We start from the raw sequence: 57,671 nt of genomic DNA on the forward strand, positions 1-57,671 counted from the left end.
GCGAAAAAACACATCAGTTCCGAAAAGCCCCTGAGTCTGAGTGTGCATCAGGGCCGGGAATTGGTCGAAGCCATCAAAAAAGCGGGTGTTATTAACCGCACTGATAGTGAGTTTCGCTCGATGCGGATTCACAACCGGGCCGTTGAATTGGTCAGAAACGGCCATATCGGGAAATTGCAGAAAATAGACATCGTTTTCCCGTCCGACCCGACGCCCGTTCCCATTCAGGCCGATATGCCCGTACCCAAAGAACTAAACTACGAAATGTGGTTAGGCCCGGCTCCCTACGTGCCGTACACGGACATGCGGGTACACACGCCATTCGACCTGCTGAAACGCCCCAACTGGATGCGGGTCAGCACCTACGCCCAGGGCATGATTGCCAACTGGGGAGCGCATTATTTCGACATGGCGCAGTGGGCCAATAACACCGAATACACGGGGCCGGTTGAGGTAGTGGGAAAGGGCGAATTTCCCAAAAGTCTGTGGAACACCCTGATTAATTTCGAGGTAAGCTACCGCTATGCCAACGGGGTGGTGATGACCTGCCAGCAGACACCCACCAGCAAACCAAGCATGAAATACACGGGTTCGGACGGGTGGATTTTGGTGGATGGCTATAATGGCACGACCACAGCCAGCAACCCTAAAATTCTTTCACACCAGACAGAAAAAGGGGAATTGGATTTCTCGACAAATTTGTCAGATAAGGGCGACTTCATTGCCAGTATTAAAGCCAATAAGCCCACTATGACTCCCATCGAAGTGGGCCATCGGGACATCTCCATTTCGCAGATTGGACTGATTGCCTGTCAGTTAGAGGAAAAACTAACCTGGAATCCAGAGAAAGAGCTATTCGACGGAAACAATCAGGCCAACGCGCTGCTGGCTGCTCCATTATCCAGGAATCCGTGGAACGTGTGAGTAGACTGTGCAGTCAGGTTCTTAAACCTGACTGCAAGATTTTGAGAACCGCGCGGGCGGCCCCGCCGACACCACTAAAAGCCATTTCCAACCAGAAAAAACATTAACCATGACTACATCCTCCTCCCGCAGACGCTTTCTCGAACAATCAGGCGCGGTACTGGCTGGGCTTTTTCTGACGGATGGCTATCAGGGCGTTGCTTTCGCGCCAACTACCCCAAAAATAAGCGCCCACTTATGGATATATGCCAGTGCTCACCCACCCAACTGGGACGCGACGCCAGATTTAGAACGCGCCTTTGCAGATGTGCAGGCAACCGGCATCAATGGTATTGAACTGATGGCGGTTAATCTTCGGCATGACGATGCCGTGGAACGCATCGGCAAGCTTTCTACCCAATATAAACTGCCCATTACCGGCTGTTCTTACGGGGCCGATATGTGGAACACCGCAAAACACGCGGAAATTATAGCCGACATAACCACCGTTATTCAGCGACTTAGCCAATTGAAAGGCAAAAATCTGGGACTGTCCGTGGGCAATGCAAAGCATCAAAAAACGGATGCTGAATTAGATGCACAGGCCGAATTACTGACCAGAATCGTCCAGGTTTGTAAACAGTACAACATCGAGCCAAACCTGCACAATCACACATACGAGGTCGAAAATGGGCTGCACGACCTGAAAGGTACGCTGGCCCGACTGCCCGACATCAGGTTAGGTCCCGATTTGAACTGGCTGATTCGGGCGGGCGTAGACCCGGTTGCGTTCATCAATACCTACGGCGACCGGATGACGTATTTCCACATTCGCGACCAGTATGCCGATGGTGTCTGGACCGAATCGGTCGGGCAGGGAACTACCGATTTCCCGGCGATTGCGAAGGCCCTGAAGGCCAAAAACTTCAGTGGAAATGCGGCAATCGAACTGGCTTTTCCCGCGAATTATGTACCTAAAAAACCATTGCACGAAGTTTGGGAAGTGAGTCGGTCGTATGTAAAAAACACATTTGGCTGGTAAGCGTAATCTGTGGTATCAGCCGGACCTCGGCCCGGTTCTCGTTAGTGGTGTCAGGTTCTTAAACCTGACACAGCGAGGACGGTTCGCCGTTGCGATTCAAGAAACCTCGTCGTACCACAGGCCAAGTTTTAAGAAACTTCACGTGTCGGTTTTGAGAAACCGACACCACTGAAACGAAACCGGCACCACTAGAACATTTCCCTTCAACCTATTGAGCCAGGTCCCTACTAAAGACTCAGAAAAATGACAAACGGAACAGCCTGTAAAGTGCTTACTATCCTGATTATCTGCCTGGCCCTAATCAGCCAGAATAGTAACGCGCAGACCCACGAAGTCAGAAGCCCATTTTTTGTCATGAACAATGGACTTAGCGATACATCGGCGTATAAGTCGCCGGAAGCGCAGGTGACTTTGGCGGCCAAAATGGGGTTCGATGGGGTCGAGAAAAACCGGCTCAACAACTTCCCCGAGTTCTACCAGGCACTGAAAGCCAATCACCTGAAACTCTACACGATATATGTAGAGGTGAATCTGGACGATGAGAAAACGCCCTTCGACCCGCGTCTGGAAGAAACCTTCCGCGCCATTCAGGGGACGCAGGCCATGCCCTGGTTGTTTATCACCAGCAAAAAATACAAGCCCTCGTCGGTCGAAAACGACGCCATCGCGGTGCCAATTGTGCAGAAAATTGCGGATATGGCGCAGCGGTATGGGTTGAAAGTGACGCTCTATCATCACGTCTGGTTCTGGCTCGAAACGGTGGAGCATGGCATTAGTCTGACGAAAAAAGTTAACCGCCCAAATGTGGGGATTACGTTCAATCTGGCCCATTATTTAGCTACGCAGTATAATGCCGGGCAGAATCCGGTCGAAAATTTTCCGATGTGGGCGGCCAAAGCTAAACCGTATTTATTTGCCGTGAGCGTAAACGGAGCCGATTTTCCACCGCCTTCCGACGACCGAAGCAAAATCTGGAACACGCTGATTCAACCCCTCGGCGAAGGCAAATACGACACGTACAGTTTTCTGAAAACATTCTGGGACATGGGTTTCCAGGGTCCGGTTGGGTTGCAGTGCTACAATATCAAACAGGAAAAAACGGTCCATCTCAACCAGTCAGTTCAAACCTGGCAGGCCTACAAAAAACGGTATGCCGCCGAAAAGCAATAAACACTATATCATTATGTTGACAGCACAGCAAATTCAGGAATACCACGAGCAGGGCTACGTGGCGGTTCGGCAACTTTTCACCAAAGAAGAAGCCGAATTACTTCACCAAACCTCTGTCAGCGATACGGTCATTTCCGAAAAATCGTATGAATTATTAGATGCCAGCGGTTTCAAAACGCGGCTGGCCCTGTGGTATACGCCCGGCGATGATGTGTACGGCATGATGTCGCGCAGCCGCCGGATGGTAACCGCTGTGGAGCAGTTACTGGGCGGGGCCGTGGCGCATTATCACTCCAAAGTGATGCAGAAAGCCCCGCGCACGGGTGGGGCCTGGGAGTGGCATCAGGATTACGGCTACTGGTATAAAAACGGGTTTCTGTTCCCCGATATGCTCAGCGTCATGATTGCCCTCACGCCCTCGACCATCGAAAATGGCTGTTTGCAGGTGTTGCCGGGTTCGCATAAAATGGGCCGCGTCGAACACCTCAATACGGGCGAACAGGTCGGGGCCGACCAGGCCAAGGTTGATGCATACGCCAAATTAAAAGACGTGGTCTACTGCGAACTGGAACCGGGCGACGCGCTGTTTTTTCACTCTAATTTGCTGCACAGTTCGGGGCAAAATACCTCCGAGAATCCCCGCTGGTCGATTATCTCGGCTTACAACCGTATTGATAACAAAGCGTACTTGCCGGTTCAGGAATCAAGTTACACGCCGTTGGATGTTGTGGACGACGACATGATTCTGAAAGCAGGTACTAAAGGCATTTCTGACTCGGCCGATTTCTTAGACAAATCGCAGCGTATTTACCAGCAAACAAACTGAGTATGCGCCTACACTCCAGCGTCCGGTGGCGTATTCTTAGCCTGCTCTTTGCCGCCACCACCATCAACTACATCGACCGGAACGTGCTGTCGTTCACGATGATAGACGCTGGATTTAAAAAAGAGATGATGGGCGTAGCAGCAGATGCTCCGTTGAGTCAGGCCATCAATGATGCGTTCAAAATTCAGATGGGCTACGTCGATTCGGCGTTCAAGTTCACCTATGCCTTTGGCTTTTTGGCGATGGGCTGGCTGATTGACCGGATTGGGACACGACGCGGATTCAGTCTGGGGATTTTCCTGTGGAGTATAGCCGCATCGTTGCACGCGCTGGCGGGTTCGCTGGGTAGTTTACGGTGGCTCCGGGCCTCACTGGGCATTGGTGAAGCCGCCAATTTTCCAGCCGCCATCAAAACGGTAGCCGAGTGGTTTCCCCGGAAAGAACGCGCCTTAGCAACGGGCATTTTCAATGCGGGGGCCAACGTCGGGATTATGATTACCGCGCTGGTGGTGCCGTATCTGACGCTCCGCTACGGCTGGCGGGCTTCGTTTTTAGTGACCGGCAGTTTAGGATTACTTCTGCTGTTGCTGTGGTGGAAATTTTATCACAAACCCGAAAACCACCCGGCACTTTCTGATAGCGAACGCGCTCATATTCAATCGGATAATGCTACCGAACAGAACGAAGAGACTGCGCCGAAAATACCCTGGCTTCAACTCCTGAAATTCCGGCAAACGTGGGCCTTTGCCATCGGTAAGTTCATGGCCGACCCTATATGGTGGTTCTACCTCACCTGGCTACCCGATTTTTTTAACAGCAACGAAGCCCTCGACCAAAAGCTTGACCTGAAAACCATTGGGTTGCCGTTTCTGGTCATCTACATTGTGTCGGACGTGGGCAGTGTATTTTTTGGGTGGTTATCGTCCCGATTTCTAAGCATGGGCTGGTCGCTGAACCGCGCCCGCAAAACGACGCTGTTCATCTGTGCGCTTTGTGTAGTTCCCATCAGTTTAGCGTCCACCACACACAGTATTTACGTAGCCGTAGCCCTGATTTCGCTGGCAACGGCGGCCCACACGGGTTGGGCGGCCAACATGTACACCTTCGCGGCTGATTTGTTCCCTCGCTCGGCGGTGGCATCGGTAACGGGTATTGGCGGCATGGCTGGGGCATTGGGAGGGGTATTACTGGCAGCCGCAGCGGGCGTTATCCGGGTCAAATATGGGTATTTACCCCTCTTTCTGATTGCCAGTTCCTCGTACTTAATCGGTTGGGTCCTGATTCATTTAATCTTACCCACGATGAAAAAAGTGGAGTTGCCCCACTCGTTGGAAGTTAGCCAGCCACAGGATTACTAACAGAAACGCCTATGAGTTAACCACGAATGCCTGTAGTCTAAAAAGAGCCGACAGTGGGTCCAGCACCGTCGGCTCGGAAGTATCCCTGCGTTTCGCGTGAAACTGACTTTCGTCGGCAGGGGCGTCTTTGTCTATTCCTAACAAAAACAAACAAAATTATGCCAAACCTTTTTCCCATCCAACCGTGGAGAGCTACGTGCTTCATCGTTTACTCCTTCTGTCTGGCAACAGTGTTTGCCAGTCTTACCTACGCTGAAGATGCTGGAAAACAGGCTCAGCACGTTGCTCTACCAGCCGACGAAACCATTACCGGAACAGTCACCGATGAGGGCGGGCAAGCCCTGCCGGGCGTCAGTATTGTGGTTAAAGGCACCACCCGAGGCACCAATACCGATGCCCAGGGCAGCTACCGCATCAGCATTCCCGACCGTAAACGTGGCGACGGACCGGCCATTTTAGTGTTTTCCTTTGTTGGCTATGCTTCGCGGGAGGAAACGGTCGGTAGCCGCTCCACCGTGAACGTCAGCCTGAAAGCCGATGACAAAACCCTCAACGAGGTGGTGGTCGTGGGCTACGGCACCCAATCCCGGCGCAACGTAACGGGGTCGGTCGCGAAAGTAGACCTCAAACAAACCGAGAACCTGCCCAACACCAACATTTCTCAGGCCCTGCGGGGGCGCGTAGCCGGTGTGCAGTTTATCGACACGGGTCGTCCGGGACAGGGCGGTAGTATTCTGGTGAGGGGCCAACGCTCCATCACGGCCTCCAACGACCCGCTCATCATTCTCGACGGGATTTTCTTCAACGGCAGTCTGGCCGACATTAACCCCAACGACATCGAGTCGATGGAGATTTTGAAAGATGCCAGCGCGGCTGCTATTTACGGCTCCAGAGCGGCCAACGGCGTTATTTTGGTCAATTCCCGGCGCGGCACCACCGACAAACCAACCATCCGACTGAGCACCTACGCGGGGGTTTCCAACTGGAGTCACCGCCAGAAATTGCTAAGCCCCGACCGCTACGTACAGCGTATTCTGGATTTCCGCAAGCAGAACGGGCAGGTGTCCGACCCGACGCAGGTAGCCAGTTATCTGCAAAATGTAGAAGCCGAGAATTACAAAAACGGCCAAACCATCGACCCTTATGATGTGGTCTCGCAGCAAGGGTCGATTCAATCGTATAACCTGAGTATTTCGGGCCGGACCGAGCGAACGAGTTACCTGTTTTCGGGTGCTCAGGTGTATGAAAAGGGCATTATTTACAACGACAATGCCAACCGAACGTCGCTCCGGCTGAATCTGGAGAATACCATTAGTCCGTGGTTGAAAGTTGGGGTTAGCTCCCTCTATGCCCGGCGCGATTTGTCGGGTCAGGAGGGGGATATGCAGGCTGCTTATTGGGTAAGTCCTTACGGAAAGCTATACAGCGATGCCACCCAAACGGAGCGAATACCGTATCCGTCCGACGACCAGTTGTCGGTCAATCCGTTACTGTATCCGGCACTGAACAAAAACGAAGAAATTAAGCACAATCTGTTCGCCAATTTCTACGCCATCGTCGATGCGCCCTTTCTGAAGGGATTGAGCTACCGGGTCAATTACTCACCCAATTACCGCTGGGAACATACCTACAACTCCTCCCCGATTTATCAGAAGTACGGTATTAATAACAAAGGCACGGCCAGCAAATACAACCGCGAAGATTTGGACTGGGTACTGGAAAACATCCTGACCTACTCCAAACAAATCAACGACAACCACAGCCTCGACGTAACGGCCCTGTATGGCCGCAACCACCGGGGCTTTGAATCCACTATCGCCAGCGGAGCCACGTTTTTTACCGATGTGCTCGGCTGGGACAACCTCAATCTGGCGCAGGTTCAGCAGACTACCTCGAACGCACAGTCGCAGGAAGGCATTTCCTCGATGCTCCGGTTAAACTATCGGTTTAGGGATAGGTACTTACTGACCTTAACGGCCCGCCGGGATGGCACGTCGGTTTTTGGGGCCAACCACAAATACGGTACGTTTCCATCGGCAGCCCTGGCCTGGGTGGCATCGGATGAGCCGTTCATCAAATCGCTCTCGTTCGTCAATCTGCTCAAATTCCGGCTTTCCTACGGTTTAGTCGGTAATCAGGCCATTGCGCCCTACCAGTCGCTGAGCCGGGCCGGTACGATTCAGTATGTATTTGGCGATGGGGGCAGCACCAGCACGGGCGTGTTTACTTCCTCGATGGAAAATTCGGATTTGACCTGGGAAACCACCAAATCGACCAACGTAGCCGTTGATTTTGACCTGTTTAAAGGGCGACTGGGCGGCACTATCGAATATTATAACCTCAACACCAAAGACCTGCTGCTGTATCGGCAATTGCCCAGCCCAACGGGTTTTGCCGGGGTGACAACCAACTTAGGGGCCACCAACAACAAAGGCTTCGAGCTGTCGCTGAATTCGGTCAATTTCCGGCGGGGCAAGTTTGAGTGGAGCAGCAACGTACTCTTCTCTACTAACCGCAATCAGATTACCCATTTGTACGGCAGCGATACGAATGGCGACGGCAAAGAAGACGATGACCTAGGCAACCGGTGGTTTATCGGTCAGCCCGTCAGTGTCAATTTCGATTACACCCTGGATGGCGTGTATCAGGTGAATGATGAGATTCCGACGGGCTACAAAGCCGGTTTCTACCGAATCAAAGACATCAATGGGGACGGCAAAATAACCCCCACCGACCGGAGCGTGATTAGCCAGCAACAGCCCAAATACCGCTGGGGATTTGGCAATACGTTTCGATACGGCAATCTGTCCTTGTCGGTTTTCATCAATGCCATGCAGGGCTGGTCGCAGCAGTTGCCACTCTTAGAAACGAATGGGCTGATAAATTACCCGAACCGCCCTGTTAGCGGACTCGACGCCGGGTGGTGGACGCCTGAAAATGCCTCGACTACCCGCCCCTCACTGACGTACATCAACCCGCTTGGTCATGGCTTTTACCAAAGCCGGGATTTCATCCGCATTCAGGATGTGAACCTGACGTATCAGTTTCCGGCAGCGTTGGTCAAATCGCTTAAACTGGGCAATCTGAGTGCGTATGTCAGCGGTAAAAACCTGTACACGTTCACCAACTGGCTCGGCTTTGACCCCGAAGTGGGTATCGACCCGCTTAATGCCAGGGGGAGCTTTCCATTGGCCCGTTCGGTTACCGCTGGCATCAATCTGAGTTTTTAAACCACCGACCTGAAGTTCATTTCCTTCACCGTCGTAACCATCTATAAACCAATGAATCAGACTTATTTTCGTTCGCTCGCCAATGCCTTTCGGGCAGGGTTTTGTGCCCTGGCAATTCTGGGCCTGAACAGCGCCTGCAAAGACGATGTGCTTAACGAAGTACCGAAAGATTTTCTGTCTCCGTCAGCCGTATTAATCAATAAAACCGGGTTCGACACCTACATTACTTCCCTGCACGCAGGTCTTCGGGACGCCTATTTTTTCAATGATAATTCTGTAGATGGCACTAACATCTGGAATTTTCAGGTCGGTACGGACGTCGGCACCACGGGCGACCCGGCCCAGAATATGTTTAAAGATTACCAAATCTGGCAGACGCCTACCTTAACCGCCGTCAATCATCACTGGGAATGGGCCTACCAGACCATTATTCCCCGCGCCAACACCATCATCGACTATGCCAACCGGCCAACGGCGGTCTGGAAAGATGATGCTGAGAAAAATGCCATCATTGCCGAAGCACGGTTTTTCCGGGCCTATGCTTACAACGTGCTCGCCAACCTCTACGGCGACGTACCGATTGTGGAGAAAGTAGCGACTCAGCCCGTTCTGGATTTTGTGCGGAAGCCCCGAAAAGAGGTCTATGCCTTTGCAACAGCCGATTTAGAATTTGCATCGCAATGGCTTCCAAAATCCACATCCATAGACGGTCGGGTTGTGAAAGCGGCCGCCGACCATTTATTGAGCGAGTTGTATATCAGTCAGGGATTATACGATAAAGCCATTGCCAGTGCATCGGCGGTAATTAACGACGGGCAGTATCAACTCATGACCACCCGCTTCGGAAAATACCTTTCCCAACCAGGCGATGTCTTCTCCGATTTATTTAAAGACAACAATCAGAACCGGAGCACATCGGGCAACAAAGAAACCATCTGGACCCTCCAGTTTGACTACCAGACACCGGGCGGAATTTACAAGCCGGGCGGAGGTAATGGTTTCCTGCGGGCGTGGGGTCCCCGCTACTTTGCCATCAAAGACCCGGACGGAAAAACGGCAATGGCGGTATGCGATAGCTTAGGGCGTCCCGTCGGCTGGTTTCGCCCTACGAATTATTACACATACACGCTCTGGTCGGATGCCTCGGATATCCGCAATTCAACGAATAATATCCGCCGGGAGTTTTATTACAACGAACCGACATCCAAATATTTCAGGCAAAAAGTCAACCCGGCTACCTCGAAAGACCTGGATACGATGTGGTATTATTACCCGTATATCCGCAAAGTTGAAGGCGAAGCTTTGGCCGGTATTACCTACGGACGAACCTTTAAGGAACATTACCTGATGCGGTTGGCTGAAACCTATCTATACCGGGCCGAAGCGTATTTGCTGAAAGGCGACAAACAAAAAGCGGCCGATGATATCAACGTGGTACGCAGCCGGGCCAAAGCCAAACCCGTGCTTGCCAGTGATGTCACTATCGACTACATTCTGGACGAACGCGGCCGCGAACTGATGCTGGAAGAATTACGCCGGTTAACCCTTAGCCGAATGGGAAAATTAGTCGAACGGGTGAAAAAATATAATCCCAAAAGTGCCGCCACCATCAAGCCCTATCACGAACTGTTCCCGATTCCGCAGAAATTTATCGACGCCAACCTCAACGCCAAAGTTGAGCAAAATCCGGGGTATTAACCATATAGACCGAATGCGCGATTGTTTGGGGAGCGAAGAAATAATAACTGAAAAGCCGGGAAAACAATTGGAAGTTATTTAGTAGTTACATTTTTCTGGTCGGCTTTACTCCTACATCCCCTTCAGGGGATGTAGGGGTAAACTGACTGGTCAACCAATGCGTTTAGGTCCTTGACGCATACTCCTGAACAGGTGCTCTATAAGAAGCAGCCATCGGTTAACGCATTAGCGATTGAGGGGTATCAACTTCTCCACGCACCCTTAATACGTCGCCCGCCCGCCCGATAAATCAAAGATGAAGCCGGTGGTAAAACTCGCTTCTTCCGAAACAATCCAGGATGCCATAGCCGCTACTTCCTCTACCGTGCCTAAGCGTTTCATGGGAATTTTAGCAGTCATGTAGGCCAATTGCTCGGGAGCGGTCTCCTGATTGAAGGCCGTACTGATGACTGCCGGGGCCAGGCCATTGACGGTGATACCCGTTTCAGCGTATTCCTTGCCAATACCCTTCACCAACCCAATCACACCCGCCTTGGTCGACGAATAGCCCGTCATGAAGGGATTGCCTTCTTTGCCCGCAATCGACGCTAAGTGCAGAATCCGGCCATAGTTTGTCGGGGCCATGATTTTAATGGCCCATTTGGTCATCAGAAAGGCCCCGCGCAGATTCGTGTTGTACATCTTGTCGAAATCGGCGACTGAATAATCCGAAATTCTGGTGCCGGTTGGTCCAACAATGCCCGCTGAGTTGACCATGATATCTAATCGGCCAAAGGTTCCCGCCATCGACTGCACGGCCTTCATAACGGCCTCTTCCTGCGAAACGTCAACAATTTGCCCCTTCACGCTAAAGCCCTGACCGGCAAACTCGGCAACGGTACGTTCGAGCAGCACATGGTTAATGTCGAACAGCACGACTGTAGCGCCCTCCGTAGCAAGGCGCCTGGCAATACCTTTCCCAATACCATCGGCACCGCCCGTAACAATGGCTACCTGATTTGCAAACCGATTTGTCATGATTTAACCCGTTAAACAAATTGTTTGTACAGCGATTTTATCTTTCTAAGGCCAGGTCTGGCCTTATATACTGCTTGTTCGTCTTTGTTTATAGGTTGTAAAATTTATAGAAGCGACAGGAGTATTTGCCAAAGCCTGTATCCTTTATTCTAACACTACGCAGGGGGTCAGAAGCCCACACAACGTCTTATGGTTAAGCCTGTTTTATACATCGTTCTGCTCAGCGTTTGCGGTTGGAGCCTAATCAGTTTCACCGGCATTTTGGGCAATCCCGTAGGCGAAGGGCCTTCTCCAGCCCGAACACCCGCCCAGGAATTAGCTTCGTTTCGGGTTGAGCCGGGCTTAACGGTCCAGCTCGTGGCATCCGAACCGATGGTTCAGGACCCGGTCGTGATCACCTTCGATGAAGATGGCCGGCTCTGGGTGGTCGAGATGCGTGGGTTCATGCCTACCATCGACGGTACGGGCGAAGATAAACCCGTTGGCCGCGTATCGGTGCTGGAAGATACGAATGGCGACGGAAAAATGGACGTCAGCAAAATTTATCTTGACAGCTTAATTATGCCCCGTGCCCTTGCTCTGGTTCCGGGCGGGGCGCTGATTGCCGAAAATGGAGCACTGTGGCTAACCAAAGACCTGAACGGTGATTTAAAAGCGGATACAAAAACCCTGATTGATGCGAATTATGCTGGTAAATCCCTGCCCGAACATGCCCCCAACGGCCTCTGGCGAAGCATGGACAATTGGTACTACAACGCCAAGTCACGCATGCGGTATCGACTTAATGAGGGAACGTGGCAGCGCGATAGTACCGAGTTTCGCGGACAATGGGGCCTGAGTCATGACGACGAAGGCCACCTATATTACAATTACAACTGGTCGCAGTTGCACGCCGACTTAGTGCCACCCAACTACCTGTCGCGCAATAAGAACCACACACCCACTACGGGCATCGACCACGGGCTTACCCTCGACCGGCGGGTGTATCCAATTCGCCCCAATCCGGCGGTTAATCGGGGATACATTGCCGGAACGCTGGACAAAGCGGGTCATTTACAGGAGTTTACAGCCGCCTGTTCCCCACTTTTCTATCGGGGGAAGGCGCTGCCGAATGCCTATTATGGCAATGTTTTTGTCTGCGAACCCGCCGGAAATCTCATCAAACGCAACCTTGTTGAGGATAAAGGACTTCTGCTCTCGGCGAATGACCCGCATCCGGGCAAGGAGTTTTTAGCCTCAACGGATGAGCGATTCCGGCCCGTTCATTTAGCCACCGGTCCCGACGGGGCATTGTATGTGGCCGATATGTACCGGGGGCTTATTCAGCATGGCGCCTATGTTACGCCCTATCTGAAAGAGCAAACGCTGGCGCGAAATCTGGATAAACCGGTCAACCGGGGCCGAATCTGGCGCATAGTCCCCCAGAACTGGAAAGCACAGCAGCCCCGGAAACTGTCGGGAGCCTCGCTGGATGAACTGGTGGCGGAGTTGACCAACCCGGACGGGTGGCACCGCGACATGGCGCAGCGGTTGCTGGTCGAACGAAATGACAAACGCGCTGGCGGGGCTTTAACCCATCTGGCCGTAAAAGGCAGCAACCCCTTAGGCCGGCTTCAGGCATTATGGACGCTCGATGGGCTGAAACTGAGCAATCCTGATGTCTTATTGCCTTTAGTTGCCGACCCAAATACACTTGTCAAAACAACAGCCCTGCGCCTGCTGGAACCCTTTGCAACGGCCGACCCTTCGCTTCGGGCCAGGCTTGGTCAGCAACTTCTCGACCAATGGGAGAAGGCCCCCATCGAGCAAATTCTTCAGATGACGCTGACGGCCGGCGTCCTCGACCCGCCTGTAGCGCAACAACTGTTGGCGAACATCATGGAGCAGTACGGCGCTGTGCCCCTGCTTCGGGATGCCGCCCTGAGCAGTCTGTACAATCAGGAGTTTGCCTTCCTTCAACGCCTGATGGCGTCATCCAACTGGCAAACACAGGACCCATCGAAAGAGATTTTCTTTGAGATGCTGGCCACCTCCATTATCCGCAAACGCAACCCCGCCGAAGTAGCCGAGTTGCTCGTTATGCTGGATTCAGGTGGTGAATCGCTGGGCTGGCGGGAGAAAGCGGTGCTTACCGGCCTGTCGATTGGCGGCAGCAATAACAAACTGAAGCCCATTCAACTCGCAGCCGTCCCCGGCCTGTTAACCCAGTCGAAAGGTAAACTCGATCCCTCGCGGCTACCTTCACTGCTGGCCCTGTTCGAGTGGCCCGGCCATCTGGTTAACCAGACGGCTTCGGTAAAAAAGAACCCCTTAACCGACGAGGACCTCAAGCAGTTTGCGGCTGGCCGACAACTGTATCTGAGTACCTGCGCCGGGTGTCATGGGAACGACGGAGCCGGTTTGAACCGATTCGCCCCGCCACTGATCGGCTCCGACTGGGTGCTGGGCGACCAACGGCGGTTAACGCTGATTCTCCTGCATGGCATGGAAGGTCCGGTCGACGTGGTGGGAAAACAGTACAATGCGCCCGACATCCTGCCAGTGATGCCCGCCCATTCGACGATGGACGATGCCGCCATCACCGCTATTTTGACCTACATCCGAAATGAATGGGGCAATCAGGCGGGGGCAATGAGCCGGCGCGTTGTCGGCACAACCCGGGTTACCTCGCAGGGGCGCGTTGTTCCCTGGACGGCTAAAGAACTCAATAAATACACTTTACAGGCAAAAGCCACCGGCGAAAAATGATGAACAGACGCGATTTTTTGCAGAATACCGCCATAGGCACGGCGGCCTTTTCTTTGCCGACTCTGCCCAACCTGTTCGCCGACCGACGGATGGGTATTGTGGTACACTCCTACGGAAATCGCTGGAATTCAAAGACGCCGAGCACAAAATACGCGGGCTTCACCAATGCCGTTGATTTGCTTGAGCACTGCCATCAGATTGGCGCAGGTGGCGTGCAGGTGGTCGTAAATGGCTGGACTGCCGATTTTGCCAAAACCGTTCGCGACCGGCGGGAGAAGTTGGGGTTGTATCTGGAGGGTTCCATTGGCGTACCTAAAAATGCGGATGGCGTGTCGAAATTTGAGCAGGAAGTGATTAACGCCAAAGAAGCCGGGGCGCAGGTGTTACGGACGGTCTGCTCGTCGGGCCGGCGTTACGAATCGTATCACTCAGCCGAAGCCTTTCAGGAAATGAAGAAAAACGCACTGGCTTCGCTGCAACTGGCCGAGCCGGTTTTGCGTAAACACCGGGTCAAATTAGGCGTCGAAAACCATAAAGACTGGCGGGGGACCGAATTGCCGAGTCTGCTCAAGCAGCTTAGCAGCGAGTGGATTGGCGTAACCGTTGACTTCGGCAATAACATTTCGCTGCTGGAAGACCCCATGACCGTTGTGCAGAACCTGGCTCCCTATGCGTTCAGCACCCACATAAAAGACATGGCCGTTGAGGGATATGCCGACGGCTTTCTGCTGTCGGAAGTGCCGCTGGGCAAGGGCATTCTGGACCTGCCGAAAATGATTGAGGTGTGTCGGCAGAAAAACCCCGCCGTTACGTTCAGTCTTGAGATGATCACCCGCGACCCGCTGGAAATTCCCTGCCTGAAAAACGACTACTGGGCAACATTCGCCGATGTGCCCGCCACCGACCTGGCCCGGACGCTCCGCATGGTCAACCAACAGCAAAGCAAAATCCCACTTCCCAGAGTCTCCCAACTGGATGCCGAAAGCAGGCTGGCGGCAGAGGAAGACAATATCCTCGCATCGCTGGCTTACAGTAAAAAAGCGTTGGGGCTTACGTAAAAAGGATGGGAACGCAGATTTTTAGGATGCTTTTGATTTACCCTGATAAAAAACATTGGTTGTCTGACAATTTTTGTGGTTAAGTAATCGGTCCATTTGGGTAAGCGGGTGCATCCTCGGCCTGTGTCCTCACAGGACGCTTTAATGGGCATTACGTATAAGCGTCCTGTGAGGACACAGGCCGAGGATGCCCTCAACCACAAAAATTGTCAGAGTACCAAATCATTTTAATCATAAGCATCCTAAAAATCTGCGTTCCATGTTCCATCTCTCCTCGAAATGACAAACGAACGACTCCCCGGAATCAACCAATTTAATCTCACGGGCAAAGTGGCCATTATTACCGGTGGCTCCAAAGGACTTGGTCTGGCAATGGCCGCCGGACTGGCATCGGCAGGGGCCTGTGTAATGCTGGTGAACCGAACCGCCGACGAAGGTGCTGAAGCCGCCCGGCAACTCAATCAGGATTTTGGCACACCGGCCATCGGTTTCCCCGCCGACATTACCAATGTCGAACAAACCGAAGCAATGGCCAAAGCCGCCATCGACGCGTTCGGACGAATCGACATTCTGATCAACAGCGCTGGCATCAACATCCGGGGGGCCATCGACGAAGTTTCCCCGGACGATTTCAGTAAAGTGATGGAGGTTAACGTGAAGGGCACCTGGCTTTGCTGTCGGGCCGTGACGCCCTACATGAAACAAGCCGGAAGTGGCAAAATCATCAACTTAGCCAGCACGCTTGGGCTGGTCGGATTAGCGAACCGAACGCCCTACACATCGAGTAAGGGGGCGGTTGTGCAGATGACCCGCGCCCTGGCGCTGGAATTGGCTCCCTTCAATATTAACGTCAACGCCATTTGCCCGGGGCCGTTTCTGACCGATATGAACGTGGCCATCGCCGACACGGAAGAGGGCAAAAAGTTCGTTGTTGGCGCTACGGCCCTGGGCCGCTGGGGGCATCTGCGCGAAATTCAGGGAGCCGCCATTTTTCTGGCCAGTGATGCCGCCACCTACATGGTTGGCTCCATGCTCACCGTCGATGGTGGCTGGACGGCACGGTAGGTTTCAAAAGATTCTATTATTTCTGTTGATTCTTTACGTATCTAAACCACTCTCCCCCTAATGGAACAATCAATCGGCATAAGCAAACCAACCCGTGCCCGATATGGGATGCTGGCCCTTGTTTTTGTCAACGTAGCCATCAACTACTTAGACCGCGCCAACATTTCGGTGGCGGCCACCGCCCTAAGCAAAGACCTAAGCTTATCGACGGTTGAGTTAGGCTATATATTTTCGGCGTTTGGCTGGGCCTATGCGGCTTTGCAGATTCCGGGAGGGCTGATCGCCGACCGCTTCGGGCCACGCGTTTTGTACGCGTTTTGCCTCATTACCTGGTCGCTGGCAACGATTGCCCAGGCGTTTGTCAGAGGATTTGCTTCTCTTTTTGCCTTTCGGTTGGCGACCGGCACGTTTGAAGCGCCTTCCTATCCAATTAACAACCGCGTGGTAACGAGCTGGTTTCCCGACCACGAACGGGCATCGGCCATCGCTATGTATGTTTCGGGTCAGTTTATCGGTCTGGCGTTTCTGACGCCGGTGCTGGCGACGGTTCAGTATTACGCAGGCTGGCAGGGTTTATTCATCAGCACCGGCTTGGTTGGGTTGGTGTGGGGCGTTGTCTGGTATGTGTTTTACCGCGACCCGCTGGAGCATTCGGGGGTCAATCAGGCTGAGTTGGCTTATATTGAAGAAGGGGGCGGTTTATTCAGAAAACGGGAAGCGGCCACGGCGCAAACGTCGGTCTGGAAATGGGCGAATATTAAGCAGGTGTTTTCGAGCCGAACGTTGTGGGGCGTTTATATTGGTCAGTTTGCCGTCAATTCGATGCTTTGGTTTTTTCTGACCTGGTTCCCAACGTATTTAGTCAAATATCGGGGCCTGGATTTCATTAAATCCGGCTACTTAGCCTCTGTCCCCTTTCTGGCGGCCTGTGCGGGTTTGCTCTTGTCGGGGTTTCTATCGGATAAATTAGTGAAGCAGGGCAAGTCGGTCAGCATCGCCCGAAAAACCCCGATTATTGTCGGTATGTTGTTGTCGGTCAGCATCATCGGCGCCAATTACACGGATGATACGGCCCTGATTATTTTCTTCATGGCCCTGGCATTTTTTGGCAACGGCATGGCCCTGATTTCCTGGGTTTTTGTGTCGCTTCTCTCCCCGAAGCATCTGATTGGCCTCACGGGCGGTGTCTTCAATTTCATGGGCAATCTGGCCTCCATTGTGGTGCCTATTGTGATTGGTTATTTAGTGAAGGGAGGAGATTTCAAACCGGCGCTTATTTTCATCGGAACGCTGGGGCTAATCGGTGCCTGTTCCTACATCTTCATCGTTGGTAAAATAGAGCGCGTAGTCCTGCGCGACGGCGCCAAATCCAGAGAACCCGTTTAACGGGAACAGAGAGGAACGCGGATGACATAGCGGCACCGGATTTTCACCGATTTTATCTGCGTTGATCCGGTTGTTCCAGGTCACCCGCGTTTTTCTTCGTTTACACGCTCAGAAATCCGGCCCATTTTTTGCGGTATGGTTCTGCGGACTCATCAATAATCGTTCCGCAATGCGTATCATCCTTGCTTTCCTGCTTGGGCTGCCCCTTTTGGGTATCAGTCAGCCACTGCCCGTGAAAACGCAGAAAACGCTTTTCATGATTAGTGCGGTCGATGATAAAACCTCGGCTGAGCTACCCGCATCGTTCCGTATCGAAGCTAAACAGGCGAAAAAGAAATTTGAGGGCCAGAGTCAGATGGGCAAATCGTTTTCGTTTATTCTCACCCGAACCGATACCTTAACCGTCATTACGAACGCACCCGGCTACTACGAAGCCGAAGAGGTGATGGTTGTTTCGTGCGATACCTGCGCTGATTATGGGTATACCGTTCGATTAGAGAAGGAAGACCCCGCCGATACCGTGTTTCGGAATTTGCAGGTGAATCAGGCCTTCCGGCTCGATAATGTCTATTTCGACCAGAGCAGCTATGTGTTGCGACCCGAATCGTATCCGCAATTGGATAAATTGGTAAAAACACTGGCTACCGTCCCCAAGTTAGTGATCGAAATTGCGGGGCATACCGATAACGTAGGCAACCGCCAACTCAATCAGGCCCTGTCGGAAAACCGCGCCCGAATCATCACCAACTACTTAGTCCGCAATGGTATTCCCGAAAAACGCCTGCGCCACAACGGGTACGGCAGCAAACGACCGGCGGCTCCCAATGATTCAGAAGAAAATAAACGAAAGAATCGACGGGTAGAATTCGTTGTCTTAGCGATGTAAGTCGTCAGTCGTTAGGCACTAATGTGTTGCCCCGCCGGGACTGGCGCGTAACTGACGACGAATGACTATCGACAACCCATGCTTTTTTTTGTAAAACCCGGCTCCATCGTTCGCCAGATTTGGGGCGATGCTGATGTTATTTTATTGGTTTTTGCCGGTTCGTCGGCAGAGTTCGCGCTGAACCGGGCTGTAGACTGGCTTTTTTTTACGGGCAAACTCCCCGCCGACCCGATTGCCCGCTTATTTTCGACCGTTCGGTACGCGCAGGAAATCGTCTTTCTGCCCGACGATAAGGCCCGGCAGACCATCGCCCGCATGGGTTCCATCCACGTAGGCGTCGAGCAAAAGCGAGGCTATCAGATCCCGGACTGGGCCTACCGCGACGTGCTCTATATGCTCATCGACTACTCCGAACGGGCCTACGAAACCCTGTACCGGCCCCTCACCAACCCCGAACGCGACGAGCTGTTCAGCACGTTTCGGGAAGTAGGCGCGGGCATGCACGTTTCCGATTTACCCGACACCTATGCCGATTGGCGCCTGGATCGGCAAACTCACCTTAACCGGGATTTAGTTCGCAGCTCGTTTACCGATAAATTATTCCAGCGCTATCGGGAGCAATTGGGCAACTGGCGCTATGGGCTGCTCCGGCAGGCGCAGGCGGTTCTGGTGCCCAAACAGGTGAGCCGGTTGCTGGCCTTACCCCAAAAGCCGTTGCTGTCATATTCCATTGGTCTCTATAAAGTGCTCAATGCGATTGGCCTGCGGTCGATGCTGCAACGGATTTTGCTCCCAACCGAGTACCTGGGGCAGATTCGGAGTCTGGATAATCGGGAGGTTCCCTCACCGACGGGTCGGTGAGGGAACGCTGCGGAGAGACTGTTAATTCAGCTTAAACGTAACCGTACCGTTTGTCAGCACGATGGTGTCGGTTTGGCTCTGCTTTTTATACCCGTTGCCTTCAGGGTCAATCGACGAATCGTAGCCGGTGGTTTTGGTAATGGCCTTATCTTCCATTTTGTTAATCAGGCGACCCATGCCGCCAAAAACGGTGGCGGTGGCTTTTTCTTTCCAGTACGAACCGGCTAATGAACCGCTGAAGGATGCTTCCAGAAAGCCATTTGCACCCGTGGTGACGGTAATCGTTTCGCTGTTGTTCTGCGATTTTCCGACGTGGTATTCCATGCGGGGTTCGCGGGTTTCGAGTACGTATTTGATAACTGCAATGCCTTTGTACTGGCCCGATGTCATCACTTTCTCCTTGTTTTCCCGCGTATCGGGCTTGTCGGCATCCACCACTAAATACGTGCCGGGTTCAACAAGGTCGCTTTTATCATAACTGCCCAGCCAAATCCGCAGCGACTGGTCGGGCTTGTTGCTGTTGGCAGTTATCCACCAGTAGTTACCAATCCGGATGCGACGGGGCTGCGTCTTGTATTCCTTACCGTCAATCTGAACGGATAATGTGTTCTCATTGGCGATTTGTCCGAACGCCGTTGTGGCAACCAGCAGAGCGAGAGAAAAAGAGGAGAAAAGTTTCATGACAGTATTGGTTAATTGACTGGATAGCAGTTGGTTTATATTATCTGTGAAGCACAATCAAATGTCGTGTAACTGACTTGAAATACAAGACACCAGCCCCTCAATCACCAAAAAAGAGCCGTGAAGTGACACGAACAGCCGATCAACCGGACACATTAGCCCCTAAGCCAAATTCGTTTTACATTCGTACCATGACGACGCCCATCACCACCTCTGTTTTTGACCTGTTTAAAGTTGGGCCGGGGCCATCGAGTTCGCACACGATTGGTCCGATGAAGGCGGCATTCGATTTCCGGCAACGATTGGCCGATCTCCCTGCCCAACATCGGCAGCGGGCCGATACCCTTGCCATTCACCTCTACGGGTCGCTCAGTGCCACCGGCAAAGGGCACGGCACCGACCGCGCCATTGTGGCTGGGCTGATGGGCTGGCAACCCGAAACCACCAACCCCGACGCGCTGTTGAAACTGCTGCGCGACCCTACCATTTTGTATCCCGTTTCGTTTGGCGACCAGGCTATCGGCGTTGGGCCACAACATATTCATTTCGAGCGCAAACGGTACATTTCGCCCTACGCTAACACAATGGTACTCAACTTAATGGCGGGTGAGCAGACGTTAGCCGAAGAAGAATACTACTCCATTGGGGGCGGGTTCATTATCCGCAAAGGCGAGCCGGAAGCAGGTGCCAATGCCCGGATGGTGCCTTATCCCTATGGGACGATGGCCGAATTGAAAGCCCAGCTTACCAGTCATAAACTGACCTTAGATGCGTTGCTGATGGCCAACGAAATGGCGCTGACCGACCGCACCCGCGCCGAGGTAAACGCCCGGCTCGATCAGATTCTGGGCTTCATGCACAAGGCCGTTCGGCGGGGGCTACGGCACAAAGGGGTCCTGCCCGGTTCGATCCGACTGAGCCGAAAAGCCCCGATTCTGTTTCAGCAGGCAAAAGGCATGAGGCATCCGGGGGCGGCCCTCCGCTCGGATAGCTTTCTGATTTTTCTAAATGCCTATTGTTTAGCCGCTTCCGAAGAAAACGCAGCCGGGGGCATCGTCGTGACAGCCCCCACGTCGGGGGCGTCGGGCGTAATTCCGGGGCTGACGTATTTAGCCAAACACCATTTTCACTATGACAAGGCCACGCTGCGGTCGGGGATGCTGGCGGCAGCCATGATTGGTTTTTTAGTGAAGCACAATGCCAGTATTTCGGGGGCCGAAATGGGCTGCATGGGCGAAATCGGCACGGCGTCGGCCATGGGCGCGGCTTTCCTGACACGCTGTGCCCAGCCCAACGGCGACATTGGCGCTATTGAAGCAGCCGCCGAAATCGGCATCGAACACCACCTCGGCATGACCTGCGACCCCATTGGCGGCTATGTTCAGATTCCGTGCATCGAACGCAACGCCATGGGAGCCGTGAAAGCCTACAACGCGTTTTTGCTGGCAACATCGGGAGCGGCTTCGTTTCAGAAGATTTCGCTCGATTCGGTCATCAAAGTAATGAAAGCTACTGGCCGGGATATGTCCACGAAATACAAAGAAACCTCCGAAGCGGGCCTGGCCCTGAGCGCCACGGAATGTTAGGCGGTTTTTGTTTCAGGTTTCACATTCCAGGTTGGCTGGCGCAAGAGGTAGTGATGCGCCAGCCAACCTGGAATGTGAAACCTGAAACAATTCAGCCGCTTTACTACTTTTTTACCATACCACCGCCATCGACCCCGGTGATTCAGTTTTATGACCAATATCTATACGCCCCAGCAACAACGGATTCTGCTCATTGCGAGTCTGCTCATCATTGCGGGCTTCATTATTTTCGGGCTTCGTGGCTACGTGTCGGCGTTTTTGGGCGCAGGTATTCTGTACGTCGTCCTCGGCCCCTGGTTTACGGCGCTGGCCATCAAGCGAAACTGGAGCCGCCCGCTCGTGGCTACGCTGCTGATTATTTTTTCGTTAGTGGTTATCATCCTGCCGTTTCTGACGCTGAGCCTGCTGCTTATCGACCGGATTCAATACTACAGTCAGCATACAGGGGATATTCTGAATTTAGTTAAGAAAGCCGAGGAGTTGACCGGCTACCAGATTACCAGTCAGAAAAATATTCAGACTGTTCTCCAGCAGGGCGGCTCTTATGCCAGTCGGCTGCTGCCTTCTCTGGCCGGTGGCGCATTAGACTTTATCGTTATCTTAGGTCTGATGTTTTTCACGATGTATTACATGTTTGTGCAGGAGAAGGACTTTCAAAAAGGACTTCAGAAATACCTGCCCTTCAAGCGAGACACCCAAAAAGAACTCGGCGAATCGCTTAAAAACAACGTGAATGCCAACGTGTTGGGTCAATTATTAGTTTGTTTGGTGCAGGGTGTTCTGACGGGGGCAACACTCTGGATTTTCGGCGTACCCGACGCGCCGTTCTGGGGGGTTGTCGCCTTTTTTATGGCTTTTATTCCGGTGCTGGGTACGCCGTTGGTATGGGCACCCGCCGGGCTGATTCAGCTCTCGCAGGGGAATACGGGGCAGGGCATCGGTATTTTAGTGGTGGGCGTGGTCGTCATTATCAACATCGACAATTTGCTCCGGATCATGCTGGCCAAACGCATGGGCGACATTCATCCGCTCGTTACGCTGGCGGGCATTGTGCTTGGGGTGCCCATTTTTGGTATTCTGGGTTTAGTCGTCGGGCCGCTTCTCCTCTCCTATTTCATCGTGCTGATTCACGTATTTGAGCGGGAAAACAAAAAACAGGAAAAAGAGGCCGCTGCTGCTGAAGAGAAAGTAGAGGAAGCGGCCGAGAAGAGTAAATAGTTGACTGGTTGATTAGTTGATTAGTTGACTGGCTGGGTGTGTGCGCCAGCCAGTCAACTAATCAACCAATCACTGCCGCGTTACCTTGCTGGCGCCTGAGGTTTCGGAATCGAGCGTGCCAACCTGCCCCATATTTGCATGGCTGGCTCCGCTGGCATCCACCGAGGCTTTGCCAACATTCATGCCCGTTGCTTCGAGTTTACAAGCACCCGTCAGGTCGGCTTCCAATTGATTGGCGTGCCCACGCAGCACAACGTTCGACGCACCCGTGAGCGAAACATTCAGGTCGTTCACGTCGCCATCAAAGACCGTCCGGCACGCGCCACTCATGTCAATCGTCAGGGCATTGTACTTACCGAAACCCATCAGGCTGGCCTTCGAGGCTCCCGATAGTTTGAGTTCGCTGATGGCGGGAACGGTAATGGTCAGGCCGACGCGCTTCCGGTTATTCCAGTCAAACAGTCCACCCCGGCGGTCTATTTTCACTTCGAGCGTGCTGCCGTTTACCCGAACGTCCATATCGCTCATGTCCTCCTCACGTCCGTCGGCAACCACTTTGTAGCTATCGCCCTTGCGGAACCGAACCACAAACGCCCCCGACACGTCTACCTTCTCGAAGGCACTGCTATTAAACTGGCGTGTGTGGTCGCCGATGCGGTCGAAGTCGTCGCCGAGTTCGCTGGCTACCGCGCTCTGCACGTCGTCGGTGAGGTCGGTCACGTCATTGTCTTCGTCGTTGTAACTCCGGTCTTTTTCGCGTGGGAAGTTGATGCAAACCAGGCCATCCATTTTCGTGAATTTCCAGACACTGGCGGCCATCCGGTCCAACTCTTTGGCGCCAAACTCATTGCGAATGAACCGGGCAAACTCTTTCGTCATGCGGAATGGTTTCTCGTAAGGAACCATCAGGTCCATGTCTAAATCCTGTGCCCGAAACCGGGATTTGGGCAGTAGCTCAAGCGTTTCATCGAAACGTACCGTCGAGTCCTTAATCGTGTAGGCATACTTTATCTGACGGGCATTGCCCTGCGCTTCGGCCCGGTTGCGCCCCTGTGCCCGGAAGTACTGCACTAAGCTCAGCGTCGTGCCGTCATAGCCTTTTACGTCGATAGAAGGGCGCCAGTTATCGTCATTCTCCACGTCGTTCATGGCGAAGGTCGGAATAGCGGCCGGCACGTTCAGGATTTTTGTTGCCTCAACAGTGCCCCGGCGTTGAAAACTGGCCATGAGTGGTGCGGCCGTCCCGGCAAAAACAACTAAGCTCACCAACCAGACACCGGCTACCGTAAGAGCCGTGCGGCTGCTCAGCACCGAACGGGTCGTGATGAGCATGACGCCCAGAATAGCTAAGCCAAAGGCGGGAATGAAGGCGACCAGAAAACTGGACAGCACCATGGGGAGCGTAATGTCGTTGCGAATAAATTCGACCGGAAAATCATTACTCATAAACGACCCGCCCGACCCAACAACGATGGCAGACCACAGGAACGCCAGGCAGGCCATCATTAAGGCAAAGGCTATGACCAGCAGGAGCACCCCGGCAAATACCCGGATAAGCGACACCACACCCGTCAATAACGGCCCCAGGGCGCTGCCCAGCCCGCCAATGATGGTGGCAATGGCCCGGAACGGAAACAGCAGAATGCGCGTCAGTGTGCTTTCGTTGTTCGGCGTTTCGTTGATGTTCAGATTCTGCTTGATACTCTGCTCAATGTTGGAGAGCGTGATGGGTTGCCCCTGCATCTCCATCTTTTCGGTGAGCGTATTGGCCTGGGGCGCAATGATCCACAGAACGAGGTAAAGCAGGAAACCAACGCCGAAGAGCACAATACCGAGCACGAACAACAGGCGGATAATACCCGTATCGACCCCAAAATAAGCGGCTATCCCCGACGCCACGCCACCCAGTACTTTATCTTCGGGGTTGCGGAAAAACTTTTTTACCGTTTTGTCGTCTTCAATCGTCATCACCCCTGGCAGGGCAATCCACATGGCAATGTAGATAACGAACGTAAAGCCCGATACGCTGGCGCCAAAGCCTTCGCCGAACGGCGGCAAGGCCAGAAACAGGACCAGAAAAATCAGCCGAACCCACACCACATCCATGTTGAAATAGTGAGCCAGTCCGGCGCACACGCCCCCCAGGGTTTTCCGGCGCAGGTCGCGCACTAACCGGCGGGGTTGTAGCAAGGCGCCTGGAGCAGGGGGCATGGGATTATGAGCGGTGCTCTGAGCGCCCGCGCTCCGTGCTCCCGGCCCCGCGCCTGAAGCACCCGCACCCGTTGCCGAATGCCGGCCACCACTGGTTACTAACACCTCTTCTTCCTCAACGGCTTCAAAGTCGGCAACGGTACCCATAGCGGCTGTCAGCTCGTTCACGTCGTCGAGTGAAACCACTTGCTTATCAGCCGCTTTTAGCTTGGCAAGCAGTTTCTCGGCAATCCGATTTTCGATGTCGGTTACAATCTCCTGACTGTCTTCGTAGGTCGAAAAGTACTGCTGTACCGTTGTCAGGTAATTTCTCAGTTTGTCGTAGCCATCCTCTTCAATGTGGAAGATGACGCCACTGATATTGATGCTTATTGTCTTTTTCATTGCGGTCCGACGTTGCGGTTTTGTAAAGAGAATAGGTTAAGCGGTGGCTGGGGGGAGAGTTGGGTCCGATGAAAACACGATGGGCGTTGTCCCGTTGGCCGGTTTCTGGTGTTTACCCGTCCGCCCGATAATGGCATTCACCGATTCGGCCAATTCCTGCCAGGTTTCGTTGAGCGACTCTAAGGAGTTGATGCCAAGCTCTGTCAGGATGTAGTATTTGCGTGGGGGGCCGGATGTGGATTCAACCCATTTATAATCGAGCAGACCGGCATTTTTCAATCGGGTGAGCAGCGGGTACAAGGTCCCTTCTACCACCATGATTCGGGCGGAGGTCAGCTCGTCGAGCATATCGGAGGCATACACTTCGCCCCGCGATATGATGTGCAAAATGCAGAATTCCAGAATGCCCTTCCGCATTTGCACCTGAGCGTTTTCGATATTCATTGGTGTATATGATTTCGTTAATTTCTTATGTCAAAGGTACAATAAGGTACTATGCGATGCAAGGTACTTTGTCATTTTCTATCAATATTCTGGTACTAATGGTAAAAAAAGGAGATGAGTGGTTGTGAGACTATAGCCGATGAGGTGCGTCCTAAGGCTATTCTTCATTATTCGCCTATGCCTCAATGGACTACCACTCGCCAAGTAGCCTGTAGCCTACTATTTTTCAATGCGTTGTCGCTCAACGCACAATCGATTCGCAACGACCCCGACCCGACGCGCTGGATCAACTATTCACAGACCTATTACAAAATTCCTGTTGCTCAGGCCGGGCCAATCCAGGCCAGCCTTTACCGCGTTACCACGGTCGAATTATAAAAGGCCGGTCTGCCCATCAACCAGATCGACCCGACAACCCTTCAACTGTTTCACCGGGGGGTGGAGCAGGCGATTTTTGTGGAAGGTGAAGCCGACCGGCGTTTCGATACGGGTGATTTTCTTGAATTCTACGGACGCGGCAACGATGGCGCTCCGGATTCGCTGCTCTACGCTGAGGACCGTGATGCCGTACACCGACCGCCCCTCCATACGGCACAACCCCACCCTTACTATAGCCTCTTCAACGACACCACCGCGTATTTTCTGACCTGGCAACCCGACGGCAAACCCGGCAAACGCATGGCTGCTTATACCGACACGGCCTCTGCGGGCCTAACCCCCGAACCGTACCACTGGGCCGACGAACTGCGGTTGTTTACCGACGACTACCCCGGCTGGCCCCACGGCTTGACGAACAAAGTCGAAGTCAGCCAGTACGAATCGGGCGAGGGCTACACGGGCGTTATCCAGCCAAAAGACAAACCCTACAGCAACGCATTTTACCTGACCAATCCTTTCCGAAATGGCCCGGCTCCGCAACTCGACCTGTTGCTGGTTGGGCGCGGGTTCACAAACCACCGGGTCGAGTGCTTTGCCGGACCGACGCCAGCTAACAGCCGCTTGATAGACACCCTCCGGTTTGCGCCGTTCGACAATGCCCGTAGCCAGCAAACGCTGACCTGGAACGACATCTCCCCCAATGAGCAACTCGCTGTTTCAACTGTTTCGCGGGGAGAATCGACCAGCACCGATGCCTATTCGGTATCGTACATACGGCTCCGGTATCCGCAGAAATTCTCCCTGCATGGCGAGGCTAAGCAACACATGCGACTCGCACCGAATCCTGCCGGGCGTTCGTTGCTAAACCTAACGGGTGTAGTACCCGGCACCCGTTTTTGGGACATTTCAGACCCAGCCGCGCCCATTCAACTGGGTGCGGCTACAACTTCGCCGGGCGAGATTCATCTGGTTGTTCGTGCAACCAGTACAGCCCGGACAATTCTGGCTGCCAGTGAACCCAAAACGGTTGCCGGTATTCGACCCGTAACATTCACGAATTGGGAAACCCGTAAGCCGACCTATCTGATTGTCAGCCACGAAGCCCTGATGCAGCCGATCAGCCAGTCGGCAGGCACCACCAATGCCGTTCGGGACTATGCCGCTTATCGGGCTTCGGCAGCCGGTGGCGGGCACGATACCCTGACCGTGACCATGCAGCAACTCATCGACCAGTATAGCTACGGCGAACGGCACCCGCTGGCAATCCGGCGGTTTGCCAGGCAGATGCTTCGGCAAAGTGGGAACGCCTTGCAGTACCTGCTGCTGCTTGGCCGCAGTCGCAGCACGCCCGGCATTCGGCGAAACCCGCAGCAGGCCACACTCGACATGGTGATGACCGCCGGTTTCCCCGGTTCTGACGTCGTTTTTACAGAGGGCCTTAACGAGGACGAGCCGAACATACCGGCCATTCCAACGGGCCGCATCAACGCCGGAACGCCACAGGAAGTACTGGATTACCTGAACAAAGTGACCGAGTATGAACGCCAGTCCGACGCAGCCTGGCGCAAAAACCTGCTGCACCTGAGCGGGGGCCAGGCACCCGGCGAACTGGTCCTGTTTCGCCAGCTTGTCGATGCCTATGGCCAACAGGCTGCGGCTCACTCGCTGGGAGCACGGGTAACCACGATTTCGAAAGCAACGGATAAGTCAACCGAACAAATCAATGTGGCAAAGCCGGTCAACGAGGGCGTGGGGCTGATGACGTTCTTTGGCCACTCGGGCTTAGACATCACCGACATCGACATTGGGTTTTGCTCGAACGATGCCCTCGGCTACCGAAACGAAGCCCGCTACCCAGTGTTGCTCGTGAATGGGTGCGCCATTGGGAATTTCTTCTTCGGCCGCCCAACATTAGCCACCGATTGGGTGCTCACGCCCAACCGGGGCGCCATTGCCGCCATTGCCCACAGCCATTCGGGGTATGCCGATTTGCTGCATCAGTACAGTTCGGCGGTTTATACCCTCCTGACCGACAGCACGCAGCTCCACAAATCCATCGGGCAGCTTCAGCAGGAAACCATTCGGCGGGTGCTGGCGCAAACCTCCGACGGGCGGACTGCAGCCAACTGCCAGCAGATGGTTTTGCAGGGCGACCCGGCCATTCGGCTATTTCCCTTCCAAACGCCCGACTACGTGCTGACCGCCGGTGGCCTGACTATCCAAAGCACTGATCAACAGCCGTTAACGACCAGTAGCGATTCAGTACAGATTCGGGCTATTGTCCAGAATGTAGGGCAATACTGGCGCGGGCCGTTGCCGGTTCGGGTGCGTCGGTTCATAAACGGACTCGAGTTGGGTAGCGTTAACCTGACGCTGCCCCATTCCGTTGCCTATCGCGACACCCTGACGCTCACCCTCCCCAACGAACAGGGAGCCAATGGTCAGCATCAGTTTGCGGTAACGATCAATCCGGTTGGCACTCCGGCAACGATGACGGAAACGAATCATACCAATAACCAGGCCATCGCCGAGGTGCTGATTGGTTCGTTTGTGTACGCCCCCGATAGTGCATCGGCGGCTTTGCCCGAAGGCCAGATACGCCTGGCGAAGGCCCTGCCAACGGATATTCGGCAGGGCGACGTTGTTGCCATTCCGGTTGAGTTCACGAATCTGAGCCGACAGCCGTTTAGAGATTCATTAGTCGTTCAGCAAACGATCTATTCGGGTGGCCTATCGAATCCACAAACGAGTCAGTGGCGGGTGAAAGCCCTTCTTCGTCACGATACTTTACGAGTTACGACCCGAATTGCTACGAAAGAACTGCCGGGCATCAACCGGCTAATCCTGACCATCAACCCACGCCTTCAGCCCGAATATTCATTTCTGAACAACACCCTCGACCTCCTCCTGCCGGTGCAGCCTGACCAGTTCGGGCCGCTGCTCGAAGTGGCATTCGACGGTGCAAGAATTACGGAAGGATCGGTTGTATCAGCGCAACCGCTGCTCGATGTACTGGTAGCCGATGAGAACCGCTCCCTCATCCGGCGCGACACGACCGGGCTGGACTTGAACCTGCAGCGACCCGGCCCAAACGCTCCATTTGAGCGGCTTAGCTGGCGCAGTGCGACGAGTCAACTCACCCAAATGGACAATGTGTTTCGGCTTCGGTATCCATTACCCAGGTTAACTGAGGGAATGTATCGTTTATTGGTGACGGCCCGCGATGCCGTTGGTAATTCGGCCGTGCCGTATCAGGTAGGCTTTCGGGTGGTCCAGGAGAAACAACTCGCCAGCCTGACGGTTTATCCAAATCCCTTCCGCGACCAGACTCTTTTTTCATTTTCTCTAGCGGGCAACCGGGCACCCGATACCGCAACCATTACGATCACCAACCTGAACGGTCAGGTAGTACGCCATCTGAACAAGGCCGCGCGGATAGGCCTAAACGACTGGGTATGGGATAGCCTTTCCAGCACCGGCGAACCGCTCCCGGCGGGCGTTTATCTCTATAAACTCACGGTTGCCGACAATGTAGACTGGCCTGTGGCGGCAGGGGTGCAGCAAAGCGGCAGGGTTCTGCTGACCCGGTAATCAACAGCCGTTCAGCGCAGATAAGCAAAGCTAAACCCTATTATCTTGTTTGGACCCACGGTTTATTAAAAGAAAAAGACCCGTCAATTAAGGCGGTTTTTTTTTAATGCTAAAGGTCTACAGCGTCACCGGCTCCTCTTTCTCATCGTAAAAAAGGTAATTCAGCAGGTCGCAATAAGGTTTGATGATTCGGCAGCCGCGCACAAGTTCATCGGCAAAGGTGGGTTTCAGGACTTCTTTGTCGGTGTAGCGGTGCATGAAAAACAACTCTTTCCGGCGGAGTAAGTCGATTTCGGGATGGTCGACGGGGTAGCCCTTAGGCATACTTTTCAGCACCTCGCCCGATGCTTCGGGGAAATAGGCCCTAAATTCGTCGGCCTCGATGATGTTCTTCAGTTCTTCGACATTGTAATCGACTTCCTGCCGAAACTTGGCAAGATTAGCGGGGGTTGGCTGCCACATGCCCGCGCCCAGAAACGACTGATTGCCGGGCTGAATATGAACGTAATAATCAATTCGACCTGAGTGCCGCCCACCGGGGCCGACGGCAAACGCCAGATTGGATTTATAGGGCGCTTTGTCTTTCGAGAACCGAATGTCGCGGTTGATGCGAAAGATACAGTCTTTCACCGCCGTGTTGGCCAGCGGTTCAAACGGGCTAAGACCCGCTAAAACGCGCTCGACTACGCCACAGAGTTCGGCTTTGGCGGCATCGTAGCGGGGCCGGTTGGCGTGAAACCACTCGCGGTTATTGTTTTGAACGAGGTCGCTCAGAAAATCGAGCGTGGAGACCGTAAAGGCCGATTTCTGAGGAGATTTTGTTGCCATAACGTAGCCAAAGTTAGGCAATTTCCGGTTCAAAATAGAACGCAGATTTTTATGATTACTATGATTTTATCCGCGTAGGTCATAGTAATCATAAAAATCTGCGTTCTATTTTGAACCACCATAAATCTTTTCAATTCACCCCAAAAAGTTGCCGCTTGAATTGCCGGGGGCAGATGTGCTCTACCGACCGAAACGCATTGCTGAAATGCGTCAGGCTGTTGAACCCCGATTCGTAGCAGGCATCGGTAATACTTTTCGCCGGGTTGCTCAGGATAGCTTTGGCCCGGCGGATGCGCTCGGCGAGAATGAACTGCGCGGGCGAGATGCCCAGTTCGCTTTTGAAGAGTCGGAAAAAGTGCGATTTCGACAGGCAGGCTTTGTCGCACAACTCCTCAACGGATAGCGTTCGGGTCAGATTTTCGCGGATGTAGGCCACCACATACGCCAGCCGGTTGGTGTTTACGTGCTGACTCGTCTGGGTAAACAAGCTCCTTCGTACCTGGGTTTGCGAGAGCCGGACAATGAGTTCGCGAAGGGTGTTTTTAATAAAGAACGGCTTAAACGGGTTATTCTCCCGAAACAGCCGGATGAGCCGGTCGATGAGCGAACTGATTTCGGGGTCGTTCTGGAGCAGGTAGTTATCCGTATCCAAAAGCCACTGATCGGTGGTTTCGGCGCGGGGCACCTGCTCGTTAAGTTCAGCCACTGTTTCGCGAATGAATTCGTCGGAGATCGTCAGGGCCAGACAGCGGGTTGGGGCCTGCGTTGTGGCATCGGGAAAATCAATTTGCATGAGTCGGTCCGAGGGTAACAGCAACGACTCGCCAGGCTGGTAATTAAACGGGTCCGTCTGATTGAGGTGCATCACTTTCCGCCCCGTCAGCATACTCGTCAGCACCGGCGCATTGAACCGTAACTGAATTCTGCTGGCCTGCTGAAAGGTTTCATAGAGGTGCAGTTCGGCAGCATCGTGGTTGAGGGTCAATTTGTTCTCCACCAGCGTATCTAAGCGGGCGCCCCACGCACTAACGGCTTCGACGGCAGCAGCTTTCACTAATTTGCCCATAATAACAGGATGAGAGGATTGAGTAAGTATTTGAGACTCTACCGCAACTATACTTGTACAATTACGGCAAAATTTGTGAAAAAACGTATCAACTTACGCAAAACCCTCTCACTCATGCAAACAGCCGAAGCCCCGAGTACCATTTTGACTCGGCCCATGTTCAAAACTCAATACGAAAACTACATTGGCGGTAAATGGGTGGCGCCGGTCGATGGCGAGTATTTTGCCAACCACTCGCCCATGGACGATAGCCTGATTGCCAGGGTGCCCCGCTCCAAAGCCGCCGACATCGACCTGGCCTTGGATGCCGCCCACAAAGCGTTTCCGGCCTGGTCGCGCACGTCGGCAACGGAACGGAGCAATATGCTGCTGAAAATTGCCGATGTTATCGAACAGAATCTGGAATTCCTGGCCCGCGTTGAAACGGTCGAAAATGGCAAGGCTGTTCGCGAAACGATGGCTGCCGACCTACCCCTCGTGGTCGACCATTTCCGCTACTTTGCCGGGGTGATCCGGGCCGAAGAAGGCAGTATGGCCGAGTTAGACGCCGATACCGTGTCGCTGATTGTGAAAGAACCCATCGGCGTGGTGGGCCAGATTATCCCCTGGAATTTTCCGCTGCTGATGGCAACCTGGAAACTGGCCCCTGCCTTAGCCGCTGGCTGCTGCATCGTGCTGAAACCCGCCGAACAAACGCCCACCTCGATTCTGGTGCTGATGGAGTTACTCGAAGGACTGATTCCGCCGGGTGTGCTCAACGTCGTCAACGGGTTTGGGCCGGAAGCGGGCAAACCCCTGGCGCAGTCGAAGCGGGTGGCGAAAGTGGCCTTTACGGGCGAAACCACCACCGGACGGCTCATTCTGCAATACGCATCGGAAAACATTATTCCCGTAACGATGGAGTTGGGTGGCAAATCGCCAAACGTGTTCATGGAATCCATTGCCGATGCCGACGACGAATTCTTCGATAAATGCGTGGAAGGCGCGGTGATGTTTGCGCTGAATCAGGGCGAAATCTGCACCTGTCCCTCGCGGATGCTGATTCACGAAAAAGCCTACGATCGCTTCATCGAGCGGGTAATCGAGCGCACGAAGGCCATCAAAGTCGGCCATCCCCTCGACCCCGAAACGATGATGGGCGCCCAGGCCAGCAACGACCAGTACGAAAAAATCCTGTCATACATCGACATTGGCAAGAAAGAAGGCGCCGAAATACTCACCGGTGGCAATGCCGCCAAACTCAACAGCGGCCTGGAAAATGGCTACTACATTGAGCCGACCATTTTTAAAGGCCATAACAAAATGCGGATTTTTCAGGAAGAAATCTTCGGGCCAGTGGTATCGGTAGCGACATTTAAAAATGCCGAAGAAGCCGTGGCGATGGCCAACGATACACTCTACGGCCTGGGTGCGGGCGTATGGACGCGCGATGCCCACGAACTCTACCAGGTTCCACGTCAGATTCAGGCGGGCCGGGTGTGGGTTAACTGCTACCACAACTACCCGGCTCATGCGCCATTTGGCGGGTATAAGAAATCGGGTTTTGGCCGCGAGAATCACCACATGATGCTCAACCATTATCGCGCCACCAAAAACATCCTGATTTCGTACAGCAAAAGTAAACTTGGGTTCTTTTAATCAATTTTGAATGATAGAGTGATTGAATGATTGAATAGCCTCCAGGTGACTCATTATTCAATCACTTAGTCATTCTATCATTCAATCATTATGACCCGTATCGACATTACGCCGGCGGCTGCCGATGTATTGAACAAACTCAGGGCGCAGCATGGGCCGCTGATGTTTCACCAGAGTGGCGGCTGCTGCGATGGCTCCTCCCCTATGTGCTATGCCGTTGGCGATTTCATCATCGGCGCGTCGGATGTGTGGCTGGGCCAGATCGACGGCTGCGACTTCTGGATGTCGGGCGATCAGTTCGAGTACTGGCAGCACACGCACCTCACCATTGACGTGACGCCCGGACGCGGAGCCAGTTTCTCGCTCGAAATTCCGATGGGCGTCCGGTTTCTGATTCGGTCACGTTTGTTTGAACCCGACGAAATGGCGAGCCTGACGCCGGTGCATGTGGGGCCGCTGGACGAAGTCAGCAGGTAGTCGTTCGTCATTGGTCGATAGTGGTTAATAGCAGACTGTTCCGGCGGCCCGGTGCAACAGCGGACCGGGCGAAAGCAACTCCAGCGTCTGCTACTGACGACGAATGACGAACACCTATCGACTTCAACTACTTACCACTGATAATCAGCTTGCTTTGTATAGTTCAGACGTGTATATTCGGTTAGTTTTCACTAAACCGCTTACAGGTATGAATATGTTACATCGCATTGAACATTGGGGGGATACGCATCACCCCGCCTGGACCGATGCCCTGCGGATTACGCTGGGAATTATTTTGGTATTGAAAGGCATCAGTTTCATTAGTGACACCGCCTACCTGAAGCAACTAATGGGTGGGATGCATTTTCAGCTCACGCCCGTCATTATGGTGCATTATGTAGCCTTTGCCCACCTGATGGGCGGCTTCCTGATTGCGCTGGGCTGCCTCACCCGACTCATGTGCATTATTCAGTTACCCATTCTGATTGCCGCCGTTTTCTTCGTGAACATCCGCCAGGGTTTCTCGCCGTTAAACTCCGAACTGTGGTTATCGCTCCTTGCTCTTAGCTTGCTTCTGCTCTTTCTGGTGATTGGATCCGGTCGGTTTTCAATGGACGAATATGTTAAACAACACGCCCGCTGATGGGCGGGGAGTGGGGAGCACGGGGCAGGGAGTCCTTACACTGCACACCCTGCCCCGTGCTCCCCGCTCTTAAAAAATATACCGAATCTGACACCAGGGAATCTCCTCCTGCAGCATCCGCTCAAATATGGCAATCATTTTCCGCTTCAACTGGTGATTGTAGCGGATGTTCCAGCCACCATACTGGCTGACCTTACTTTCCTGCAACTCCGGCACCCACAGCAGTTCTTCGGCTTTAGGATTGATGGCCAGATTTGCCTGGTGCTGCCACTGATTGTGGGTCAGGAAAATTACCTCGCATTTGAGTTGTGCCCGAACGTCGGGCCGCAGAGCTGCATCGAGTTGGCGGAATAAGTCGCGGTAGTCGTTCCGCCAGGCTTTCCGGTCGCCATCAGGGCCACTGTACACAATGACGGGCGAAAAATTGACGTGAACCTCATAACCCGCATCGTAGAAGTCGTTGATGGCGGCAATGCGTTTCTCAATGCTATCGGTGCGGACATCGACTAATTTGCTGACATGACCCGGCATCAGGCTGAACCGGATGCGTACTTTGCGCTGCGGGTCAAAATCCAGCATAGCCCGGTTCACGAATTTGGTGGCAAACGTAGCTTTGGCGCGGGGGTGATCCCGGTAAAACCGAAACACTTGCTCAATTCCATCGGTCAATTCATAATCCACCGAAATGTCGGAGTTGCAGCCAATATCATACGTCCAGTAGCGGGGGTCTGTCTGGTTGGCGGGCTTGGGCCAGGCTAATGAGCAAACATGCGTATCAATGCTGGACAGGTTCTCTTCGACGTTGGTGAAGAGTGTGATCGGGTTCACGTTTTTGTGGCGATCAACGTAGCAATAGGTGCAGCCACCAAAACAACCGTTGGCTAAGCTCGGTGCAATGTAATCCGAACTTCGGCCGCTCCATTTAATGTCCTGCGTTTTGAGTTTACCCAGCACCAGCACGTCGGACTTAACCTTAAAATGACTCATGCCCAACTCTGGCAGGCGGTTATGCTGCTTGACTTCGAGCGTCTCGGCACTGGGGAACTGAGCCATCACGGCTTCGCCCCGGTCGTTGAGTGCATCGGCCGTATAGAGGATAATCGACGGATTGAATTCAGGCATCAGTGGCGTTGAGTAGTCGTATCTATTTAACGTCAGATGCAGCAATAATGTTCACCAATAACCAAAGCTAAACGGCTGTTTATCAATCCACTAAAGACTTTTTCTATTTTTTTCCTGAAGTAACCTGACGTGAGTTCGGGATCAGCCCGGCAGCATCGAATTTTTCCATAACTATCGTGTACACCCTATTTAGGTCAGCACTATGAACGGCCTCGCCGGTAACAAACGCCGTGCCAGGATCATCAGTTTATACGGCTTCATCCGCCCAATCCAAGCGGTCCTTCGGTGCGATTCCTGTCAATTGAACTCAATGCGAAATTCCGTCCAGCCGTCGCTGTTGGTTTTGAGCGAAAACGGGAACTGGTGGTTGAGCAGAATCTCACGGGTAAACGTCAGGCCAATGCCCTGCCCGTCGGGTTTGGTGCTGTAGAAGGGGTTGAACAGGTTGGCAGCAACCTCGTTGGGAATGGGCTGGCCGTTGTCGCGGATGAGCAGATGATGGGCGTGACTGATAAGGTCGACCCGCTGACCCGGCTGGCAGGCTTCGAGGGCATTCTTCACGATGTTCACCAGCACCTGCTCCATCTGTTCAACATCGACCAACTGTACATTGGCCTCATTCGTTACCATAGTCAGCAGAATGCCCTTCGCGTCGGCCTGCGGCTGCATGAGCCAGGCCACGTTTCGGACAATATCGCTCATGTCGGCCGATCTCTTTTGGGGCTGCGGCAAACGCACAATATCGGCAAACCGACGCATGAAGTGATTCAGCCGGTTGTTGCGTTCGATGGCCACCCGAACGGCGTGCTGCACATCCGGCTCACTGACATAGGCTTGCGTGACATCAAGGATTGAATTGACCGCGCCAATAGAGTTGTTTACTTCATGTGCCATCATCCTGATTACCTTGCTGTAGGCTTTCTTTTCGCTGGCCAGAATCTCCGGTGTCAGTTCTTCAATCATCAAAAAAGATCGCCGGAATCCCCGGTCCATGAAGTTGGCCCGCAGCACTTTATACGTTTCGATACCGTTGGGTTTCATCACCCGCGACTCGCCATCGGCCAGATCGGCAACCTGGGCCAGCAGCGAATACCCTACGTCAGCCAGTTGCTTACCCACCACCTCGTCGGGCTGCACCGACAGCAGGGAACTGGCTCTGGGATTGATGGAGGCAATAAGCCCGTCGAAATCAAAAATCAGGATGGCAATGGGAGCCGCTTCAATGAGTTTATTCAGAAAAAACTGCTGCTCGACCTGCCGGGTACGCTCCTGCCGAAGCTGGTCGATCATGAGGTTATACACGGTAATCAATTCATCGACTTCCTGGTTGCCTGTCGGTACAAACTTTACCGTAAAATCTTTATCCCGAATGGCTTCGATCCCCGACGCAATAAACTCCGACGGCTGCTGAAATTGCCTGTAAATGCTGATAGCGACGTAAATAGAGAGTAAAAGCCCAGCCTCGCTGGCAATAAACCACAGCTTATCCTGTCGTAATACTAAAAACAGCAACCCCGTAATGGCTACGTGAATAGCGACGATGTAGAGCAAATAGCGGGTGCGAAAACTAAGGTTCATAGGCAGGGAGCGCGGGGCGGGGAGCACGGGGGCAGGGAGTTTACCCATTAGGGACTGTGTTCCCTGCTCCCTGCTCCTCGCCCCCTGCTTCATACGGAATGCCAAATTTCTCCAATCGGCGGTAGAGGGCAAAACGGGTGATACCCAGCGCCCGCGCCACCTTCGCCACGCGGTTTTGATGAAACACCATTGCCCGCTGAATCATCTGAAACTCCATTTCTTCGAGGGTCATGGCACCAACGTCGGGCAGGGACTGGGAAGCAGGAGATACAGAACGGGCCACAGAGAGGTTAGCGGTAAGGTTGCGCTCAAAATCGGCTGGCTGTAGCTCGTCGCCCGCCGACAGCAGGACCGTTCGTTCGACTACGTTTTTCAGTTGCCGGATATTACCCGGCAACGCCAGGTTTTTCAGCCACTTCTGCGCCGATGGGCTCACGCTAAGGTCAGGGCGGTTGTAGATGATTTTCAGGTTGTTGACAAAATAGCTGACCAGCAGTGGAATATCGCCGGGTCGTTCGCGCAGGGCGGGTAGCCGAACGGTAATGAGATTAATCCGGTAAAATAAATCCTCGCGAAACTGACCCTTGCTGACCATCTCTTCCAGATTTCGATTAGTCGCGCAAATAACCCGCACATCCACCGTTCGGGATTTGCTGCTACCCAGTGGCTCAAACGTCCGGTCCTGCAATACCCGCAGCAACTTAACCTGACTGACGGGGTCGAGGTCACCGATTTCATCTAAGAAAATAGAGCCTTTGTGGGCCAGTTCAAAGCGGCCCGTTCGGTCGGTTTTGGCGTCGGTGAAGGCCCCGCGCACATGCCCGAAGAGTTCGCTCTCGAACAAGGTGGACGAAATGCCGCCCAGATTCACCTTCACGAACGGCTGGCGGTGGCGTCGGCTATTCTGATGAATGGCTTCGGCAATAAGCTCTTTGCCCGTACCGCTTTCGCCCGTAATCAGCACCGGCGCATCGGTTGGCGCAACGCGTCCGATGGTGGTCAGGATGGCCAGCAGATTGGGATCTTCGCCCACGATATTATCGAACCGAAACTGCCGGTCGAGTTTCTGGCGGTTGGGCGATGAGGCCACGGGTTGTGCCAGATTCAGCGCCGTCCGAACCGACTGCACGAGGTGGTCATTTTGCCAGGGTTTGGTGATAAAATCCTTTGCCCCCGCCCGCATACCTTCCACGGCGAGGTCGATGCTCCCCCAGCCCGTGATCAGAATAACCGGCACGTTTGGCAATCGCTCCCGAAGTCGGCGTAACAACCGCAGGCCATCATCGCCGGAGGTATCAACCGAGAAATTCATGTCCAGCAGCACAAGCTCCGGCGATTCCTGTTCGAGTATCTCGAAGGTATCAAACGGCCCATCGGCAACGCGCACAGTGAAGCCTTCTTTCCGGAACAGCAGCGAAAGTGAGGTTTGAATGGCGATATCGTCGTCGATGATGAGGAGCATGGAGCATGGAGCAGGGGGCGGGGGGCAAGGAGCAGGGAGCAGGGAGTACTCGCACCGTCTCCATGCTCCATGCCCCCCGCTCCCCGCTACGAAGGAAGGAGTGCTTTCTGGAAGTTATTAATTTTTCGACTTAGATGCTCAAGTTTGTCAAATAAGCTTTGCTTCATTTCTTCCGTAATATGTTGACGACGCTAAATAACAACTAGAATATTGGCACATTCATAGCATGAACGTTGAGCGTAATTTAAAAATTGATAAAATTCTTTTGACGAGACGGATCCTGACCCTTCACAAATGTTATTCGATATACTCATCGTTGCCCCTCTCAATTGCTCAGCAAAACGATATAACCGTTTTACTTCCAGACCATCGGCAATGTCCAACAAGTCATCTCCTAACTCAATAGCAAATTGCCAGATTTCTAAATCTTCAAATCGAAATTGCTTCTTTTTCATACAAAGTGATGTTACGCCCAATTGCTACCAAAGCTGACGCCCCTACGGGGCTGAACCCGATGGGGTACGCATGCTACAACTACCAAACCAGACGCCCCTACGGGGCTGAACCAGCACCATTCCGCAGCCCCGTAGGGGCGTTAGGTTTAGTAGCCTGTCGTACCCCATCGGGTTCAGCCCCGTAGGGGCGTCAGCTTTGGTAGCAATAGACCGGGCGTAACATCAGATACAAAGTATACCATAGACTATATTTAGGCGACAATATACGAATTTGGCACGGAGCAGGGTGCATGGAGTCCCCGCACCTTGCTCCGTACACCCTGCTCCCTGCCCTTCGCTCACTCCTCATGCAATGCCGTAGCCGGTTGAATCATAGCTGCCTGACGGCTTGGGAATAACGCGCAAAGGGTGACGATGGCGTAAATAATCAGCACTGAAAGAATGATCGCCGTTACGTAAACACCCGATTGCACATCAAATACGTTCAACAGCGGAAACTGAGCCGCAAAGAGCAACCCAATCAATAGCGCGAAGGTGGCCAGTACCCATATTTCGCCGATGAACTGAGTTGAAATCCCGCTTCCGGTGGCACCCAGCGCCCGGCGCAGGCCGATTTCGCCCCGGCGTTTGGCGATGCTCAGGTTCAGCACGCCAAATAAACCGAGCGCGACGTTGATTAGCAAAAAGCCGCAGACAATCAGGGCAATAATGACCGGCACCAGCGTAAGGTTATGCTGATTTTTGCGCGAATCAGTCAATTGGTCGACGTCCACACTCCATCCAGTCACCATTGACGTGATGTCCTTCACTAATTTGGCCTCAAAAACCGCATCGGTTCCGGGTTTCACCCTGATAATCATCCGCCTGTTCCATTTGTCGCTGGCGTCTATCAGCTCAAACAGGGCCGCCCGGTTTCCCATAAACTCGCCCTTGGCCTTGAAATTATCGACCAAACCGACTACCTTGAATTTATCGCCAATAATTTTTCCCAGTGGGTTTTCATCCCCAAACAAGGCTTCTCTCGCCTTCCGATTGATGACGGCGGGCGTATATTTACCAACACTATCGGCAGGTAGGTACCATCTTCCGGCGATCAGGGGCAGGTCGAGAGTTTTGGCAAAATCCGCATCGGTTACGTAAAAATCCGCGAGTACCTTCGCTTTTTTATACTCTATCACGTTGTTCATCGAATTGGCGGAGAACGGCGAGTTATTACTCATCCGCGATACGGACTCTACTTCCGGGTAGGCTTTCAATCGCCCTAAAATCCGGTTGGTTTTTTCGGCGAGTTCGGTGGTGTCCTGGTTGTTATTCAGGTCGACCGCCCAGCTATTTTTATAGGTAAATCCTAAAGGTTCCCGGTAATTCCTGACATTGATCACAAGGAGCGATGTTAGCCCGAAGAGCACCATAAACGAAGCCCAGATTTCCACCAGCAGCAGTGCGTGGGCTTTCTTTTTGTTCCAGATGAGTTTAAACAGATGACGTAGCATGACTAAAGAGTTTATTAGCGTGGAGCGAGGAGCAAGGAGCCGGGGAAGACAGTCACCCTGCTCCTTGCCCCCTGCTCCGTGCTTTAAGATTTGAGCGCTTCGGCGATGTTTAGTTTCGACATGCGTAAGGCGGGTAATACGCCCGACAGGAGGCCGAAAATCAGGCACACGAGCAGGCTGATTAAGAACACGTTCATATTGATGGTCAGGTCGGCGTAAGCGAGCCAGCCGCTGCTGTTGATGAGTTGAATGATAATAAAACTCAGCCCCAGCGCAATGGCCCCGCCAATGAACGTAATGAACATATTCTCGACGATGAACTGCCACAGGAGGGTTCGCACGGGCGCCCCAAAGGCTTTGCGGATGCCTATTTCCGAAGCCCGCTCCATGATGCGGCTTACGTTCACATTCACTAAGTTGACCGCCGGAAGGCCCATCAGCATAAACATGATGAACGCAATGACCCCGAAAAAAATGGTCTTCAGCCCCTTGTTTCCATCTAAAATGGTGCCTACAAAATTTTCTAAGTACGGCTCGCTTTTCACCTCCAGCACCGAATACTTGAAGTCGCCCTCAACGCTGGGTAACGGAATGCGGCTGATGTGGTTCTGGAACTCGTCATTGATAGCGGGCAAATCGCCTTTGTCTTTGGCCAGCACAATCGCCATATAACTACCCCGAAGCCCGCTGTTTTGATAATTACTTTTGGGGGCTGTATAGGGAAAATAAACGTCAGCATAGCTGAATAGCCGTGTAATCGGGCTGCCTCTCACGACACCAATCACCTTATAATGAATGTTTTCGATTTCAATCTCTTTACCGATAACGGGGTCCGCACTGTTCTCGAAATATTGCTTCTTAAAGGTGTCGGTAATCACCGCGACGTACTCGCCGTTGGCAATGTTCTGTTCATTATAGGGCTTTCCTTCGAGGAACTCAAATTGCGTAACCTCCCAAAAATCAGCGTCAGTAAATTTGGTATACAAATCAATTTTCCGGGAGCCGACATAGGTATTCGAGGTATTGAACATCGAACAAATAGTTACCCGTTCTGGTGTTTTCAGCGATTTGGCATAGTCCGTCAAAAACTTAAAACTCATGGGGCCAGCATTTCGGGAACTCCGGGCCGAATCGGTTTGGGTCATCATGTCGATGTAGAGCGACCGGTCCCGGTTGGTTTCGGGATAGTGACTCCCAAACAGGTGGTCGAGAAAGGAGGTCAGCACCATCAGCACCGTCAGCGTGAGGCTAATGCCGAAGAGCGTAATGAAGGTGTAAAACGGATGCCGCAACAACACCTTCCAGGCGATTTTGATGTAGTTCAGTAGCATAGGATTTGGAGTTTTTAGCAGGGAGCATGGAGCACGGGCGCGGGGTAGGGAACTCCCTGCTCCATGCCCCGCGCTCCATGCTTATACCACCTGCGTTCCATCGAATAACCTTACCAGCCGATGCGTGCGTTTGGCCATTTGTTCGTCGTGCGTTACCATCACGATGGTCGTACCACCGTCGTTGAGTTGCTGCAGGATGTTCATGATTTCGATGCCCATCGCGCTGTCGAGGTTGCCGGTAGGTTCGTCGGCCAGAATAATGTCGGGGTTGCCCACAATGGCGCGGGCAATGGCGACGCGCTGTTTCTGCCCGCCCGATAATTGCTTCGGGAAATGCTTCATGCGGTTGCTCAAACCCACTTTCGCCAGCGCGTCTTTGGCATACTCCTGACGCGGTTTGCCAATGGATGCACGATACAGCAGCGGAATCTCCACGTTGTCCATCACCGACAGGTCGTTGATGAGGTGAAAGCTCTGGAATATAAACCCGATTTTCTGGTTCCGCAGCCGGGCCAGTTCTTTGTCGCGGTACTGCATAACGGGCTGACCGTCAAGCTGAACAGTGCCTTTCGAGGGTTCATCGAGCAGGCCCATCACGTTCAGCAACGTACTTTTGCCGCACCCCGACGGGCCCATGATGGAAACGAATTCGCCTTTCTGGATGTCCAGATTGATGTTGTTCAGCGCCAGCGTTTCGATGGTGCTGGTCCGGTACACTTTTTCGATGTTTTGGAGGGTGATCATGGTTTTTAGGCTTGGAGCAAGGTGCAGGGTGCAGGGATTTCCGTGCTCCCTGCACCTTGCTCCAAGCTATTTTATTTTCCGGTTTGTTTCAAAATCATACAACGTCAGTAAGCGAAGGGTGTAAAACGCCTGCCAGTAGTCGCGCAGGGCGATGATGGCATCGCGACGGGCGCGGTCTTTTTCCTGCGTGGCAATGCCGAGGTCTGTCACACTCAGGTCGCTGAGTTTAAAACGGTCCTGTGCAATCTGGTAGCGGCTTTGACCAATCTGGTCGGCTTTTTCAGTTAAAATTACCTGCTGGCGAAGCATCTGAAGCAGCGTCACCTGCGTGAAAATCTCCTGTTCAAAAGTCAGTTTGTCCTGCTCCACGGTTTGCTGGGTCAGTTCGCGGTTGGCTTTGGCTGTTTCGACTAATGCCTGCGCCCGGCCCCAGGTTACAATGGGCAGCGTAAACTGAAGCGAAACGTACTCGCGGTTCTGCGGGCGGATGTACACGTCACCAAGATTCGGGCCTTGATTCGACAAGCCGTAACCGGCGGTAAGTGTGGCGTTCAGACCATTGTTTTTGCGTGCTTTTTCCAAATCGCGGTCGGCTTCCAGCACGCGTCGGTGAAACCCGATAGCCCCTGCCCGATTGGCAATGGCTTCGTTGATGGCTTGTTTCACGTCTACCGTCAGAACTGGAATCTGGTTGGGAATCGCCAGTTCAAGCTGACGCAGTTGGCCATTGTTTTCGTCGCGCATACCTACAAACGACCTCAGTTTCAGCGAGGCCACAGCCGCCGTTTGCCGGGCCGAGGCCAGGTCTTTTTCGGCATTCAGAACACTCAGTTGCAGTTGCAGCAGGTCGTTCTGCGAAATCTTGCCGAGGTCTACTTTATGCAGGGCAATTCGGTAAAGCGTATCGTTGTTGGCCCGGTTGGTCTCGGCAATTTGCAAATTTACCTGCGCCACCAGCAAATCGAAATACAGCGTAGTGGCCGACAGCGATACCTGTTCGAGCGATTCGATAAGCTGCTGATTTCCTTCGGCATACAACAGGGGCTGAATCCGGCGGTCCCAGCGCATGGGGTTGAACTGAAACAGCGGCTGCGACAGCCCAATGCCAAACGGAATGCCATTATAGAGCGTGTTTCCCTGAATGAAATTGTCGAACCGCTGGAGTTGTTTCTGCACAAAAATGGTTCCGCCCGTTGGCGCAATGGTTTGGCTGAGCGATAAGTTGAGCACTGAATTATTATACGACACCGGCTCAAACCGGATGTTGCCATCGGGCTGTGTTACCTGGATATATGACCGCGTGAAATTGGGCAGCGACCCGTCTAAACTCAATTGGGGTTTAAACTGGGCCAGAAACGAGCGGTATTGCCAGACGTTCGTGCGTTGCTGGGTATTGGCTCGTTTGGCCGCCACCGACTGCGCCTGTGCCAGTTGCACCACTTCGCTCAACGTGATTGACTGCGCCTGCGTTTGACCAACTATACTAAGCAAACTCATCAGAAAAAGATAAAGACGGCTCCTTCCCGTGGCCTGTGTCCTCACAGGCCATTCATGCGTCAGCCAGAGCAGGCCATCCGGCGGAGTGGCCTGTGAGGACACAGGCCACGAGAAAATCATGAGTTTATAAATGCGGTTCATAGCGGGTTAGCGTTTGGGCTCAATAGTAATTTCCTCCAGATGCTCATACTGACTCATGTCGGTCAGGATGATTCGTTCGCCCGCCTGCAACCCCTGCTTAATCTCCACAAAATCGAAGTTCGACAAGCCAATCCCGACTTCCCGCCGATGGGCTACAGCACCTTCTTTGGTTACTACATAAATGAACTGCGTCCGCTTGCCCTTAAACGCCGGTCCATTGGCTACCCGGACGGCCCGCGCCACCCGGTCCGTCACGACAAACACATCGGTTTTCATGTTCGGGCGCAGCGACGCATGCCGGCTGTTATCCAACTGAATCACGAACTGCACCACGCCATTTTTAACGGCGGGTTTCACCTGCGTGATCAGCCCCCGCAGGTTCGTTTCATTCACCTTCACAATCACAGGCAACCCCGTTTTGACCTGGTCGGCATAGACGTCGGAACACGACCCTTCGACCCGGAAACTGGCTAAATCGGCCAGTTTGGCCAGCATTTCACCCTCATTCACCGACGAGCCGACGTGTTCGTTGACCCAGGTCAGCACACCGGGCCGGTCGGCAATGATGTCGGCCTGTTTGAGTTTGTGGGTCAGCTCTTTCAGGTTCTTTTCTTCAATCTGAGCCTGTAGGGTTGTTTCGCGCAGGCTGGCGCTCATGGATTGCCGGTTGTAGGCGAGGTCGTTTTCTAACTGTTTTTTCTCTAACTCGGCCACGCGCAGGGCGTTTTCGGCACGGGTGACCTCTTCGCCAGTACTCCCGCCTACTTTCTGCAATCGTTTGGCGCCCTCCAACTCTGCCCGCAACCGGTTGATGCTGAGCAGCTTAATCTGGTCGGTCACTTCGGCATCGTAGAGACTTTTATTCAGTTTCATGCGTAGCTGATCAATACCGTTGCGTTTCAGAGCCAACTGGTCGTTCAGTTTTTCGAGTTCGATTTGGGTCAGGGATTTGTCGAGATCGAGAATGGCCTGACCGGGTTTTACCGCAGTGCCGGGCGTGAGCAGCACCCGCCGGATACTGGCCCGAATGGGGCTGGTATAAATCTGCTCGTAGGCGGGTATCACCTCGCCCGCTGCGTTGAGGGCGTTTTCGACGGGGCCAATCTCCGCCGTTGCCGTGCGGATTTTATCGGCGTCAACGGAGGTTTTAATGGCATTACGCAACCCGAAAATTGCCGCCACCACCGCCAGCAAAACGCCCCCGCCGATGAGTAGTTTACGGTTTCGGGAACGGGTGGCTACTGCCGGGGCAAGTTCTGTATCCATTGGTTGTGTTGTATTGCTCCTATAGAGAGCCAAACAACGTGCCAGAGGGTAATAGCCTGCCAATCAATTAGTTGCACAAGTTTATTCTTAAAAAAATGTGCGATTTCGCACAGTTCGCTGCGGAATCGCACGGCTGCCGGGCCGACGTTTCGGTTGGGGGTGGTTAGTGCTGTCCCAAACGTAGTAGGTATTGACCCAAATGGGACAGGGCGTTTGTGCGCTGGGAGAGACCTTTGACTTATCCAAAGCGGATACCACTTTTAACCCAACAATGTAACGGTTTGTCAGCCATGAAAACGCACCTTCTTTCCTTCGTCGCTTCCCGCCTAATCATCCTTTCTTTAGTAATCAGTGCAATGGGGGGCTTAGCCGCCTGTCAGCAGGAATCGGTCGTTCCTGAGTCAGCGTCGGTTCACATGAATTTCCAGACCCATGAACTGGACACCATCAATCCTCAATTGCCCCGGTCCGCGACTCCCGTCGACGGTTCATCTGAGGAAGATTTGCCCGTTACCGACCCACAACCCCATCAGCCTAAAGATTCCTGATGGGGTGTGAACGTTACGTGTCGTGTCCGTGCAACAGGCCCCTATTGCTTTGCCCGGGAACTCTATTATTTTTGTCGGGCTGGTAGCCAACAAAGCAAGTTCATGGAGCGTAAGCTCGCAGATTGATGAAAACGAAAATTTTATTGGTCGATGACGAGGATGATCTGGAGACACTTTTCAAACAGCTTTTCCGGCGGCAAATTCAAACCAGTCAGTATGAATTTATTTATGTTCGCGACGGGCTGGAAGCCTTAACCGTTATTGAGCAGCAACCCGATATTGATGTTGTCCTGAGTGATATCAATATGCCGGGTATGGACGGGCTGACCCTGCTGGCTAAACTATCGGAGGTTAATCCGATTATCCGCACCGTTATGGTAACGGCCTATGGAGACATGAACAACATTCGGACGGCCATGAACCGGGGCGCGTTCGATTTTCTGACCAAACCCGTCAACTTCAAAGACCTCGAAGCCACGCTCGAAAAAACAATACGGTTCGTGAACCAGCTACGGGAAACGGTTGAGTTAAAGGCCGTTGATGAAATGAAAACCCGCTTTTTTGCTAACATCACCCACGAACTACGTACTCCCCTGTCGCTAATTGTTTCGCCCGTCGATACGTTGCTGGAAACCGCTGACCTGCCCGCGCCCTATCAGCAGCAGTTGTCGATTGTGAGTCGGAATGCCCGGCAGTTGCTGCGGCTAATTAACCAATTGCTGGACATCAACAAACTGGAGGCCCGGCAAATGGACTTAGTTAACGAGGTAGGCGACTTACCGGGTTTTGTTGAGCAACTGGTGGATTTGTTTCGCCCCTCCACCGACATCAAGCAACTGGCCCTAACCTATCAGACGGATATACCCCCCGGTAATTACCTCTTCGATGCTGGCAAATGGGAGAAGATTTTGTACAATCTGTTGTCCAATGCCATCAAATTCACCCAAACCGGCGGCATCACGATTCAGCTTTCTCAGACGTTCACAACCGCCCGATTGACCGTGAGCGATACCGGCATTGGCATTCCCGCCGATAAACTCCCGCATATTTTCAACCGGTTCTACCAGGTCGACACATCCCGCACGCGCGCCTACGAAGGTACGGGCATTGGCTTAGCCTTAGTGCATGAACTGACGGCCCGGCTGGGCGGCACCATTAGCGTTCAGAGTTGGGTGGCGGGAGCCGCCGAGCCGCCGGGCACCCGGTTTATCCTGGAGATTCCGGTTCAGCAGGCGGGCCATCGTCCCGAAGCTCAGCCCCTTGCTGCCCCGACCCTGCACATCGACCTACCGCTTCTAACGAACGGTCCAGCCGGTAGCGCTGATTCAACGTTATCCGACAGTACACCGTTGCTGGTTGTGGTGGAAGACAATGCGGAACTTCGGGAGTTTATCGTGGCCGAACTGGCCACGACCTACCGGATTCGGTCGGCGGCCAATGGCTACGAAGGCTGGCTGCTGGCCAAAGAGGAGTTGCCCGATGTGATCATTTCGGACCTGATGATGCCCCGCATGGACGGTTACGCCCTCATTGAGCAGGTAAAGACCGACCCGGCCACGAACCACATTGCTGTAATGCTGCTCACGGCCAGTCTCGAGCAGCACAGCCGGCTAAAGGGGTTCGAGTTTGGCGCCGATGAGTATGTTACGAAGCCTTTCCACATGGGTGAACTGCGGCTGCGTATCCGCAACCTGCTCAGTCGCCAGCAGAAGTTGCGGGAACAATACCGGCGGCAGTTTGCCCAGCCCGATGCACCGGCTCCCCTCGAAACCATGCAGGATCAGTTTCTGCGCCGGCTGTATCAACTCGTTGAGGATCGGTTAGACGACTCCTCACTCAGTGTCGAATGGGTAGCCGACCAGTTGGCCATGAGTCGCAAAACCCTGTACCTTAAAGTACATTCGTTGCTGCATCTGTCGCCCAATGAGCTCATTCGTCAGTACCGGCTCCGCAAGGCCATCGACCTGCTGCGGGCGGGCCATAATGCCTCAGAAACGGCTTATTTAACGGGCTTTGAGTCCCCTTCGTATTTCACCAAAGTCTTCCGGGAATTTTATCAGCAAACCCCAACGGATTATGTAAGCAGTAAGTTATAAGTTATTGGTTAAGTACTTGAGCTATCAACTTTGACAAAGCTGATAGCTCTGATAATCAATGAGATACAATATCAGCTTTGTCAAAGTTGATAGCTCTGCGTAACTACTTAGTAGCTTATTGCAACAATCAATAACGCATAACGTACTGCTTTATCGGCGCATGGGCGGCCTCGTAGCCGTTTGATTACCCATTTGTGACAGGATTGGTAACAGGAGTGATAGGCCCTGTGCGAAAATTCATCAACCTTTGTTTACCTCACCGCTAAAAGAGTTGTCCCGGTTACCTGATCAATCCACCACCTTAAACGTGTCAGCCTTCCTCTTTTAAATTTTCCTGGCTTTCCGCCTTCTATCCTCCCAATAACGACTTTTACTGAATTGGCAAATCCGTAAAAGTCGTTATCTTAAAAACGTTCAATTGTAAATTACTCAAGCCAATGACACCCTTTAGGTTTTTAAAATCATGGCGCTCGCTGCCGGTGGTTTTCGTCCTCGTTTTTTGTGTGGCGGGTTGCACCTCCCCAACCACAGACCCCCAGCCCACGGCCAATCAGTACTTAGTTAGCAGCACCAGCATTGCCACCCTGACCAAAGATCAATTGGCCGCCCAGGCAGCCGTTATCAACCCCATTTATGCGGCCTTACTACGCCAGGGCATATCGGTGGTTAAACTCGTGTATAAAACCAAAAACTGGGACGGCAGCGACATCCAGGCATCGGGCCTGCTGCTGTTGCCCACCACGACCGATGCCGTTCCGATGATTAGTCAGCAGCATGGCACCATCTTCAGTGATGCCGACGCTCCCTCCAATTTCGGCCCCGGAAGCGAAGCCTACCAGGTGTCGGCTATTTTTGCGTCCATCGGGTACATTATTGCCTGCCCGGATTATATTGGGTTTGGCGAGTCGAGAAACCTGCCGCATACTTACGAACACCGGGCCAGTCTGGCGCAGGCCAGTTTAGACATGCTGCGGGCGTCGCGGGAGTACATCAGCGATAACCCTGCCATCAAGTGGGATTCGCGGCTGTATCTGACGGGCTATTCGGAAGGAGGTTTCGCGACCATGTCCCTCTACAAAAAGATGCAGGAAGAAGCGCCGGCCGAATTTAACCTGCGGGGGGTTTCCTGCGGGGCGGGGGCCTATGATAAAACGGGTTTCATGAAGGCTCTGCTCACCCAGAAATCGGCGGGGGTAGCGCAGTGGAACCAGGCGTTTTTGTGGGTGCTGCTGACCTACGATCAACTCTATAAACTCAACCGGCCCCTGTCGTTCTATTTTAAAGAGCCGTACCTAACCGAAATTCAGAAAAACCGGCAGTTGGCTACCCTCGACATTAGCTTTGACCAGGTGCTCACGGATTCTTTTAAAGACGGTATTTTGAAAGGTACAGATACCGCCTTTCTGAACGCCGTGGCCGATAATAACGTCTATGACTGGAAGCCGCTGACGCCCCTGCAACTTTACCACGGCGACGCCGATCCGCAGGTGTATTACCTGAACTCGAAGAATGCTTATGAAGCCATGCAGGCGCGGGGTGCGGGCAAAACGGTACAACTCTTTACCAGTGCCGGCAAGACACACATTCAGACCATTCCCGACTGGTTGCTGGGCACCTACAGCCTGTTTACGACGGTGCAATAGAAACCTTTATCCACACTATTTTTCACTCATCCAGGTCATTTTTTCTATCTACACTATTTTTCACAGTCCTCCCGATGATTCGTTTGCTGTCGGTCTTCCTGGTACTTTTGGCCTTATCGCCCATTCTGGCCCAGAACCGGAGGATCGACAGCCTGCAGACGGTATTGGCTACTCCCTCTCAGGCCGACACGCTTCTGGGCAATCGGCATAATGAGTTGCCAGTAGCCCGGCTCCGAAAAGACCAACAACTACAGCCCGAAGCCATCCGGTTGCAACGTCAGCTACGCTACACCTCACTGGCCGTGCTGGTTCTGATTGCCAGCCTGCTAACGCTTCTCTATAGCCACAACAGCCAGAAGAAACAGGCGAATAGGCTATGGCAGGAACTCCAGCACCAGCGCGACCAGACCCAGCAGGCCCTCACGGATCTAAAAACCACCCAAACCCAATTAGTCCAGAAAGAGAAAATGGCCTCTCTGGGCGAACTCACGGCAGGTATCGCCCATGAGATTCAGAACCCGCTCAACTTTGTCAATAACTTCTCCGAAGTCTCCGCCGAGATGGTCGACGAACTGGTCGACGAACACCAGAAGCCCCAGCCCGACGCCGACCTGGAAACCGAACTCCTGACCGACCTCAAAGCCAACCTGACCAAGATCCTCCACCACGGCCAGCGCGCTTCCAGCATTGTTAGGGGAATGCTGGAGCACTCCCGCAACTCGTCGGGCGAGGTGCAGCCCACCAACCTCAACGCCTTAGCCGATGAGTTTTTGCGCTTAGCCTATCATGGCCTGCGGGCCAAAGACCAAAATTTCAACTGCGACTTGGTAACTCAGTTCGACTCCACCCTGGGGCAGGTACCGGTGATGCCCCAGGAGATGGGCCGGGTGTTGCTGAACCTGTTTACCAATGCCTTTTATGCCGTGCGGGAGCGGCAAAAGCAGGGTGAGGCTACCTACAAGCCCACCATCACGGTGAGCACGCTGAAGACCAAGACAGGCATCCAGATTCGGGTGACCGACAACGGAACGGGGATGTCCCGGAACGTGCAGGAGAAGATTTTTCAGCCGTTCTTCACCACCAAGCCAACGGGCGAAGGCACGGGACTGGGTTTGTCGCTGAGTTATGACATCGTTACCAAAGGGCACGGGGGTACCCTGACGGTGGAAAGTCAGGAAGGCGAAGGCACCGAGTTTATCATTCAGTTGCCTGCCAGCTAAATAGCCTTCTTCTGTGCGTTTTGATTACTGATAAACGCTATCCAAAACCCCTAAGACTTATATTTACTCAACAAACGCTTCTGCTACGATGCCCCGCATTACGCCCCTTCGCCCCATCGAAACCCCGCCCGACGTGCAAACTGCGTTCGATGAACACGTTGCCCATTACGCTGGCAGCCGCATCACCAACATGAAGGCCACGCTGGGCCGGTCGCTGCTGTCGTTTCAGGTGTATATGCAGTGGTATCCGCTGTATGAGCAAGTGAAGGAACTACTGGGCAATCGACTGGCGTACCTGTTCGCCCATGCGGTGTCGGAAAGTTCAAATTGCCCGCTCTGCACCACGTTTTTCCGGCGCATCATCATCGACAACGGCGAACACCCCGAATCCCTGCAATTGACTGATCATGAACAGCTACTGATTGATTTCGGCAGTGAAATTGCCCAGCATAAAGGCGAAGTGACCGATGACCTGTTTGAGCACATCAGCCAGCACTTTACGGATGAGCAACTCGTCGTATTAGTCGCGTTTGCCGGGCAGATGATTGCCACCAACGTCTTCAACAATGTGCTGCAGGTCGAGATTGATGAGTACCTGTATCCATACAGCAAGTCGATGGTCATCAGTCCGTAGTCGATCGTTGGCGGGCTGCAAATCGTGCGAACGTAGTACTCCTGACCATTTACAATCGACTACGGACTGACAACCATCGACTTATAACTCCCATTTATGGCTGATTTAACAGGAAAAGTGGCGTTTATTACCGGGGCGGCTCATGGGCAGGGGCGGGCCGTAGCGCTGGCCTTAGCGCAGGAAGGTGTCCATATTGTGGCGTTTGATTTGGCGAAAACCTTAGCCTATCCGGGCTATGCAATGGGGTCGACGGGCGAGTTAGACAGCCTGAAGCTGGAATGTGAAGCCTTTGGTGTTCGTTGTCTGCCCGCACCGGGCGACGTTCGCAGCGACGACGACATCCGCCGGGCTGTCGATGCCGCGCAGGAGCAGTTTTCCCGCATCGACATCCTGTTCAACAATGCCGGCATTTGCGCCTATGGATTAGCCCACGAACTTCCCGAAGCCGAATGGGACGCTATGCTCGACATTAATCTGAAAGGGGCCTGGTTAGTGGCCCGGCGTGTGATTCCGCTGATGATGGCCCAAAAATCGGGCGTCATCATCAACAACTCCTCCATTGCGGGCCTGCGCGGCATGAACCGGCTGAGCCACTACGCAGCCTCAAAGTGGGGTCTCGTCGGCCTGACCAAATCGTGGGCCATCGAACTGGCACCCTATACCATTCGGGTCAACTCCATTCACCCGACTGGGGTAAACACGCCCATGAACGACGGCCTGGCCGAACTGGAAGGCACCACCACGCAGGCCATCGCCGAACGGTCGGCGGGGAATTTGCTGCCCGTTCCGTGGGTTGAGCCGGAAGATGTATCCGCGATGGTCTTGTATTTAGTCTCCAACAAAGCCCGCTACATCACGGGTTCGCAGTTTGTGCTGGATGCAGGCCTGCTCACGCGGTAGGCCTGAACCTCACACGAATACGCGCGTGCCGGAATAATTCTGCCGAAACTCGCGGGGTGTGCAGCCGTTTTTGCTGCGGAAGATTCGGTTGAAATACGACATGTTGTTGAAGCCACACCGGTAAGAAACTTCGGCGATGGTGTGGGTCGTGTCGATCAGCAGCCGGGATGCCTGCCCCAGCCGGATTTCGTTCAGGCTTTCAATGAAGGTTTTACCCGTGCGTTTTCGGATGAATCGACTAAACGACACCTCGCTCATGTTAACTAATTTAGCCACGTCGGCCAGCGATATTTCTTTGTCGTAACTTTCGTGCATGAACGAAAACGCTTTCTCGATCCGGCGGCTGTTGTAGTTGATCTGGTCGTTGGTAAAGGTCGTGTTGGAAAGGGTTCGCATGTTACGGGAGGTGGACAGGTCGTGCAGAATCGACATGAGTTCCAGCACCGAATCGAAGCCGTTTTTCTGAGTCAGAGCCTCCAGCCGTGGCTGCATCCGTTCGGCCGTCTCCTGCGAAAAAAGGATGCCCTTCGCCGACCGCTCCAGCAACGTGCGGATAAAGCTAAGCTGGTTTCGTTTGAGCAATTTATCGTCGAACAGATCCCGGTGGAACTGAATCGTCACCTCCCGAACATCTTTGCAGGAACCGGTTGGATCGAACCAGCCGTGCGGCAGGTTGCTGCCCACCAGTACCAGATCAAAATAGCCGGTAGGCTCGGTATGATCGCCAACAATACGCTTTACACCCTTGCCATTGGCCAGAAAATTCAGTTCGAACTCCTCATGATAATGCAGGGGAAAATCGAAGACTTTTTCGGTTCGGTGAAAGAGGGTGAAACAGTCACTTTGGGTCAGTGGCGTTATCTCCCGGTAAATTGTGGTCATGGGTCGTTCAGGTTATTCGGCAATCAGGCAGGGCAAATATACATCAACGCTACAGTTAAAAAAGTATTAAAGCAGTGCCGGCGAATAGAGATTTGCTTTAATGGGAATACTGAAGACAAACCTTAGAACAGTACTTCGATTGACGGTTTTATACGAGACATCCCGATTCAATTCGTATTAATTTATACAGCCTGTTCTATAGAATGCTAAATAAGTATTATATAGAAGACAATCTATGCTTATACATTTACCCACGTTAAACGTCACCCGGTGGTGTACTGAACCATGAAACTCTCTACGCTCGACATCAGCATTATCGTTGCGTATTTAGTGGCCGTTATCGCGCTGGGGTTAGTGCTCAAAAAACGGGCTTCCCGCAGTAAAGAAGCCTACATGCTGGGCGGCAAAACCCTGCCCTGGTACATGCTCGGCCTGTCCAATGCCTCTGATATGTTCGACATTTCGGGTACGATGTGGATGGTATCGCTGGCGTTTGTGTATGGGCTGAAAAGCCTCTGGATTCCCTGGCTGTGGCCGGTATTCAACCAGATTTTCATGATGATGTACCTGTCCGTCTGGCTGCGCCGGTCCAACGTGACGACTGGGGCCGAGTGGATCAGTACACGCTTCGGCACGAGTGGGTGGGGCGTCACGGCCTCCCACACCATCGTTGTCGTATTTGCGCTGCTGGCCTGTCTGGGCTTTCTGGCGTATGGCTTCGTCGGCCTGGGGAAATTCGTCGAGATTTTCATACCGTTCCAGACTATCCAGGCTTACGTACCCTTCGCGGTGTCAGCCGAATACGTACCGCATTTCTACGGGATCATCTTCACCGCCATTGCGGTGTTCTACGCCATTCTGGGCGGCATGACCAGCATCGTGATTGGCGACGTGCTCAAATACGCCATCATGAGCCTTGCCGCTGTCGTGATTGCCTGGATCGCGATGGATAACCTGAGCGTTCAGGCCCTGAACGTTCCGGCAGGCTGGTACACCCCCTTCTTCGGCTGGCGGTTAGACGACCTCAACTGGACCGGCATCATCGGCGAAGTGAATGCCAAAATCAAATCCGATGGCTACTCGCTGTTCGGCATTTTCTTCATGATGATGAGCTTCAAAGGCATTCTGGCGAGTTTAGCCGGTCCGGCCCCAAATTATGACATGCAGAAAATACTTTCGACCAAATCGCCCCAGGAAGCGGCTAAAATGAGCGGTATTGTGTCCATCGTGCTGCTGCCGGTCCGCTACGCCATGATTATGGGGTTCACCGTGCTGGCCCTGCTTCATTACGACCAGCTTGACCTGAGGTCAGCGACTGGTCCATCCGGTCTGGGACCATCCGGTTTGGGACCATCCAGTTCGGGCATCGACTTCGAAAAAATTCTGCCCTCAGCCATCCTCCAATTCGTTCCGGCGGGGCTGATGGGGCTGCTGCTGGCGGGATTGCTGGCGGCTTTCATGGGTACGTTTGCCGGGACGCTCAACGCAGCTCAGGCGTATATCGTCAACGACATCTACCTCAAATACGTCGAGCCTAAAGCGACCAACAGCCGCATTGCCAGCATGAACTACGGGTCGGGTCTGCTGGTGGCGGGTGTGGGTGTGCTGCTGGGATTTTTCGCCAAAGATGTCAACAGCATCCTGCAATGGATTGTGTCGGCCCTGTACGGGGGGTACGTGGCGGCCAACGTGCTGAAGTGGCATTGGTGGCGGTTCAATGCTAGTGGTTTTTTCTGGGGAATGCTGGCGGGTATCGTTCCGGCGCTGGTGCTGCCCTATGTTTTTGAGGAAACGCTGGAGTTGTACTACTTCCCGCTGCTGTTTGGGCTGTCGCTGGCCGGGTGCGTGGCCGGTTCGCTGCTGACGCCCCCCACCGACGAACGAACCCTGAAAACCTTTTATAAAACCATCCGTCCCTGGGGTTTCTGGGGACCGATTCAGGCGAAGGTAGAAGCCGACGACCACGCCTTTGAAGCCAACAAAAACTTCCGGCTCGATATGCTCAACGTCGGGGTGGGCATTGTGGCCCAGTGCTGCCTGACGATGCTGCCCATGTATCTGATTATCAACATGAACACCGAGTTCCTGATTACGCTGGGCATTCTGGCCGTCTGCGCCTTTATTCTGAAAAAAACCTGGTGGGACAAGCTCCCCGCCGATGCACCTGAAGTGGCGCTGAAGCGGGTATTGACGCACTAACGCATTGACAACATGAACTCCCTATTCACCAAACGCCTGGCTCAGTTAGAGGAAGCCCATTTTGATTTACTCACCCGCGAAAACAGCCCGCAGCCCATCGGCAACGGCATCTTCGACCGCTACCGGCATCCCATCCTAACGGCAGAGCATACCCCGCTGTTCTGGCGGTATGACCTCAACCCCCACACAAACCCCCACCTGATGGTGCGATTCGGCATCAATGCAACCTTCAACGCCGGGGCCATCAAACAGAACGACAGCTACCTGCTTGTGGTACGGGTGGAAGGCGTAGACCGGAAGTCGTTTTTTGCCGTGGCCGAAAGCCCCAATGGTGTGGATAATTTCCGATTTTGGGACCGACCCATCATCATGCCCGAAACCGACGTACCCGACGGCAACGTGTATGACATGCGGGTGGTACGGCACGAAGATGGCTGGCTCTACGGCCTGTTCTGCACCGAGCGAAAAGACCCCGATGCCCGACCGGGCGACGAATCGTCGGCGGTGGCGCAGTGCGGTATTGCCCGCACCCGCGACATGATCACCTGGGAACGCCTGCCCGACCTTAAAACGCCATCGCCCCAGCAGCGCAACGTGGTGCTGCACCCGGAATTTGTGAACGGGAAATACGCCTTTTACACCCGCCCGCAGGATGGCTTCATCGAAGCGGGCACGGGGGGAGGCATCGGTTTCGGCCTGGCCGATTCGATGGAAAACGCGGTTATTGAGACCGAATACATTGTCGACGAAAAGCACTACCACACGGTCTATGAAGTTAAAAACGGGCAGGGACCGGCTCCCATCAGGACTGACAAAGGCTGGCTGCACATGGCCCACGGCGTTCGGAACACAGCAGCGGGCCTGCGCTACGTGCTGTATCTGTTCCTGACCGACCTCAACGACCTGACGAAGGTAACGCACAAACCAGCCGGGTATTTCATTGCGCCGGATGGCGAAGAGCGCATTGGCGACGTTTCGAACGTAACGTTTGCCAACGGCTGGATTTTAGACGACGATGGCCGGGTGTTTATTTATTACGCTTCCTCAGACACCCGGATGCACGTCGCGACCTCAACGCTCGACCAATTGCTGGATTATGTCCTGAATACGCCCCCGGACGGTCTTCGCTCGGCTTCGTCGGTGGAGCGGTTAAATAGGCTGATCGACCGAAACAGGGCATTTCAGCCGGTTGAAGCGATGGCTGTGACGGATACACTTCTGGCTGAGCAGCGGAACGAGGTGAGCCCCCGATTAGGATAGCACCACCACGGCCTTGCCGATAACCCGGCGTTCCATCATGTCGGTCAGGGCCTGCGGGGCTTCGGCCAATGAATAAAGTTTAGCGATATGGGGCGATAGTTTACCCTGCATGACCCAGGTGGCGATGTCCTGCATATTTTTGGCATTCAACGCAACTTCTTTCTGAGCAAACATCCCCCAGAACACCCCCACCAGTGAACTACCTTTGAGCAGTGCCAGATTGAGCGGAATCTTTGGAATCTCGCCCCCGGCGAAACCCACCACCAGATATCGCCCCCGCCAGGCCAGCGACCGGATGGCCGGTTCAGCCCATTTATCCCCAACCGGATCATACACCACATCGACGCCCTTCCCTGCGGTGATGTCTTTAATGCGTTCGCGCAGGTCGTCGGTGGTGTAGTTAATGAGGTGCGTGGCGCCTTTTTGCTGGCAAACAGCCAATTTATCGCCGGTCGACGCAGCGGCAATGACAGTAGCCCCCATAAGTTTCCCCAACTCAACGGCGGCTAAGCCAACGCCCCCGGCAGCCCCCAGCACCAGTAAAGTTTCGCCAGATTTGAGTTGGGCGCGGTCTTTCAGGGCGTGGTACGACGTGCCAAAGGCGTAAAGTGTCGAAGCACCCGTTACGAAGTCCATCCCATCAGGAATGGGGATCGTGGCGCGGGCATCCGACACCCGCTGGTCGGCCAGCCCACCGTGCGACCCGAAGGCAAACACCCGGTCGCCGGATTTCAGATGCGTTACCCCCTCGCCTACGCCCACCACTACGCCGGACGATTCGCTGCCCGGCGAAAACGGCAGCGGGGG

General features: G+C 53.5%; 45 protein-coding genes (2 of these 45 running past the window's edge). 28 read left to right on the top strand and 17 right to left on the bottom strand.

Annotated features, from left to right (window positions below; translation table 11 throughout):
• From ACYVI1_RS22190 to ACYVI1_RS22220, 7 genes are all read left to right on the top strand, one after another.
• Positions 1 to 924, top strand: partial view of a Gfo/Idh/MocA family protein gene (locus tag ACYVI1_RS22190; protein WP_460913006.1) — the 3' portion only. It extends 444 nt beyond the left edge of the window; only the last 924 of its 1,368 coding nucleotides appear in the window; its start codon lies beyond the left edge, outside the window; it ends in the stop codon at positions 922 to 924.
• Positions 925 to 1,033: 109 nt separating this feature from the next.
• On the top strand, positions 1,034 to 1,945 hold the full coding sequence (locus ACYVI1_RS22195) for a sugar phosphate isomerase/epimerase family protein (RefSeq protein ID WP_460913007.1): 912 nt from the start codon (positions 1,034 to 1,036) through the stop codon (positions 1,943 to 1,945).
• Between the two features lie 243 nt (positions 1,946 to 2,188).
• On the top strand, positions 2,189 to 3,115 hold the full coding sequence (locus tag ACYVI1_RS22200; protein WP_460913008.1) for a sugar phosphate isomerase/epimerase family protein: 927 nt from the start codon (positions 2,189 to 2,191) through the stop codon (positions 3,113 to 3,115).
• Positions 3,116 to 3,128: 13 nt separating this feature from the next.
• Positions 3,129 to 3,941 carry a phytanoyl-CoA dioxygenase family protein gene (locus tag ACYVI1_RS22205; RefSeq protein ID WP_460913009.1) on the top strand — a complete coding sequence of 271 codons (813 nt, stop codon included), beginning with the start codon at positions 3,129 to 3,131 and terminating at the stop codon, positions 3,939 to 3,941.
• A gap of 2 nt (positions 3,942 to 3,943) precedes the next feature.
• Entirely contained in the window at positions 3,944 to 5,299 is a 1,356-nt protein-coding gene (locus tag ACYVI1_RS22210) for an MFS transporter (RefSeq protein ID WP_460913010.1), read from the top strand.
• A 158-nt stretch (positions 5,300 to 5,457) separates the two neighbouring features.
• Positions 5,458 to 8,529 carry a SusC/RagA family TonB-linked outer membrane protein gene (locus ACYVI1_RS22215; RefSeq protein WP_460913011.1) on the top strand — a complete coding sequence of 1,024 codons (3,072 nt, stop codon included), beginning with the start codon at positions 5,458 to 5,460 and terminating at the stop codon, positions 8,527 to 8,529.
• Between the two features lie 51 nt (positions 8,530 to 8,580).
• Positions 8,581 to 10,227 carry a RagB/SusD family nutrient uptake outer membrane protein gene (locus ACYVI1_RS22220; RefSeq protein WP_460913012.1) on the top strand — a complete coding sequence of 549 codons (1,647 nt, stop codon included), beginning with the start codon at positions 8,581 to 8,583 and terminating at the stop codon, positions 10,225 to 10,227.
• Between the two features lie 261 nt (positions 10,228 to 10,488).
• Here the strand turns inward: ACYVI1_RS22220 and ACYVI1_RS22225 are convergent, their stop codons facing one another.
• On the bottom strand, positions 10,489 to 11,244 hold the full coding sequence (locus ACYVI1_RS22225) for an SDR family NAD(P)-dependent oxidoreductase (RefSeq protein ID WP_460913013.1): 756 nt from the start codon (positions 11,242 to 11,244) through the stop codon (positions 10,489 to 10,491).
• Between the two features lie 189 nt (positions 11,245 to 11,433).
• Between ACYVI1_RS22225 and ACYVI1_RS22230 the strand changes: the two genes are divergently transcribed.
• From ACYVI1_RS22230 to ACYVI1_RS22255, 6 genes are all read left to right on the top strand, one after another.
• Complete coding sequence (locus ACYVI1_RS22230) at positions 11,434 to 13,992, top strand: DUF7133 domain-containing protein (protein WP_460913014.1); 2,559 nt, start codon at positions 11,434 to 11,436, stop codon at positions 13,990 to 13,992.
• Positions 13,992 to 15,050, top strand: coding sequence for a sugar phosphate isomerase/epimerase family protein (locus ACYVI1_RS22235; protein WP_460913066.1), 1,059 nt, complete (start codon positions 13,992 to 13,994; stop codon positions 15,048 to 15,050). The genes ACYVI1_RS22230 and ACYVI1_RS22235 overlap by 1 nt, the downstream gene beginning before the upstream one ends.
• Positions 15,051 to 15,329: 279 nt before the next feature.
• Entirely contained in the window at positions 15,330 to 16,115 is a 786-nt protein-coding gene (locus ACYVI1_RS22240; RefSeq protein ID WP_460913015.1) for an SDR family NAD(P)-dependent oxidoreductase, read from the top strand.
• 60 nt (positions 16,116 to 16,175) lie between these two features.
• Positions 16,176 to 17,501 carry an MFS transporter gene (locus tag ACYVI1_RS22245; protein ID WP_460913016.1) on the top strand — a complete coding sequence of 442 codons (1,326 nt, stop codon included), beginning with the start codon at positions 16,176 to 16,178 and terminating at the stop codon, positions 17,499 to 17,501.
• A gap of 169 nt (positions 17,502 to 17,670) precedes the next feature.
• On the top strand, positions 17,671 to 18,387 hold the full coding sequence (locus ACYVI1_RS22250; protein WP_460913017.1) for an OmpA family protein: 717 nt from the start codon (positions 17,671 to 17,673) through the stop codon (positions 18,385 to 18,387).
• 78 nt (positions 18,388 to 18,465) lie between these two features.
• Positions 18,466 to 19,248 carry an oxygenase MpaB family protein gene (locus ACYVI1_RS22255; RefSeq protein ID WP_460913018.1) on the top strand — a complete coding sequence of 261 codons (783 nt, stop codon included), beginning with the start codon at positions 18,466 to 18,468 and terminating at the stop codon, positions 19,246 to 19,248.
• Between the two features lie 21 nt (positions 19,249 to 19,269).
• On the opposite strand, the gene ACYVI1_RS22260 is transcribed toward ACYVI1_RS22255, so the two are convergent.
• The gene (locus ACYVI1_RS22260) at positions 19,270 to 19,929 is read right to left on the bottom strand and encodes a hypothetical protein (RefSeq protein WP_460913020.1); all 660 of its coding nucleotides are present in this window, start codon (positions 19,927 to 19,929) and stop codon (positions 19,270 to 19,272) included.
• A gap of 191 nt (positions 19,930 to 20,120) precedes the next feature.
• Between ACYVI1_RS22260 and ACYVI1_RS22265 the strand changes: the two genes are divergently transcribed.
• On the top strand, positions 20,121 to 21,515 hold the full coding sequence (locus ACYVI1_RS22265; protein ID WP_460913021.1) for an L-serine ammonia-lyase: 1,395 nt from the start codon (positions 20,121 to 20,123) through the stop codon (positions 21,513 to 21,515).
• A gap of 150 nt (positions 21,516 to 21,665) precedes the next feature.
• Positions 21,666 to 22,733 carry an AI-2E family transporter gene (locus tag ACYVI1_RS22270; protein ID WP_460913022.1) on the top strand — a complete coding sequence of 356 codons (1,068 nt, stop codon included), beginning with the start codon at positions 21,666 to 21,668 and terminating at the stop codon, positions 22,731 to 22,733.
• 69 nt (positions 22,734 to 22,802) lie between these two features.
• Here ACYVI1_RS22270 and ACYVI1_RS22275 read toward each other — a convergent pair whose 3' ends face one another.
• Complete coding sequence (locus tag ACYVI1_RS22275; protein ID WP_460913023.1) at positions 22,803 to 25,328, bottom strand: PspC domain-containing protein; 2,526 nt, start codon at positions 25,326 to 25,328, stop codon at positions 22,803 to 22,805.
• A 36-nt stretch (positions 25,329 to 25,364) separates the two neighbouring features.
• Positions 25,365 to 25,772 carry a PadR family transcriptional regulator gene (locus tag ACYVI1_RS22280; RefSeq protein ID WP_460913025.1) on the bottom strand — a complete coding sequence of 136 codons (408 nt, stop codon included), beginning with the start codon at positions 25,770 to 25,772 and terminating at the stop codon, positions 25,365 to 25,367.
• Positions 25,773 to 25,949: 177 nt separating this feature from the next.
• Between ACYVI1_RS22280 and ACYVI1_RS22285 the strand changes: the two genes are divergently transcribed.
• Positions 25,950 to 26,150 (top strand): hypothetical protein, encoded by a 201-nt coding sequence (locus ACYVI1_RS22285; RefSeq protein ID WP_460913026.1) that lies wholly within the window; start codon positions 25,950 to 25,952, stop codon positions 26,148 to 26,150.
• A gap of 9 nt (positions 26,151 to 26,159) precedes the next feature.
• Entirely contained in the window at positions 26,160 to 29,741 is a 3,582-nt protein-coding gene (gene porU2, locus ACYVI1_RS22290) for a putative type IX secretion system sortase PorU2 (protein ID WP_460913067.1), read from the top strand.
• Between the two features lie 117 nt (positions 29,742 to 29,858).
• Here porU2 and ACYVI1_RS22295 read toward each other — a convergent pair whose 3' ends face one another.
• Both ACYVI1_RS22295 and ACYVI1_RS22300 read right to left on the bottom strand, forming a co-directional pair.
• Positions 29,859 to 30,569, bottom strand: a complete 711-nt coding sequence (locus tag ACYVI1_RS22295) for a DUF2461 domain-containing protein (protein WP_460913027.1) — start codon at positions 30,567 to 30,569, stop codon at positions 29,859 to 29,861.
• A 130-nt stretch (positions 30,570 to 30,699) separates the two neighbouring features.
• On the bottom strand, positions 30,700 to 31,635 hold the full coding sequence (locus ACYVI1_RS22300; protein ID WP_460913028.1) for an AraC family transcriptional regulator: 936 nt from the start codon (positions 31,633 to 31,635) through the stop codon (positions 30,700 to 30,702).
• A gap of 114 nt (positions 31,636 to 31,749) precedes the next feature.
• Here ACYVI1_RS22300 and ACYVI1_RS22305 point away from each other — a divergent pair, with 114 nt between their 5' ends.
• The 3 genes from ACYVI1_RS22305 to ACYVI1_RS22315 all read left to right on the top strand — a co-directional run bounded on the left by ACYVI1_RS22305 (position 31,750) and on the right by ACYVI1_RS22315 (position 34,393).
• Positions 31,750 to 33,273 carry an aldehyde dehydrogenase family protein gene (locus ACYVI1_RS22305; RefSeq protein WP_460913029.1) on the top strand — a complete coding sequence of 508 codons (1,524 nt, stop codon included), beginning with the start codon at positions 31,750 to 31,752 and terminating at the stop codon, positions 33,271 to 33,273.
• A 90-nt stretch (positions 33,274 to 33,363) separates the two neighbouring features.
• Positions 33,364 to 33,750, top strand: coding sequence for a DUF779 domain-containing protein (locus ACYVI1_RS22310; protein WP_460913030.1), 387 nt, complete (start codon positions 33,364 to 33,366; stop codon positions 33,748 to 33,750).
• Positions 33,751 to 33,958: 208 nt separating this feature from the next.
• Positions 33,959 to 34,393: a DoxX family protein gene (locus tag ACYVI1_RS22315; RefSeq protein WP_460913031.1), complete on the top strand. Its 435-nt coding sequence runs from the start codon at positions 33,959 to 33,961 to the stop codon at positions 34,391 to 34,393.
• Positions 34,394 to 34,462: 69 nt separating this feature from the next.
• Here ACYVI1_RS22315 and ACYVI1_RS22320 read toward each other — a convergent pair whose 3' ends face one another.
• From ACYVI1_RS22320 to ACYVI1_RS22360, 9 genes are all read right to left on the bottom strand, one after another.
• Positions 34,463 to 35,515, bottom strand: coding sequence for a spore photoproduct lyase family protein (locus tag ACYVI1_RS22320; protein WP_460913032.1), 1,053 nt, complete (start codon positions 35,513 to 35,515; stop codon positions 34,463 to 34,465).
• A 297-nt stretch (positions 35,516 to 35,812) separates the two neighbouring features.
• Positions 35,813 to 37,093: a sensor histidine kinase gene (locus ACYVI1_RS22325; protein ID WP_460913068.1), complete on the bottom strand. Its 1,281-nt coding sequence runs from the start codon at positions 37,091 to 37,093 to the stop codon at positions 35,813 to 35,815.
• A gap of 40 nt (positions 37,094 to 37,133) precedes the next feature.
• The gene (locus tag ACYVI1_RS22330; RefSeq protein ID WP_460913034.1) at positions 37,134 to 38,555 is read right to left on the bottom strand and encodes a sigma-54-dependent transcriptional regulator; all 1,422 of its coding nucleotides are present in this window, start codon (positions 38,553 to 38,555) and stop codon (positions 37,134 to 37,136) included.
• Positions 38,556 to 38,746: 191 nt separating this feature from the next.
• Entirely contained in the window at positions 38,747 to 39,010 is a 264-nt protein-coding gene (locus ACYVI1_RS22335) for a four helix bundle protein (protein ID WP_460913035.1), read from the bottom strand.
• Between the two features lie 338 nt (positions 39,011 to 39,348).
• Positions 39,349 to 40,503 (bottom strand): ABC transporter permease, encoded by a 1,155-nt coding sequence (locus ACYVI1_RS22340; RefSeq protein WP_460913036.1) that lies wholly within the window; start codon positions 40,501 to 40,503, stop codon positions 39,349 to 39,351.
• Between the two features lie 83 nt (positions 40,504 to 40,586).
• Complete coding sequence (locus ACYVI1_RS22345; protein ID WP_460913037.1) at positions 40,587 to 41,834, bottom strand: ABC transporter permease; 1,248 nt, start codon at positions 41,832 to 41,834, stop codon at positions 40,587 to 40,589.
• An 81-nt stretch (positions 41,835 to 41,915) separates the two neighbouring features.
• Positions 41,916 to 42,578, bottom strand: coding sequence for an ABC transporter ATP-binding protein (locus tag ACYVI1_RS22350; RefSeq protein WP_460913039.1), 663 nt, complete (start codon positions 42,576 to 42,578; stop codon positions 41,916 to 41,918).
• 66 nt (positions 42,579 to 42,644) lie between these two features.
• Positions 42,645 to 44,075, bottom strand: coding sequence for a TolC family protein (locus ACYVI1_RS22355; protein ID WP_460913070.1), 1,431 nt, complete (start codon positions 44,073 to 44,075; stop codon positions 42,645 to 42,647).
• Between the two features lie 147 nt (positions 44,076 to 44,222).
• Positions 44,223 to 45,482 (bottom strand): efflux RND transporter periplasmic adaptor subunit, encoded by a 1,260-nt coding sequence (locus ACYVI1_RS22360; protein WP_460913040.1) that lies wholly within the window; start codon positions 45,480 to 45,482, stop codon positions 44,223 to 44,225.
• A 290-nt stretch (positions 45,483 to 45,772) separates the two neighbouring features.
• On the opposite strand from ACYVI1_RS22360, the gene ACYVI1_RS22365 reads away from it, so the two are divergent.
• The 6 genes from ACYVI1_RS22365 (at position 45,773) to ACYVI1_RS22390 (ending at position 52,523) form a co-directional block, all read left to right on the top strand.
• Positions 45,773 to 46,030 carry a hypothetical protein gene (locus ACYVI1_RS22365; protein WP_460913041.1) on the top strand — a complete coding sequence of 86 codons (258 nt, stop codon included), beginning with the start codon at positions 45,773 to 45,775 and terminating at the stop codon, positions 46,028 to 46,030.
• A gap of 125 nt (positions 46,031 to 46,155) precedes the next feature.
• Complete coding sequence (locus tag ACYVI1_RS22370; protein ID WP_460913043.1) at positions 46,156 to 48,126, top strand: hybrid sensor histidine kinase/response regulator transcription factor; 1,971 nt, start codon at positions 46,156 to 46,158, stop codon at positions 48,124 to 48,126.
• Positions 48,127 to 48,563: 437 nt separating this feature from the next.
• Complete coding sequence (locus ACYVI1_RS22375) at positions 48,564 to 49,769, top strand: lipase family protein (protein ID WP_460913044.1); 1,206 nt, start codon at positions 48,564 to 48,566, stop codon at positions 49,767 to 49,769.
• Positions 49,770 to 49,843: 74 nt separating this feature from the next.
• A complete protein-coding gene (locus ACYVI1_RS22380) occupies positions 49,844 to 50,989 on the top strand; it encodes a sensor histidine kinase (RefSeq protein WP_460913045.1) in 1,146 nt (381 codons plus the stop codon).
• Between the two features lie 88 nt (positions 50,990 to 51,077).
• A complete protein-coding gene (locus tag ACYVI1_RS22385; protein ID WP_460913046.1) occupies positions 51,078 to 51,623 on the top strand; it encodes a carboxymuconolactone decarboxylase family protein in 546 nt (181 codons plus the stop codon).
• 96 nt (positions 51,624 to 51,719) lie between these two features.
• Positions 51,720 to 52,523, top strand: a complete 804-nt coding sequence (locus ACYVI1_RS22390) for a mycofactocin-coupled SDR family oxidoreductase (protein WP_460913047.1) — start codon at positions 51,720 to 51,722, stop codon at positions 52,521 to 52,523.
• A gap of 9 nt (positions 52,524 to 52,532) precedes the next feature.
• On the opposite strand, the gene ACYVI1_RS22395 is transcribed toward ACYVI1_RS22390, so the two are convergent.
• Positions 52,533 to 53,405, bottom strand: coding sequence for a helix-turn-helix domain-containing protein (locus ACYVI1_RS22395; protein WP_460913048.1), 873 nt, complete (start codon positions 53,403 to 53,405; stop codon positions 52,533 to 52,535).
• A gap of 285 nt (positions 53,406 to 53,690) precedes the next feature.
• Between ACYVI1_RS22395 and ACYVI1_RS22400 the strand changes: the two genes are divergently transcribed.
• On the top strand, positions 53,691 to 55,604 hold the full coding sequence (locus ACYVI1_RS22400; protein ID WP_460913049.1) for a sodium:solute symporter family protein: 1,914 nt from the start codon (positions 53,691 to 53,693) through the stop codon (positions 55,602 to 55,604).
• Between the two features lie 12 nt (positions 55,605 to 55,616).
• The gene (locus ACYVI1_RS22405; RefSeq protein ID WP_460913050.1) at positions 55,617 to 56,864 is read left to right on the top strand and encodes a glycoside hydrolase family 130 protein; all 1,248 of its coding nucleotides are present in this window, start codon (positions 55,617 to 55,619) and stop codon (positions 56,862 to 56,864) included.
• Here ACYVI1_RS22405 and ACYVI1_RS22410 read toward each other — a convergent pair.
• A protein-coding gene (locus ACYVI1_RS22410) for an NADPH:quinone oxidoreductase family protein (RefSeq protein ID WP_460913051.1) crosses the window boundary here: on the bottom strand, positions 56,856 to 57,671 show its 3' portion. It continues 162 nt past the right edge of the window; the window shows 816 of its 978 coding nt (coding positions 163-978); the start codon falls outside the window, past its right edge — the gene reads right to left on this strand; the stop codon is at positions 56,856 to 56,858. The genes ACYVI1_RS22405 and ACYVI1_RS22410 overlap by 9 nt on opposite strands.

This window comes from Spirosoma areae (assembly GCF_054781775.1).

Coding starts and splice junctions, on each gene's coding strand:
- ACYVI1_RS22330 (WP_460913034.1), bottom strand. CDS start 38,555: ATGCTCCTCATCATCGACGACGATATCGCCATTCAAACCTCACTTTCG.
- ACYVI1_RS22370 (WP_460913043.1), top strand. CDS start 46,156: ATGAAAACGAAAATTTTATTGGTCGATGACGAGGATGATCTGGAGACA.
- ACYVI1_RS22390 (WP_460913047.1), top strand. CDS start 51,720: ATGGCTGATTTAACAGGAAAAGTGGCGTTTATTACCGGGGCGGCTCAT.
- ACYVI1_RS22405 (WP_460913050.1), top strand. CDS start 55,617: ATGAACTCCCTATTCACCAAACGCCTGGCTCAGTTAGAGGAAGCCCAT.
- ACYVI1_RS22355 (WP_460913070.1), bottom strand. CDS start 44,075: ATGAGTTTGCTTAGTATAGTTGGTCAAACGCAGGCGCAGTCAATCACG.
- ACYVI1_RS22380 (WP_460913045.1), top strand. CDS start 49,844: ATGATTCGTTTGCTGTCGGTCTTCCTGGTACTTTTGGCCTTATCGCCC.
- ACYVI1_RS22395 (WP_460913048.1), bottom strand. CDS start 53,405: ATGACCACAATTTACCGGGAGATAACGCCACTGACCCAAAGTGACTGT.
- ACYVI1_RS22235 (WP_460913066.1), top strand. CDS start 13,992: ATGAACAGACGCGATTTTTTGCAGAATACCGCCATAGGCACGGCGGCC.
- ACYVI1_RS22205 (WP_460913009.1), top strand. CDS start 3,129: ATGTTGACAGCACAGCAAATTCAGGAATACCACGAGCAGGGCTACGTG.
- ACYVI1_RS22275 (WP_460913023.1), bottom strand. CDS start 25,328: ATGAAAAAGACAATAAGCATCAATATCAGTGGCGTCATCTTCCACATT.
- ACYVI1_RS22240 (WP_460913015.1), top strand. CDS start 15,330: ATGACAAACGAACGACTCCCCGGAATCAACCAATTTAATCTCACGGGC.
- ACYVI1_RS22360 (WP_460913040.1), bottom strand. CDS start 45,482: ATGGATACAGAACTTGCCCCGGCAGTAGCCACCCGTTCCCGAAACCGT.
- ACYVI1_RS22280 (WP_460913025.1), bottom strand. CDS start 25,772: ATGAATATCGAAAACGCTCAGGTGCAAATGCGGAAGGGCATTCTGGAA.
- ACYVI1_RS22255 (WP_460913018.1), top strand. CDS start 18,466: ATGCTTTTTTTTGTAAAACCCGGCTCCATCGTTCGCCAGATTTGGGGC.
- ACYVI1_RS22195 (WP_460913007.1), top strand. CDS start 1,034: ATGACTACATCCTCCTCCCGCAGACGCTTTCTCGAACAATCAGGCGCG.
- ACYVI1_RS22310 (WP_460913030.1), top strand. CDS start 33,364: ATGACCCGTATCGACATTACGCCGGCGGCTGCCGATGTATTGAACAAA.
- ACYVI1_RS22315 (WP_460913031.1), top strand. CDS start 33,959: ATGAATATGTTACATCGCATTGAACATTGGGGGGATACGCATCACCCC.
- ACYVI1_RS22325 (WP_460913068.1), bottom strand. CDS start 37,093: ATGAACCTTAGTTTTCGCACCCGCTATTTGCTCTACATCGTCGCTATT.
- ACYVI1_RS22335 (WP_460913035.1), bottom strand. CDS start 39,010: ATGAAAAAGAAGCAATTTCGATTTGAAGATTTAGAAATCTGGCAATTT.
- ACYVI1_RS22320 (WP_460913032.1), bottom strand. CDS start 35,515: ATGCCTGAATTCAATCCGTCGATTATCCTCTATACGGCCGATGCACTC.
- ACYVI1_RS22270 (WP_460913022.1), top strand. CDS start 21,666: ATGACCAATATCTATACGCCCCAGCAACAACGGATTCTGCTCATTGCG.
- ACYVI1_RS22220 (WP_460913012.1), top strand. CDS start 8,581: ATGAATCAGACTTATTTTCGTTCGCTCGCCAATGCCTTTCGGGCAGGG.
- ACYVI1_RS22230 (WP_460913014.1), top strand. CDS start 11,434: ATGGTTAAGCCTGTTTTATACATCGTTCTGCTCAGCGTTTGCGGTTGG.
- ACYVI1_RS22340 (WP_460913036.1), bottom strand. CDS start 40,503: ATGCTACGTCATCTGTTTAAACTCATCTGGAACAAAAAGAAAGCCCAC.
- ACYVI1_RS22305 (WP_460913029.1), top strand. CDS start 31,750: ATGCAAACAGCCGAAGCCCCGAGTACCATTTTGACTCGGCCCATGTTC.
- ACYVI1_RS22300 (WP_460913028.1), bottom strand. CDS start 31,635: ATGGGCAAATTAGTGAAAGCTGCTGCCGTCGAAGCCGTTAGTGCGTGG.
- ACYVI1_RS22400 (WP_460913049.1), top strand. CDS start 53,691: ATGAAACTCTCTACGCTCGACATCAGCATTATCGTTGCGTATTTAGTG.
- ACYVI1_RS22295 (WP_460913027.1), bottom strand. CDS start 30,569: ATGGCAACAAAATCTCCTCAGAAATCGGCCTTTACGGTCTCCACGCTC.
- ACYVI1_RS22200 (WP_460913008.1), top strand. CDS start 2,189: ATGACAAACGGAACAGCCTGTAAAGTGCTTACTATCCTGATTATCTGC.
- ACYVI1_RS22350 (WP_460913039.1), bottom strand. CDS start 42,578: ATGATCACCCTCCAAAACATCGAAAAAGTGTACCGGACCAGCACCATC.
- ACYVI1_RS22245 (WP_460913016.1), top strand. CDS start 16,176: ATGGAACAATCAATCGGCATAAGCAAACCAACCCGTGCCCGATATGGG.
- ACYVI1_RS22265 (WP_460913021.1), top strand. CDS start 20,121: ATGACGACGCCCATCACCACCTCTGTTTTTGACCTGTTTAAAGTTGGG.
- ACYVI1_RS22215 (WP_460913011.1), top strand. CDS start 5,458: ATGCCAAACCTTTTTCCCATCCAACCGTGGAGAGCTACGTGCTTCATC.
- ACYVI1_RS22345 (WP_460913037.1), bottom strand. CDS start 41,834: ATGCTACTGAACTACATCAAAATCGCCTGGAAGGTGTTGTTGCGGCAT.
- ACYVI1_RS22385 (WP_460913046.1), top strand. CDS start 51,078: ATGCCCCGCATTACGCCCCTTCGCCCCATCGAAACCCCGCCCGACGTG.
- ACYVI1_RS22365 (WP_460913041.1), top strand. CDS start 45,773: ATGAAAACGCACCTTCTTTCCTTCGTCGCTTCCCGCCTAATCATCCTT.
- ACYVI1_RS22225 (WP_460913013.1), bottom strand. CDS start 11,244: ATGACAAATCGGTTTGCAAATCAGGTAGCCATTGTTACGGGCGGTGCC.
- ACYVI1_RS22210 (WP_460913010.1), top strand. CDS start 3,944: ATGCGCCTACACTCCAGCGTCCGGTGGCGTATTCTTAGCCTGCTCTTT.
- ACYVI1_RS22285 (WP_460913026.1), top strand. CDS start 25,950: ATGCCTCAATGGACTACCACTCGCCAAGTAGCCTGTAGCCTACTATTT.
- ACYVI1_RS22375 (WP_460913044.1), top strand. CDS start 48,564: ATGACACCCTTTAGGTTTTTAAAATCATGGCGCTCGCTGCCGGTGGTT.
- ACYVI1_RS22260 (WP_460913020.1), bottom strand. CDS start 19,929: ATGAAACTTTTCTCCTCTTTTTCTCTCGCTCTGCTGGTTGCCACAACG.
- ACYVI1_RS22250 (WP_460913017.1), top strand. CDS start 17,671: ATGCGTATCATCCTTGCTTTCCTGCTTGGGCTGCCCCTTTTGGGTATC.